Source organism: Pseudoroseicyclus sp. CXY001, assembly GCF_041714655.1.
Lineage (GTDB): Bacteria > Pseudomonadota > Alphaproteobacteria > Rhodobacterales > Rhodobacteraceae > Pseudoroseicyclus_A.
Window position 1 is genome coordinate 1263752 of sequence record NZ_CP168219.1, and the last position, 54259, is coordinate 1318010.

55 protein-coding genes and 1 tRNA gene (2 of these 56 cut by a window edge) are annotated in these 54259 nt (G+C 69.9%); 31 read left to right on the plus strand and 25 right to left on the minus strand.

The window, feature by feature from the left end:
• A protein-coding gene (locus tag ACAZ03_RS06215; protein ID WP_373356545.1) for a carboxylate-amine ligase crosses the window boundary here: on the minus strand, nt 1-208 show its beginning. 923 nt of this gene lie to the left of the window's left edge; only the first 208 of its 1131 coding nucleotides appear in the window; it begins with the start codon at nt 206-208; the stop codon falls past the left edge of the window.
• Between the two features lie 154 nt (nt 209-362).
• Between ACAZ03_RS06215 and ACAZ03_RS06220 the strand changes: the two genes are divergently transcribed.
• Complete coding sequence (locus ACAZ03_RS06220) at nt 363-698, plus strand: YkgJ family cysteine cluster protein (RefSeq protein ID WP_373356546.1); 336 nt, start codon at nt 363-365, stop codon at nt 696-698.
• Here ACAZ03_RS06220 and ACAZ03_RS06225 read toward each other — a convergent pair.
• The gene (locus tag ACAZ03_RS06225) at nt 695-2194 is read right to left on the minus strand and encodes a CoA-acylating methylmalonate-semialdehyde dehydrogenase (protein ID WP_373356547.1); all 1500 of its coding nucleotides are present in this window, start codon (nt 2192-2194) and stop codon (nt 695-697) included. The two genes, ACAZ03_RS06220 and ACAZ03_RS06225, sit on opposite strands and share 4 nt — an antisense overlap.
• A 123-nt stretch (nt 2195-2317) precedes the next feature.
• Here ACAZ03_RS06225 and ACAZ03_RS06230 point away from each other — a divergent pair, with 123 nt between their 5' ends.
• The gene (locus ACAZ03_RS06230; RefSeq protein ID WP_373356548.1) at nt 2318-2752 is read left to right on the plus strand and encodes a CBS domain-containing protein; all 435 of its coding nucleotides are present in this window, start codon (nt 2318-2320) and stop codon (nt 2750-2752) included.
• Between the two features lie 85 nt (nt 2753-2837).
• Entirely contained in the window at nt 2838-3326 is a 489-nt protein-coding gene (coaD, locus tag ACAZ03_RS06235; protein WP_373356549.1) for a pantetheine-phosphate adenylyltransferase, read from the plus strand.
• 101 nt (nt 3327-3427) lie between these two features.
• Here coaD and ACAZ03_RS06240 read toward each other — a convergent pair whose 3' ends face one another.
• The 4 genes from ACAZ03_RS06240 to ACAZ03_RS06255 all read right to left on the minus strand — a co-directional run bounded on the left by ACAZ03_RS06240 (nt 3428) and on the right by ACAZ03_RS06255 (nt 5768).
• Complete coding sequence (locus ACAZ03_RS06240) at nt 3428-3586, minus strand: hypothetical protein (protein ID WP_373356550.1); 159 nt, start codon at nt 3584-3586, stop codon at nt 3428-3430.
• A 174-nt stretch (nt 3587-3760) separates the two neighbouring features.
• Complete coding sequence (locus ACAZ03_RS06245) at nt 3761-4384, minus strand: MarC family protein (RefSeq protein WP_373356551.1); 624 nt, start codon at nt 4382-4384, stop codon at nt 3761-3763.
• 153 nt (nt 4385-4537) lie between these two features.
• Nucleotides 4538-5539 carry a type I glyceraldehyde-3-phosphate dehydrogenase gene (gene gap / locus ACAZ03_RS06250; RefSeq protein WP_373356552.1) on the minus strand — a complete coding sequence of 334 codons (1002 nt, stop codon included), beginning with the start codon at nt 5537-5539 and terminating at the stop codon, nt 4538-4540.
• An 88-nt stretch (nt 5540-5627) separates the two neighbouring features.
• Complete coding sequence (locus ACAZ03_RS06255) at nt 5628-5768, minus strand: glyceraldehyde-3-phosphate dehydrogenase (RefSeq protein ID WP_373356553.1); 141 nt, start codon at nt 5766-5768, stop codon at nt 5628-5630.
• Nucleotides 5769-5902: 134 nt separating this feature from the next.
• On the opposite strand from ACAZ03_RS06255, the gene ACAZ03_RS06260 reads away from it, so the two are divergent.
• Nucleotides 5903-6874, plus strand: coding sequence for a DUF808 domain-containing protein (locus tag ACAZ03_RS06260; protein ID WP_373356554.1), 972 nt, complete (start codon nt 5903-5905; stop codon nt 6872-6874).
• A gap of 136 nt (nt 6875-7010) precedes the next feature.
• On the opposite strand, the gene tkt is transcribed toward ACAZ03_RS06260, so the two are convergent.
• Entirely contained in the window at nt 7011-9029 is a 2019-nt protein-coding gene (tkt, locus tag ACAZ03_RS06265) for a transketolase (protein ID WP_373357054.1), read from the minus strand.
• A 327-nt stretch (nt 9030-9356) separates the two neighbouring features.
• Here tkt and ACAZ03_RS06270 point away from each other — a divergent pair, with 327 nt between their 5' ends.
• From ACAZ03_RS06270 to ACAZ03_RS06280, 3 genes are read left to right on the plus strand one after another with little or no spacing between them, the layout of a single operon-like run.
• Entirely contained in the window at nt 9357-9911 is a 555-nt protein-coding gene (locus tag ACAZ03_RS06270; protein WP_373356555.1) for a hypothetical protein, read from the plus strand.
• Nucleotides 9911-10300 carry a cell division protein ZapA gene (locus ACAZ03_RS06275; RefSeq protein ID WP_373356556.1) on the plus strand — a complete coding sequence of 130 codons (390 nt, stop codon included), beginning with the start codon at nt 9911-9913 and terminating at the stop codon, nt 10298-10300. The genes ACAZ03_RS06270 and ACAZ03_RS06275 overlap by 1 nt, the downstream gene beginning before the upstream one ends.
• A 14-nt stretch (nt 10301-10314) precedes the next feature.
• Complete coding sequence (locus ACAZ03_RS06280) at nt 10315-10647, plus strand: MliC family protein (RefSeq protein WP_373356557.1); 333 nt, start codon at nt 10315-10317, stop codon at nt 10645-10647.
• A 33-nt stretch (nt 10648-10680) separates the two neighbouring features.
• Here the strand turns inward: ACAZ03_RS06280 and ACAZ03_RS06285 are convergent, their stop codons facing one another.
• From ACAZ03_RS06285 to ACAZ03_RS06300, 4 genes are all read right to left on the minus strand, one after another.
• Nucleotides 10681-11373 carry a hypothetical protein gene (locus tag ACAZ03_RS06285; protein ID WP_373356558.1) on the minus strand — a complete coding sequence of 231 codons (693 nt, stop codon included), beginning with the start codon at nt 11371-11373 and terminating at the stop codon, nt 10681-10683.
• A 266-nt stretch (nt 11374-11639) separates the two neighbouring features.
• Nucleotides 11640-12011 carry a Grx4 family monothiol glutaredoxin gene (grxD, locus tag ACAZ03_RS06290; RefSeq protein ID WP_373356559.1) on the minus strand — a complete coding sequence of 124 codons (372 nt, stop codon included), beginning with the start codon at nt 12009-12011 and terminating at the stop codon, nt 11640-11642.
• Nucleotides 12008-12172, minus strand: a complete 165-nt coding sequence (locus ACAZ03_RS06295; RefSeq protein WP_373356560.1) for a hypothetical protein — start codon at nt 12170-12172, stop codon at nt 12008-12010. Before ACAZ03_RS06295 ends, grxD begins: the two co-directional genes overlap by 4 nt.
• Nucleotides 12169-12405, minus strand: a complete 237-nt coding sequence (locus ACAZ03_RS06300) for a BolA family protein (RefSeq protein ID WP_373356561.1) — start codon at nt 12403-12405, stop codon at nt 12169-12171. The genes ACAZ03_RS06295 and ACAZ03_RS06300 overlap by 4 nt, the downstream gene beginning before the upstream one ends.
• Nucleotides 12406-12481: 76 nt before the next feature.
• On the opposite strand from ACAZ03_RS06300, the gene ACAZ03_RS06305 reads away from it, so the two are divergent.
• Nucleotides 12482-13015: a GNAT family N-acetyltransferase gene (locus ACAZ03_RS06305; RefSeq protein ID WP_373356563.1), complete on the plus strand. Its 534-nt coding sequence runs from the start codon at nt 12482-12484 to the stop codon at nt 13013-13015.
• A gap of 94 nt (nt 13016-13109) precedes the next feature.
• On the opposite strand, the gene purL is transcribed toward ACAZ03_RS06305, so the two are convergent.
• Nucleotides 13110-15269 carry a phosphoribosylformylglycinamidine synthase subunit PurL gene (purL, locus tag ACAZ03_RS06310; RefSeq protein WP_373356564.1) on the minus strand — a complete coding sequence of 720 codons (2160 nt, stop codon included), beginning with the start codon at nt 15267-15269 and terminating at the stop codon, nt 13110-13112.
• A gap of 262 nt (nt 15270-15531) precedes the next feature.
• On the opposite strand from purL, the gene ychF reads away from it, so the two are divergent.
• Nucleotides 15532-16629: a redox-regulated ATPase YchF gene (ychF, locus tag ACAZ03_RS06315; RefSeq protein WP_373356565.1), complete on the plus strand. Its 1098-nt coding sequence runs from the start codon at nt 15532-15534 to the stop codon at nt 16627-16629.
• 160 nt (nt 16630-16789) lie between these two features.
• On the opposite strand, the gene ACAZ03_RS06320 is transcribed toward ychF, so the two are convergent.
• The gene (locus ACAZ03_RS06320; RefSeq protein WP_373356566.1) at nt 16790-18094 is read right to left on the minus strand and encodes an esterase-like activity of phytase family protein; all 1305 of its coding nucleotides are present in this window, start codon (nt 18092-18094) and stop codon (nt 16790-16792) included.
• Between the two features lie 174 nt (nt 18095-18268).
• Entirely contained in the window at nt 18269-20374 is a 2106-nt protein-coding gene (locus ACAZ03_RS06325; RefSeq protein WP_373356567.1) for a methyl-accepting chemotaxis protein, read from the minus strand.
• A 144-nt stretch (nt 20375-20518) separates the two neighbouring features.
• On the opposite strand from ACAZ03_RS06325, the gene ACAZ03_RS06330 reads away from it, so the two are divergent.
• Nucleotides 20519-20608, plus strand: a tRNA-Ser gene (locus ACAZ03_RS06330).
• Nucleotides 20609-20766: 158 nt separating this feature from the next.
• Here the strand turns inward: ACAZ03_RS06330 and ACAZ03_RS06335 are convergent.
• Both ACAZ03_RS06335 and ACAZ03_RS06340 read right to left on the minus strand, forming a co-directional pair.
• Nucleotides 20767-21579 carry an alpha/beta fold hydrolase gene (locus ACAZ03_RS06335; protein WP_373356568.1) on the minus strand — a complete coding sequence of 271 codons (813 nt, stop codon included), beginning with the start codon at nt 21577-21579 and terminating at the stop codon, nt 20767-20769.
• On the minus strand, nt 21576-22337 hold the full coding sequence (locus ACAZ03_RS06340; RefSeq protein ID WP_373356569.1) for an IclR family transcriptional regulator: 762 nt from the start codon (nt 22335-22337) through the stop codon (nt 21576-21578). Before ACAZ03_RS06340 ends, ACAZ03_RS06335 begins: the two co-directional genes overlap by 4 nt.
• 220 nt (nt 22338-22557) lie before the next feature.
• Here ACAZ03_RS06340 and ACAZ03_RS06345 point away from each other — a divergent pair, with 220 nt between their 5' ends.
• The 13 genes from ACAZ03_RS06345 (at nt 22558) to ACAZ03_RS06405 (ending at nt 37820) form a co-directional block, all read left to right on the plus strand.
• The gene (locus tag ACAZ03_RS06345; protein ID WP_373356570.1) at nt 22558-24111 is read left to right on the plus strand and encodes an aldehyde dehydrogenase; all 1554 of its coding nucleotides are present in this window, start codon (nt 22558-22560) and stop codon (nt 24109-24111) included.
• A gap of 68 nt (nt 24112-24179) precedes the next feature.
• Nucleotides 24180-24947 (plus strand): SDR family NAD(P)-dependent oxidoreductase, encoded by a 768-nt coding sequence (locus ACAZ03_RS06350; protein ID WP_373356572.1) that lies wholly within the window; start codon nt 24180-24182, stop codon nt 24945-24947.
• 169 nt (nt 24948-25116) lie between these two features.
• The gene (locus ACAZ03_RS06355) at nt 25117-26715 is read left to right on the plus strand and encodes an ABC transporter substrate-binding protein (protein ID WP_373356573.1); all 1599 of its coding nucleotides are present in this window, start codon (nt 25117-25119) and stop codon (nt 26713-26715) included.
• A 5-nt stretch (nt 26716-26720) separates the two neighbouring features.
• A complete protein-coding gene (locus tag ACAZ03_RS06360; RefSeq protein WP_373357055.1) occupies nt 26721-27782 on the plus strand; it encodes an ABC transporter permease in 1062 nt (353 codons plus the stop codon).
• Nucleotides 27783-27786: 4 nt separating this feature from the next.
• Entirely contained in the window at nt 27787-28713 is a 927-nt protein-coding gene (locus ACAZ03_RS06365) for an ABC transporter permease (RefSeq protein WP_373356574.1), read from the plus strand.
• A 4-nt stretch (nt 28714-28717) separates the two neighbouring features.
• Nucleotides 28718-29545: an ABC transporter ATP-binding protein gene (locus tag ACAZ03_RS06370; protein ID WP_373356575.1), complete on the plus strand. Its 828-nt coding sequence runs from the start codon at nt 28718-28720 to the stop codon at nt 29543-29545.
• Entirely contained in the window at nt 29533-30351 is an 819-nt protein-coding gene (locus ACAZ03_RS06375; protein WP_373356576.1) for an ABC transporter ATP-binding protein, read from the plus strand. Before ACAZ03_RS06370 ends, ACAZ03_RS06375 begins: the two co-directional genes overlap by 13 nt.
• The gene (locus ACAZ03_RS06380; RefSeq protein ID WP_373356577.1) at nt 30348-31004 is read left to right on the plus strand and encodes a dimethylsulfonioproprionate lyase family protein; all 657 of its coding nucleotides are present in this window, start codon (nt 30348-30350) and stop codon (nt 31002-31004) included. The genes ACAZ03_RS06375 and ACAZ03_RS06380 overlap by 4 nt, the downstream gene beginning before the upstream one ends.
• Nucleotides 31005-31115: 111 nt before the next feature.
• The gene (locus ACAZ03_RS06385; RefSeq protein ID WP_373356578.1) at nt 31116-32732 is read left to right on the plus strand and encodes an FAD-dependent oxidoreductase; all 1617 of its coding nucleotides are present in this window, start codon (nt 31116-31118) and stop codon (nt 32730-32732) included.
• A gap of 8 nt (nt 32733-32740) precedes the next feature.
• On the plus strand, nt 32741-33922 hold the full coding sequence (locus tag ACAZ03_RS06390; RefSeq protein ID WP_373356579.1) for an NAD(P)/FAD-dependent oxidoreductase: 1182 nt from the start codon (nt 32741-32743) through the stop codon (nt 33920-33922).
• Between the two features lie 32 nt (nt 33923-33954).
• A complete protein-coding gene (locus tag ACAZ03_RS06395; protein ID WP_373356580.1) occupies nt 33955-35133 on the plus strand; it encodes an amidohydrolase in 1179 nt (392 codons plus the stop codon).
• On the plus strand, nt 35130-36485 hold the full coding sequence (locus ACAZ03_RS06400; protein ID WP_373356581.1) for an NAD(P)/FAD-dependent oxidoreductase: 1356 nt from the start codon (nt 35130-35132) through the stop codon (nt 36483-36485). Before ACAZ03_RS06395 ends, ACAZ03_RS06400 begins: the two co-directional genes overlap by 4 nt.
• A gap of 117 nt (nt 36486-36602) precedes the next feature.
• Entirely contained in the window at nt 36603-37820 is a 1218-nt protein-coding gene (locus ACAZ03_RS06405) for a CaiB/BaiF CoA transferase family protein (protein WP_373356582.1), read from the plus strand.
• On the opposite strand, the gene ACAZ03_RS06410 is transcribed toward ACAZ03_RS06405, so the two are convergent.
• Nucleotides 37817-38710, minus strand: coding sequence for a LysR substrate-binding domain-containing protein (locus ACAZ03_RS06410; protein WP_373356583.1), 894 nt, complete (start codon nt 38708-38710; stop codon nt 37817-37819). The two genes, ACAZ03_RS06405 and ACAZ03_RS06410, sit on opposite strands and share 4 nt — an antisense overlap.
• Nucleotides 38711-38917: 207 nt before the next feature.
• Between ACAZ03_RS06410 and ACAZ03_RS06415 the strand changes: the two genes are divergently transcribed.
• The 4 genes from ACAZ03_RS06415 (at nt 38918) to ACAZ03_RS06430 (ending at nt 41947) form a co-directional block, all read left to right on the plus strand.
• The gene (locus ACAZ03_RS06415; protein ID WP_373356584.1) at nt 38918-39532 is read left to right on the plus strand and encodes a pyridoxamine 5'-phosphate oxidase family protein; all 615 of its coding nucleotides are present in this window, start codon (nt 38918-38920) and stop codon (nt 39530-39532) included.
• Nucleotides 39533-39600: 68 nt separating this feature from the next.
• A complete protein-coding gene (locus ACAZ03_RS06420; protein WP_373357056.1) occupies nt 39601-40635 on the plus strand; it encodes an ornithine cyclodeaminase in 1035 nt (344 codons plus the stop codon).
• Entirely contained in the window at nt 40632-41084 is a 453-nt protein-coding gene (locus ACAZ03_RS06425) for a MaoC family dehydratase (RefSeq protein ID WP_373356585.1), read from the plus strand. The genes ACAZ03_RS06420 and ACAZ03_RS06425 overlap by 4 nt, the downstream gene beginning before the upstream one ends.
• On the plus strand, nt 41084-41947 hold the full coding sequence (locus ACAZ03_RS06430; RefSeq protein WP_373356586.1) for a CoA ester lyase: 864 nt from the start codon (nt 41084-41086) through the stop codon (nt 41945-41947). The genes ACAZ03_RS06425 and ACAZ03_RS06430 overlap by 1 nt, the downstream gene beginning before the upstream one ends.
• Here ACAZ03_RS06430 and ACAZ03_RS06435 read toward each other — a convergent pair.
• The 6 genes from ACAZ03_RS06435 to ACAZ03_RS06460 all read right to left on the minus strand — a co-directional run bounded on the left by ACAZ03_RS06435 (nt 41944) and on the right by ACAZ03_RS06460 (nt 47877).
• Entirely contained in the window at nt 41944-42795 is an 852-nt protein-coding gene (locus ACAZ03_RS06435) for an alpha/beta hydrolase (RefSeq protein WP_373356587.1), read from the minus strand. The genes ACAZ03_RS06430 and ACAZ03_RS06435 overlap by 4 nt on opposite strands.
• 179 nt (nt 42796-42974) lie before the next feature.
• Nucleotides 42975-43565: a DJ-1/PfpI family protein gene (locus ACAZ03_RS06440; RefSeq protein ID WP_373356588.1), complete on the minus strand. Its 591-nt coding sequence runs from the start codon at nt 43563-43565 to the stop codon at nt 42975-42977.
• 63 nt (nt 43566-43628) lie between these two features.
• The gene (locus tag ACAZ03_RS06445) at nt 43629-44570 is read right to left on the minus strand and encodes a substrate-binding domain-containing protein (protein WP_373356589.1); all 942 of its coding nucleotides are present in this window, start codon (nt 44568-44570) and stop codon (nt 43629-43631) included.
• 60 nt (nt 44571-44630) lie between these two features.
• The gene (locus ACAZ03_RS06450) at nt 44631-45641 is read right to left on the minus strand and encodes an ABC transporter permease (RefSeq protein WP_373356590.1); all 1011 of its coding nucleotides are present in this window, start codon (nt 45639-45641) and stop codon (nt 44631-44633) included.
• Nucleotides 45638-47194 (minus strand): sugar ABC transporter ATP-binding protein, encoded by a 1557-nt coding sequence (locus ACAZ03_RS06455; protein WP_373356591.1) that lies wholly within the window; start codon nt 47192-47194, stop codon nt 45638-45640. The genes ACAZ03_RS06450 and ACAZ03_RS06455 overlap by 4 nt, the downstream gene beginning before the upstream one ends.
• Nucleotides 47191-47877: a GntR family transcriptional regulator gene (locus tag ACAZ03_RS06460; protein WP_373356592.1), complete on the minus strand. Its 687-nt coding sequence runs from the start codon at nt 47875-47877 to the stop codon at nt 47191-47193. Before ACAZ03_RS06460 ends, ACAZ03_RS06455 begins: the two co-directional genes overlap by 4 nt.
• 99 nt (nt 47878-47976) lie before the next feature.
• On the opposite strand from ACAZ03_RS06460, the gene ACAZ03_RS06465 reads away from it, so the two are divergent.
• The 4 genes from ACAZ03_RS06465 to ACAZ03_RS06480 are packed head-to-tail and all read left to right on the plus strand — an operon-like array spanning nt 47977 to nt 52569.
• Nucleotides 47977-48981, plus strand: a complete 1005-nt coding sequence (locus ACAZ03_RS06465; protein WP_373356593.1) for an Ldh family oxidoreductase — start codon at nt 47977-47979, stop codon at nt 48979-48981.
• Between the two features lie 30 nt (nt 48982-49011).
• Nucleotides 49012-50211: an iron-containing alcohol dehydrogenase gene (locus ACAZ03_RS06470; protein ID WP_373356594.1), complete on the plus strand. Its 1200-nt coding sequence runs from the start codon at nt 49012-49014 to the stop codon at nt 50209-50211.
• Between the two features lie 25 nt (nt 50212-50236).
• Nucleotides 50237-51700 carry an NAD-dependent succinate-semialdehyde dehydrogenase gene (locus ACAZ03_RS06475; RefSeq protein ID WP_373356595.1) on the plus strand — a complete coding sequence of 488 codons (1464 nt, stop codon included), beginning with the start codon at nt 50237-50239 and terminating at the stop codon, nt 51698-51700.
• A gap of 35 nt (nt 51701-51735) precedes the next feature.
• A complete protein-coding gene (locus ACAZ03_RS06480; protein ID WP_373356596.1) occupies nt 51736-52569 on the plus strand; it encodes an alpha/beta hydrolase in 834 nt (277 codons plus the stop codon).
• On the opposite strand, the gene ACAZ03_RS06485 is transcribed toward ACAZ03_RS06480, so the two are convergent.
• Nucleotides 52566-53378 (minus strand): ABC transporter ATP-binding protein, encoded by an 813-nt coding sequence (locus ACAZ03_RS06485; protein WP_373356597.1) that lies wholly within the window; start codon nt 53376-53378, stop codon nt 52566-52568. The two genes, ACAZ03_RS06480 and ACAZ03_RS06485, sit on opposite strands and share 4 nt — an antisense overlap.
• Nucleotides 53375-54259, minus strand: partial view of a FecCD family ABC transporter permease gene (locus ACAZ03_RS06490; RefSeq protein WP_373356598.1) — the 3' portion only. 168 nt of this gene lie beyond the right edge of the window; only the last 885 of its 1053 coding nucleotides appear in the window; its start codon lies beyond the right edge, outside the window — the gene reads right to left on this strand; its stop codon occupies nt 53375-53377. Before ACAZ03_RS06490 ends, ACAZ03_RS06485 begins: the two co-directional genes overlap by 4 nt.

Here is a 54259-nt window from a genome sequence, read left to right on the forward strand (position 1 = left end):
GCTCCTCCCGCGCCTGGGGAATGTCGCGGCAGACGGAGGTGCCGATCTCTATCTGGCAGCGCAGGAACTCCGGGCTCACCTGCCCCTCGCTGAGGGCGGCGGCGCATTCGTCCATCAGCGCCTGGGGGGCATCCGCCAGCTCGAGGGTGTCGGTGTCGACGAGGAGGTATTCCTCCTCGATGCCGAGCGTGAATTCCGGCGCGTCCATGGGCACTCCCCCGTTTCCCGCCAGCTTTGCAGGGGCGGCGCCGGGGCGCAAGCGAGGGCTCTTGCAGGGCGCAGGGGGCCGGGCTAGATGCCGGGCGCGCGCCCGCCGGCGGAACGGGAAGCCGCCCGGCCCGGCGCGCCTCGATGGGTGCGCCTTGTCTTCCGAAATCTTCGATTGCCTCGCCTGCGGGGCCTGCTGCTTCGGCCGCCGTGCCGCCTACGTGGCCCTGAGCCATGAGGATTCCGCCCGCGCCATCCCGGCCGAGGCGATCTTCGAGGAGGACGGCCGGCCCTTCCTCAAGATGACCTCCGGCCATTGCGCGCAGCTCATGGCCACGCCCGAGGGCGCCGCCTGCGCCATCTATGCCGAGCGGCCGACCGCCTGCCGGGCCTTCCGCGCCGGATCCTTCGAATGCCGCATGGCGCGCAAGCACAACGGCGTGCTGGCGGAGGCCTTCCGTGCCCCCGCCGAGCCGCCGAGAGCAGCCTAGTCCATCGGCCGGAAGTTGAACTCGCCGCCGTCCTTGATGCCCGAGGGCCAGCGGGCGGTGACGGTCTTGGTGCGGGTGTAGAACTTGAAGCTGTCCGGCCCGTGCTGGTTGAGATCGCCGAAGGCCGATTTCTTCCAGCCGCCGAAGGTGTGGTAGGCCAGCGGCACCGGAATCGGCACGTTGACCCCGACCATGCCGACATTGACGCGCGAGGCGAAATCTCGCGCCGCGTCGCCGTCGCGGGTGAAGATCGCGGTGCCGTTGCCGTATTCATGGTCCATCGCCAGCTTCAGCGCCTCCTCGTAGGAGCTGGCGCGGACGGTGGTGAGCACGGGGCCGAAGATCTCCTTGCGGTAGATCTCCATCTCCGGCGTCACCCGGTCGAAGAGATGCGGGCCGACGAAGAAGCCCTCCTCGTAGCCCTGCAGGCTGAAGTCCCGCCCGTCGACCACCAGCTCGGCGCCCTCGGCGATGCCGCTTTCGACGAGCCGGAGGATATTCGCCTTGGCGGCGGCGGTGACGACGGGGCCGTAATCGACCTCGCTTCCGGCGGTATAGGGGCCGACCTTCAGGCGTTCGATGCGGGGCACCAGCTTCTCGATCAGCCGGTCGGCCGCTTCTTCGCCCACCGGCACGGCGACGGAGATCGCCATGCAGCGCTCGCCGGCGGCGCCGTAACCGGCACCGATGAGCGCGTCGGCGGCCTGGTCCATATCGGCATCGGGCATGACGATCATGTGGTTCTTGGCGCCGCCGAAGCACTGCACGCGCTTGCCCGCAGCGCAGCCGCGCCCGTAGATATACTGGGCGATGGGGGTGGAGCCGACGAAGCCGACGCTCGCGATGCCCTCGTGATCGAGGATCGCGTCCACCGCTTCCTTGTCGCCGTTCACCACCTGCAGGATGCCCGGCGGCAGGCCCGCCTCCTCCATCAGCGCCGCGAGCATGAGCGGCACCGAGGGGTCGCGCTCGGAGGGCTTGAGGATGAAGGCGTTGCCGCAGGCGATGGCCGGGGCGAACATCCACATCGGGATCATGGCGGGGAAGTTGAAGGGCGTGATGCCGGCGGAGACGCCTAAGGGCTGGCGGAGCGAATACATGTCGATCCCCGGCCCGGCGCCATCGGTGAACTCGCCCTTCAGCAGATGCGGCGCGCCAATGCAGAACTCGACGACCTCGAGCCCCCTTTGCACGTCGCCGGCGGCGTCGGGCAGGGTCTTGCCATGCTCGCGGCTGAGCGCCTCGGCGAGCTTGTCCATGTCGCGGTTGAGGAGCCGCACGAACTCCATCATCACCCGCGCCCGGCGCTGCGGGTTGACGGCGGCCCAGGCGGGCTGGGCCTCGGTGGCGATCTCCACCGCTCGGGACACCTCCTCGGCGGAGGCGAGAGGCACGCGCGCCTGCACCTCTCCGGTGGCGGGGTTGAAGACATCGGCGAAGCGGCCGGAGCGCCCGGCGACCGGCTTGCCGCCGAGATGATGGGTGAGATCCTGCATGACGTTCTCCTGTCGGCTGCCCCGGCGGTAGCGCGCCCGGGGCTGTCGGGCAAGGGGCCGCAGCTTGACAGACGGGGGGGCGGGGGCGAGGCTCAACGCTACGTCAAGCCGGAGGAGGCCCCCATGCTCGTCAGTCAGATCCTCGCTACGAAGGGCGCCAGCGGCGTCATGTGCGTGGCCCCCGATGCCGCCGTGAGCGATGTCGTGCGACTGCTGTCCGACAAACGCATCGGCGCCGTCGTCGTCTCTGCGGACGGGCAGGTGCCGGTCGGCATCCTGTCGGAACGCGACATCGTGCGAGAGATCGGCCGGCGCGGCGCCGCCTGCCTCGACGATGCCGCCGAGGCGATGATGACCGCCGATCCGGTGACCTGCACGCCCGACGATCACGCCGATTCCGTCCTCCGGATGATGACCGAGGGCCGCTTCCGCCATCTGCCGGTGATGGAGGGTGGCGCGATGGTCGGCCTCATCTCCATCGGCGATGTCGTCAAGGCGCGGCTCGCCGAGCTGGCGATGGAGAAGGACGCGCTCGAGGGCATGATCATGGGCCACTGATGGCGGCCCGGGCGAAGCGGCGGGGTTGCCAAAGCCGCCCGCGCATGACTTCTTGCCTGCCAATGACTTGAGGCAGGGGGTGCGAATGCGCATCGGTCTTTATCCCGGCACGTTCGACCCGCTGACCATAGGCCATGTCGACATCATCACCCGCGCCTGCCGCATGGTGGACAGGCTGGTGATCGGCGTGGCCATCAACGAGGGCAAGGGGCCGCTCTTCTCGCTGGATGAGCGCGTGGCGATGATCGAGAACGAGATCGGCGCCATCGCCGCGGCGAAGAACACCGAGATCGTCGTCCACCCGTTCAACAACCTGCTGATCGATTGCGCCCGCGACGTCGGCGCCGGGATCATCATCCGCGGCCTGCGGGCCGTGGCGGATTTCGAATACGAGTTCCAGATGGTCGGGATGAACCGCGTGCTCGACGCCGAGGTCGAGACGGTCTTCCTCATGGCCGAGGCGCGCCACCAGGCGATCGCCAGCAAGCTGGTGAAGGAGATCGCCCGGCTCGGCGGTGACATCTCGAAATTCGTGCCGGCGGCCGTAGCCGCCAAGCTGGGCGAGAAATACTGACCGCAGGCAAGTCCGACAGCAATTCCGACAGAAATTTCGACGGCGGCCAAACAAAAAGCCGCCCCGAAGGGCGGCTCGAAGGTTGCGCTCGTGGGTGCGCCTCAGCCGTAGACGGCCTCACGGGCGATACGCTTGGCGTCGCCGGGGTAGAGGTCGAGGTCGAGAGCGATGTCGAGCGGCAGCGAACGGATTTCCGAAACGGTGCGGTTGTAGGCCGCGCGCTTCGCAAAGGCCGTGCGGAGTCTCGTGAACGTGGTCATTGGGCACTCCTTTCAGCTAGAGCCGGTTTGTCGTTCGAGACACAGATAGCGATGCTGCGGTGCAGAAACCACTGACGATATGTCCGTGCCGCCCTGCAGCAAATGCATGGCTTTTCTTTAGGCGCTTAACGAAATTGTTGCAGAGTTGCGGCAGGGGCTGCCGCAAGGGCAGGGTCAGAACGGCGCCAGCGCGCCGATCTGCACGAAGCCGCGCAGTATCGCATCGACCGCGACGGCGGCGAGCACCATGCCCATGATCCGGCTGACGATGGAGGCGCCCGCCGGCCCGATGATCCGCAGAATGGGCGTCGCCAGCAGCAGGAAGCCCAATGTGATGCCGAGCACCACGATCAGGATCCCCGCGGTCTGCACCTGATGGGCGACCGAGAAGCGGTCGTTGTCGGTGAGCACCACGACGGCCAGCATCGCCCCCGGCGAGGCGATGGAGGGGATGGCGACCGGATGGATCGCCGTCTGCGTCATGCCTTCCTCCGCCATCTCGCGCTCGGGCTTGGCCGGCCCGAAGACCATCGTCAGCGCGAAGAGGAAGAGCACCAGCCCGCCCGCGATCTGGAACGACGGCAGCCCGAGCCCCAGCGCCTCCAGCACCGCCTGGCCGAGAAGGACGAAGGCAAGCAGCACGACGGCCGAGACGAGCACCGCCCGATAGGCGACCTTGCGCCGCGCCGACACGGACATGCCGGCGGTGACGGCCAGAAAGACCGGCACCGTCCCGATCGGGTCGATGACCACCCAGAGGGTTATGAATTCCTGCAGTATCTGGCTGAACGGGAGCATGCTCACCGATTAAGGCGGCCCCCGCGCATATACAAGATGGCCCCCTTCACGAAGGGGCCATGCCGGAAGGGGCGCCGGCCGAAACCCGCCCCTTCGCCCAGTTTTCAGCCGGCCTGAGGAGGCCAATGGGGGGCAGGGCCCCCCTGGCGCGCCTCAGAGCAGCTTGCCCATGGCGACGGCCGTGTCGCTCATCCGGTTCGAGAAGCCCCATTCGTTGTCGTACCAGCTGAGGATCCGGCAGAAGTTGCCGTCCATCACCTTGGTCTCCGGCATGGCGAAGGTCGAGGAATGGGGGTCGTGGTTGAAGTCGGACGAGACGAGCTTGTCGTCGGTATAGCCGAGGATGTTCTTCAGATCGCCGTCGGCGGCCTCGCGGATCGCGGCGTTGATCTCTTCCACCGAGGTGTCGCGGTCGGCCTCGAAGGTCAGGTCGACGACCGAGACATTCGGCGTCGGCACGCGGATCGACACGCCGTCGAGCTTGCCGTTCAGCTCCGGCAGGACGAGGCCCACGGCCTTGGCGGCGCCGGTGGAGGTCGGGATCTGGTTCACGCCGGCGGCGCGGGCGCGGTAGAGATCCTTGTGCAGCGTGTCCAGCGTCGGCTGGTCGCCGGTGTAGGAATGGATCGTCGTCATGAAGCCGCGCTTGATGCCGATGGTCTTGTTCAGCACATAGGCGACCGGCGCCAGGCAGTTGGTGGTGCAGGAGGCGTTGGAGACGACGATGTCATCCGCCGTCAGCTGGTCGTGGTTCACGCCATAGACGATGGTCTTGTCGGCATTGGTGCCGGGGGCGGAGATCAGCACGCGCTTGGCGCCGGTCTCGAGATGCGGCTGGCACTTCTCTTTCGACGTGAAGATGCCGGTGCATTCCATGATGATGTCGACATCGCCCCAGGGCAGCTCGGCCGGGTTGCGGATGGAGGTGACCTTCATCGGCCCGCGGCCGGCGTCGATCGTGTCCTCCGTCGTCGTCACCTTGTGCGGGAAGCGGCCGTGGACGGAATCGTAGCGCAGCAGGTGCGCATTGGTCTCGACCGGGCCGAGATCGTTGATCGCCACCACCTCGATGTCGGTGCGGCCGGATTCGATGATCGCGCGCAGGACGTTGCGCCCGATCCGCCCGAAACCGTTGATTGCAACCTTCACAGCCATGTCATTCCCTTTCGGATGCGCGCGCGGATGCGCGGTTTGGCGCCAAGATTGTCATTTGGGCGAAAAGGTCAACCGGGGGGCGGTCCTGTTAGCGCCAGAAGGCGAGCGCCTGGATGAGCGCCACGAGCTTTCTCAGGACGAAGAGCGTCCCGCCCCAGCCCTGATAGAGGTCGAGCGCGACAAGAAGCGCGATGAGGAAGACGAGGGCAAGGGCCGTGCGGGTCGACATGGGGCGGAGCCTAGCCGCCGCCGTGCCCGGCGGGAAGGGCGCGCGGGGCGGATGGCCCCGGGCTATTCCGGTGGGTCGCGCTTGCCGCCCGGCGCCACGCCCCTAGATTGGGTCGGCAGGCTGAAGGAGCGGGCATGAGCGGATTACTGGCGCTACTCGATGACGTGGCGGGCATCGCCAAGGTTGCGGCGGCCTCCGTCGATGACGTGGCCAGTGCCGCCGCCAAGGCGGGGGCGAAGACGGCGGGCGTCCTCATCGACGACGCGGCGGTGACGCCGAAATACGTCACCGGCTTCAAGCCGCAGCGCGAATTGCCGATCATCTGGAAGATCACCAAGGGCAGCCTGCGCAACAAGCTGCTCTTCCTCCTCCCCGTGGCGCTCCTTCTGTCGAACTTCGCGCCTTGGGCGATCACGCCGCTTCTGATGCTCGGCGGCTCCTACCTCTGTTTCGAGGGGGCCGAGAAGATCTTCCATGCGCTCTTCCCCCATGCCAGCCACGAGGTGGCCAAGGACATGGAGGTCGGCGATCCCGGCGCGCTGGAGGAGCGAAAGGTCGCAGGCGCGATCAAGACCGATTTCATCCTCTCCGCCGAGATCATGACCTTGTCGCTCTCGACCATCGAAGTCTCGGGCTTCTGGATGGAGGCGGCGACGCTGGCCGTCGTCGGCATCGGCATCACGCTGGTCGTCTACGGCTCGGTCGCGCTGATCGTGAAGGCCGATGACATCGGGCTGGAGCTGATCGACCATGGCCGGCTCGGCGTGACGCGCGCCCTGGGGCGCGGGCTCGTCCGCTGGATGCCCGGCTTCCTCAAGGTCCTGTCCATCGTCGGGACGGCGGCGATGCTCTGGGTCGGCGGCAATATCATCACCCACGGGCTCGATGTGCTCGGCTGGCCGGTGATCTACGACTGGATCCACCACCTCGCCGAGGCGGCCGCCCATGCGGTCGGCACCTGGGAAGGTTTCGTGAGCTGGGCCGTCACCGCCGCCTGCGACGGGGTGCTCGGCCTCGCCTGGGGTCTCGTGCTGATCCCCTTCGCCACGAGCGTCGTGACGCCGCTCCTGCGGCTCGTCGGCATGAAGCCGGCGGCGGATCACTGAGGGCAGGGGCCGGCGGCGCTCCGATAGGGCAGCCCATTGCCCCGCGACCCCTCAAAGCAAAGGGCGGAAACCACATGGTTTCCGCCCTTGAAGTCCACCAGGAGATTGGCGCCCGGTCAGCCCGGGCGCCCACTCTTCACCCGAGGAGCGCCTTCGCCTTGGCGACCGTGTTCTCGGCGGTGATGCCGAACTTCTCGTAAAGCACTTCTGCCGGCGCCGAGGCGCCGAAGCTGTCCATGCCGATGAACGCGGCCTTGGCCTCGCGGCCCCGCTCGCCGAGGAGCAGCCAGTCCCAGGGCTGGCGGACGCCGGCCTCGATGGCGACGCGCACCGGCCCGGCGGGAAGGACGCGCTTGCGATAGGCCTCGTCCTGCTCGCGGAAGAGCTCCATCGACGGGACGGAAACGACGCGCGTGCCGATGCCCTCGGCCTCCAGCACCTTCTTCGCCTCCATCGCCACCTCGACCTCCGAGCCCGAGGCCATGAGGATCACGCGGCGCTTGTTCTCGGCCTCGGCCAGCACATAGGCGCCCTGGCGGGTGAGGTTCTTGCCGGTGTGCTTCAGGCGCACCGTCGGCAGGTTCTGCCGGGTGAGGGCGAGAACGGAGGGCTTCTTCTCCTGCTCCAGCGCGATCTCCCAGGCCTCGGCCGTCTCGACCGTGTCGGCCGGGCGGAAGGTCAGAAGGCCGGGCGTGGCGCGGACCATGGCGAGATGCTCGACCGGCTGGTGGGTCGGGCCGTCCTCGCCGAGGCCGATGGAATCGTGGGTCATCACATAGACGACGGGCACGCCCATCAGCGCCGAAAGCCGCACGGCGGGCCGCGCGTAATCGGTGAAGCAGAAGAACGTGCCGCCATAGGGCTTCACGCCGCCATGCGCCGCCATGCCGTTCATCGCGGCGGCCATGCCGTGTTCGCGGATGCCGTAGTGGATGTAACGGCCCTTGCGGTCCTCGGCGGTGAAGATGCCGAGGTCACCCGTCTTGGTGTTGTTGGAGCCGGTGAGGTCGGCCGAGCCGCCGATGGTCTCCTTCATCACCGGGTTCACCACCTCGAGCACCATCTCGGAGCTCTTGCGGGTGGCGACCTTCGGCCCCTCATCGGTGATCTGCTTCTTCAGCGCGCGGATGCGGCCGGCCAGCGCCTTCGGCGCCTCGCGGCGGAAGGTCCGCTCGAACTCGGCGCGCTTCGCGTCCGACAGCTCGGCCACGCGGCCTTCCCAGGCGGCGAATTCCTCGGCGCCGGGCTTGCCCATCGCTTCCCACTGGCCCTTGATCTCGGCCGGGATCTCGAAGGCCGGGGCCGTCCAGCCATAGGCGGCCTTGGTGTCCTTGATGAGCTGGGCGTCGGTCAGCGCGCCGTGGCCCTTGGCGGTGTCCTGGGCGGAGGAGCCGAGCGCGATATGCGTCTCGCACTGGATCATCGAGGGGCGGGGGTCCGCCTTGGCGGCCTCGATGGCGGCGTCGATCGCCTCGGGGTCATGGCCGTCGATCTTCTGCACATGCCAGCCGGAGGCGGCAAAGCGCTCGCATTGATCGGTGGAATCGGCGAGCGAGACCGGCCCGTCGATGGTGATCGAGTTGTGATCGAAGAATACCGTCAGCTTGCCGAGCTTCTGGTGGCCGGCGAGCGCGATGGCCTCCTGGCTCACGCCCTCCATCAGGCAGCCGTCGCCGGCGAAGACCCAGGTGCGGTGGTCGATGATCTTCTTGCCCCAGCGCGCGCGGAGCGATTCCTCGGCGATGGCGAAGCCGACGGAATTGGCGATGCCCTGGCCGAGCGGGCCGGTCGTCGTCTCGATCCCCGGCGAATGGTTGTATTCCGGGTGGCCGGGGGTATGGCTCTCCCACTGGCGGAAATCCTTGATGTCCTGCAGGGACATGGAGGGATAGCCCGTCAGGTGCAGCACCGAATAGAGCAGCATCGAGCCGTGGCCGTTCGAGACGATGAAGCGGTCGCGGTCGGGCCAGAGCGGGTTCTTCGGGTCGAACTTCAGGTGCTTCTCGAAGAGCACCGTGGCGATGTCGGCCATCCCCATCGGCATGCCGGAATGGCCCGAATTGGCGGCGGCGACGGCGTCGAGCGTCAGGGTGCGGATGGCGGCGGCCTTCATCCAGTGTTCGGGATGGGCCTCTCGCAGGGCGGCGATATCCAAGGTCATGTCCTTTCCGATGTCTCGGGGGCCGGTGCGTTCGGCCAGTGCTGTCGGCATTCGTTCGGCGGCAGGATGCGGCGGCGGGGCCGATTGTGCATACCAGTGGCGGGGCCGAGATCAAGCCCGCATGGGGGCCGCAAGCGGGCCTTCGCGTGAAGGCCGCCCGCTAAACCCTTCGGCGGAAAGCCTTCCCCCCGTTTGCCGCGCCGGGGCTGCTCGCATAGGCTAAGCGGGCGCGGCCGCGATTCGTGTGGCCGGCCCTGCGGGGCAACGCGCTGGACAACAAGAAGATCCGGGGCAATCACCCGGCCAGGACCAGAACCGGACATGGGCAACGAGGCAATGGAAGAGCTGCAGCAATACGAGGCGCGCATCAGCGAGGCGCTGGGCCGCATCCGCGTGGGCATGGGCGCGCTGCGCCGGCCCGCCCCGGGTCAGGGGCCGGCGGATTTCGAACGGCTGGAGGTGGCGCTCGACGAAGAGAAGACCGCCAATGCCCAGCTTGGCGAGCGGGTGCGGGCGCTGAAGGCCCGGCTCGAGGCCGCCGAAGCGGCAAAGGCAGAGGCGGAGGCAAAGGCCGGCCGCGCGGCCAGCGCCGAGGGCAGCGAGCCGGCGGATCAGGCCGATCACAGGGAGGCTCTCGGGCGGCTCGATGCCGAGCTCCGCAGGCTTCAGGAGGCGAATGCCGGGCTCCGCGACGCCTCTGCCGAGCTTCGCGCCGCGGCCGAGGCGGGGGCGGTGGATCCCGCCCTCATAGACCAGGCGATGAAGGCCGAACTCGAGGCGCTGACGGCGGCCCGCGCCGCCGAAATCGCCGAGATCGACGCCATTCTCGCAGAATTCCGCCCGCTTCTGGGCGACGAGGCCGGGGAGGGCGCGTGATGCCGCAGGTCGAGGTGATGATCGGCGGGCGCAGTTTCGAGGTCGCCTGCCAGGAGGGCGAGGAGGCCTTCCTGAAATCCGCCGCCGCGATGCTCGATACCGAGGCGGCCGAGCTCTCCACGCAGATCGGGCGGATGCCCGAGGCGCGGATGCTGCTCATGTCCGGCCTCATGCTCGCCGACAAGACGGCGGGGCTGGAAGATCGGGTGGCCGAGGCCGAGGCGCAGATCGCGCAGCTTTCCGCCGAACTCGAGGAATGGAAGTCCCGCCCGGCGCCGGAGCCGGAACGACTTGAGGTTCCCGTCGTTCCCGATGAGGTCACCGAGACGCTGGCCGAACTGGCGGCCCGGGCTGAGGCCCTCGCCGACGAGATCGAAGAACGGGAATGAACATGCTGAAATCAATGAGCCTTGCCGCCCTGGCGGCCCTGTCCCTATGTCCGCTCGCAAGCGCGGCCGAGGCCGAGGTCATCACCACTCGATATCACTGCGAGCGCGGGGTCGAGGTGCCCGTGACCTATGTGAACGGCGTCGAGCCGGCCGTCGCGGTGCTCATGGTCGAGAACCGGATGATCACGCTCGAGCAGGAGGTCAGCGGCCCCGGCGCCCGCTACGGCTGGCCGTCGGACGGCTCGCATTACGTCTGGTGGAGCAAGGGCGACGAGGCCCAGCTCGTCTGGTACGACGGCGAGGTCGGCGAGGAGGTCACCCTTCTGGCCTTTTGCGAGGCGGAGTAGGGCAGGGCGGCGAGGCGCCCGGGGAGAGCCCCGTCAGGCGCCCAGCCGCGCCAGCTCCAGCGACAGGTCGATGAAGCGCTCCATGTCGGAGGCGCGGCCGAGCGACCGGCGCAGGCGCAGGCGCATGCCGTCGCGCCCGATGATCAGCACCGGCTGGCCGCGCTCGCCGCGTGCCACCGGCTCCCATCCGAGCAGCGCGCGCGCCATCGGCGCCGTCTCGAACCGGTGGCCGAGCGCGGTGGAGGCGAGGATGGTCACGCCCTCCGGCCCTTCCTGAAGGCGCAGGCCCTTGGCCTCCGTCGCCAGCGACGGGCCGACGAGCCGCGTCAGCAGCTTCTCGGCGATCTCGCCTTCCAGCGGCCCGGTGATCAGCCCGGCGAGGGCGGCGAGCTCGGGGGCCATGGGCGGCGCCATGATGAAGAGCCCGTCGCTCCAATGCGGATCGCGGGCAGAGAATTCCGTCGCCTGCCCCTCGGCACCCTTGGGCTCGCCGGGGCGGGCGCGGCTTTCGACCAGCCATTTGGCGCCGCTGCGGGGCTGGAAGCGGGTGACGGCTGGGCGGCCGAGCGACTCGCGGTTGAAGTTGAGCTGCCAGGAGCGGCGGGCGGCCAGCTCCTCGAAATCCTCGCGGCGACGGGCGGTCTGCCGCTTCAAGGCGGTGGCCAGCGCCAGGCCGCCGGCCAGGATCACCACCAGCGCCGCGACGAGCGGGAGGGCGACGCTCACGCCGGCCTCCGCCACAGGTCCGCGGCCGCGCCCCAAAGCGCGTCACAGATGGCCGGACCGGCAGGACCGGCGGCTGACAAGGGGCGAGACGGGTTCAAGGCGACCACCGGCAGCAAGCAGACTGGCGCCGAAAATAGCGTGCCCCCCGCCGAAGCCTAGGAGCCCGGAGGGGCGGGGGGCGCGGCAGGGGGGTACTGTTGCACTTTGGCAAGGAACCGCGGCCGGTCCGGCGGGTCCTCACCGGCCCTGCCGGGCCGTCTCGGCGCTCAGGCGTTGGCTTCGCGGATCTTGTCGGCGGCGTCCTTGGAGAAGGCGATGCCCTTCGTCTCGAAGAGCTGATCGAGCTCGCCGGAGAGCGTCATCTCGGTGATGATGTCGCAGCCGCCGACGAACTCGCCCTTCACATAGAGTTGCGGGATGGTCGGCCAGTCGGAGAACTCCTTGATTCCCTGACGGATTCCATCGTCGGCGAGCACGTTCACATCGGCATAGTCGACCCCCATGAAATTGAGCACCCCGGCGACGCGGCTGGAGAAGCCGCATTGCGGCATGGCCTTGGTGCCCTTCATGTAGAGCACCACGTCATGGGCGGTGATCGTTTCCTGGATCCGGTCCTTGGCGGTGGTCTCGGTGGTCATTGGCTCTGTCCTTTCGCGCGGCCGGGCACCATGGCCCGGGCAAAGATCTGCGGATCGCGGGTGACGCGCCAGACGCGCCCCGCATCCTCGTTCATGTCGCCTGTGGCGAGGCGGTCGCCGATCGTCCCCAGGGCCAGCATCAGGATGGCGCCGGTGCTCACTCCGGCACCCGCGTCGTCAGCGCCAGCGCATGGAGCTCGCCGGCCGGGCCATCCATCTTGCCCTTGAGGGCGGCATAGACGGCGCGCTGCTGCTGCACGCGGTTGAGGCCGCGGAAGCTTTCGTCCACCACCTCGGCGGCGAAATGCGCGCCGTCGTCCCCCTCGACCGTCACGCGGGCGTCGGGGAAGCTCTCGCGGATCATCGTCTCGATATCATGGGCGGTGATGGGCATCGGCGGCTCCCGGGGGGTGCTTGCATTCAAGGGGAATCTAGGCGCCACATGGCGTGTTCGCAAGCAGAGGGCAAGCATGGCCGGATTGCAGCAGGTTGAGCCGGGGGCGGAACTCTTCCGCACGGAGCGGCTGGTGATGCGCGCCTTCCACGAGGACGACCTCGACGCGCTGGCCGCGCTTTATGCCGACGAAGAGGTGCGGCGGCACTTCCCCGATTTCACCCGGACGCGGGAGGAAACGGAGCGCGAGATGCGCTGGGCCATGCGCGGCGGCGAGGCCGCGCATCCGGGCTACACGCTCTGGGCGGCGGTGCTGGCGGAGACGGGCGCGCTGATCGGCCGGGGCGGCATCCTGCCGCTGGAGCTGGAGGGGCGCTTCGAGCCGGAGCTCGCCTGGCTCCTCGGCAAGCCGCACTGGGGGCGGGGGCTCGGGCGCGAGATGGCGGCCGGCCTCAGGGATTTCGGCTTCGCGGCGGGGCTCCGGCGACTGGTGGCGCTTGTCGACTTCGGCAACGACGCCTCGGCGGCGACGGCGCGGAGCATCGGGATGCGGCATGAGAAGGATGTCGACGTCGAAGGCTGGTGCAACCTCTTCGTGATCGAGCGATAGCAAGGGGGGCGCTGCCCCCCGTCGCCCCAAGGGGCGACTCCCCCCGCGGGTATTTGGAGAAAAGCGAGGGGGGGGCGCGGCCTTGGGGCCCTCTTCAGGCCAGTGCGGCCGCGAAGGCGCTGCGGTAGAGGGCGAAGAGGTCGCGTGCCGGGGCGCGCTCGCCGCCCATCACCACGTCGCTGCCGCCGAAGCGGCCGATCTGGGTGAGGGCGATCCCCGCGGCCTCTGCGGCGGCGAGAAGCGCCTCGGCGCCGGCAGGGGAGGCGGCGAGAAGATAGCGGCCCTGATCCTCGCCGAAGAGCGCGGCGGTGCCAGCCATGTCGAGCGTGACGCCCAAGCCCCCGGCCTCCGCCAGTTCAAAGGCCGCGAGCGCCAGCCCGCCGTCGGCAAGGTCGGTCGCGGCGCGGATATGGGCGCGGTTGGCGAGGACGAAGCCACCATGGGCGGCTTCGGCGGTGAGGTCGACCTCCGGCGCCGGGCCGTCCTCGCGGCCGAAGAGCTCCCAAAGGAGCGCCGACTGGCCGAGATGCGAGGATGTGCCGCCGAGGAGGAGCGCCACGTCGCCCGCCTCGGGCCGCGTGCCGATGGCCTCCTCCGGCGAGGCGATGAGGCCGACGGCGCCGATGGTGGGCGTCGGCAGGATGCCGGTGCCGTCCGTCTCGTTGTAGAGCGAGACATTGCCGGAGACGATGGGCATGCCCAAAGCCTCGCAGGCGGCGCCGATGCCGCGGATGCAGCCGACGAACTGGCCCATGATCTCGGGCTTCTCGGGGTTGCCGAAGTTGAGGTTGTCGGTGGCGGCGAGCGGCGTGGCGCCGGTGGCGACGAGGTTCCTGTAGGCCTCCGCCACCGCCTGGGCGCCGCCGCGCTCGGGGTCGGCCTTGCAGTAGCGGGGCGTCACGTCGGAGGTGAAGGCCACGGCCTTGCCCGTGCCGTGCACGCGCACGATGCCGGCGCCGAGCCCCGGCCGGCGCGCCGTGTCGCCCATCACCTGCGTGTCGTATTGCTCATAGACCCATTGCTTCGCCGCATGGTTGGGCGAAGAGATCAGCGCCCGCAGCCCCTCGATGGCCGAGACGGCGGGCACGGGGGCGAGGGGGGCGGGGGCCGGGCTCGGCTCCCACGGGCGGTCATATTCCGGTGCGGAGGAGGCGAGGCGCGACAGCGGCAGGTCGGCCTTCACGTCATCGCCCTGCAGGATCAGGAAGCGGTCCTCGGCGATGGTCTCGCCGACGATGGCGAAGTCGAGATCCCATTTGTCGAAGACGGCGCGGGCCTCGGCCTCCTTCTCGGGGCGGAGCACCATGAGCATCCGCTCCTGGCTCTCCGACAGCATCATCTCATAGGCACTCATCGCCGCCTCGCGCTGCGGCACGTCATCGAGCTGCAGGCGAATACCGAGGCCGCCCTTGTCGCCCATCTCGACGGCGGAGCAGGTGAGGCCGGCGGCGCCCATATCCTGGATCGAGATGACGGCGCCGGTGGCCATGAGCTCGAGGCAGGCCTCCATAAGCCGCTTCTCGGTGAAGGGGTCGCCGACCTGCACCGTGGGGCGCTTCTCCTCGATGGTCTCGTCGAATTCGGCGGAGGCCATGGTGGCGCCGCCGACCCCGTCGCGGCCGGTCTTGGCGCCGAGATAGACGACCGGCATGCCGACGCCCGACGCCGCCGAGTAGAAGATCGCATCCGCATCCGCCAGCCCGGCGGCGAAGGCGTTCACGAGGCAATTGCCGTTGTACGAGGGGTGAAAGCGCACCTCTCCGCCGACGGTCGGCACGCCGAAGGCATTGCCGTAGCCGCCGATCCCCTCGACGACGCCCGAGACGATGCGCTTCGTCTTCGGATGGTCGGGCATCCCGAAGCTGAGCGCGTTCATCGCGGCAATCGGCCTTGCTCCCATGGTGAAGACGTCTCGCAGGATGCCGCCCACCCCGGTCGCCGCGCCCTGATAGGGCTCGATGTAGCTGGGGTGGTTGTGGCTCTCCATCTTGAAGACGAGCGCCTGCCCGTTGCCGATATCCACCACGCCGGCATTCTCGCCGGGCCCGCAGATCACCTGGGGCCCACTGGTCGGCAGGGTGCGCAGCCATTTCTTGGAGCTCTTGTAGGAGCAATGCTCGTTCCACATCGCCGAGAAGATGCCGAGCTCGGTGAAGGAGGGCTCCCGCCCGATGATCTGCAGGATCCGCTCGTATTCGTCGGGCTTCAGCCCGTGGGCGGCGATCAGCTCTTCGGTGATGGCGGGCTCTTGCATCGGGGCTCCCCTTGGCTCGGCGCCGCCTCTCTAGCCGAGGGGCCGCGCCGGGAAAAGCCCGGCCCGCGCCACCTTCCCAGATCCCCTTTCATCTGGCCGAAAATACCTCGGAGGTGTGGAGGCAGAGCCTCCACCCGGCCCGGAACGGGCCGGCCCCCCTCAGCCGCCCTCGCGCGCCACTGCGCCCCCGCAGCCGCCCGCCCGCCTTGACCCGCCCCCGCCCGCCGCCGTAGATGCGGGCGTTTCCAGACAGGAGGGAAAGATGGGCTTTCGCATGGGGATCGTCGGGCTGCCGAATGTCGGCAAGTCGACGCTGTTCAACGCGCTGACGAAGACCGCCTCCGCGCAGGCGGCGAACTTTCCCTTCTGCACCATCGAGCCGAATGTCGGCGAGGTGGCGGTGCCCGATCCGCGGCTCTTAAAGCTGGCGGAGATCGCGGGCAGCAAGCAGATCATCCCGGCGCGCATGACCTTCGTCGACATTGCCGGGCTGGTGAAGGGCGCGAGCAAGGGGGAGGGCTTAGGCAACCAGTTCCTCGCCAACATCCGCGAGACGGATGCCATCGCCCATGTGCTGCGCTGCTTCGAGGATGGCGACGTCACCCATGTCGAGGGCCGGGTCGACCCGATCGCCGATGCCGAGGTGATCGAGACCGAGCTGATGATCGCCGACCTCGAGAGCGTCGAGAAGCGCCGCGCCAACCTCGTGCGCAAGCTCAAGGGCAACGACAAGGAGGCGAAGGACCAGGACAGGCTCCTCGCCCAGGCGCAGGAAGCGCTGGAAGCCGGGCGCCCGGCGCGGACCGTCGAGGTCGCCGAGGAAGACCAGAAGGCCTGGCGGGGCCTCCAGCTCATCACCGCCAAGCCCGTACTCTATGTCTGCAACGTCGAGGAGGCCGCCGCCTCCTCCGGCAATGCCCAGAGCGCGCGGGTCGCCGAGATGGCGGCGGCGGAGGGCAATGCCCATGTCGTCATCTCCGCCCGCATCGAGGAGGAGATCGCCCAGCTCGACGACGAGGAACAGGCGATGTTCCTTGAAGAGATGGGGCTGGAGGAGGCCGGGCTCGACCGGCTGATCCGCGCCGGTTACGGGCTTCTGAGCCTGCAGACCTACTTCACCGTCGGCCCCAAGGAGGCGCGCGCCTGGACGATCCCCGTCGGCGCCCATGCGCCGCAGGCGGCCGGCGTGATCCACGGCGATTTCGAGAAGGGCTTCATCCGCGCCGAGACCATCGCCTTCGACGATTTCGTCGCCGGCGGCGGTGAGCAGGGGGCGAAGGAGGCCGGGAAGATGCGGGCCGAGGGGAAGGCCTATGTCGTCAAGGACGGCGACGTGATGCACTTCCTGTTCAACACCTGAGTGGCGCGGGGGGCTTGCCAGCCCCCCGGTCCCCCCGCCTCGGGGGGCGCTCGCCCCCCCGTCGCCATTGGTGCTTGAACCAATGGCGCACTCAATGGCGACCCCACCTGAGGATTTTTCGGGAGCAAAGACGGGGCGGCCGGTGGGGCCGCCCCGCTTTTTATTCGGCGTTCAGGAAGTCGGCGACGTCGAGGAGGATCATCTCGTTGTCGTCGGCGCGGCCCTCTTCACGGCCGATGGAGAAGGGGTAGTTGTTGTCGTTGGCGACGACGATGGTGGTCTCGTCCACGCGGTCGACATCCTCGATGGTCACGAAGGGGAAGCTGAAAATTCCGTCCTGCGTGCCGCGCGGGGCGAGCCCGTCGGGATCCTCGATGTTCATCAGGTCGATATAGGCGATCTTGCGCAGGACGCCGTTCTCGTCAGCATCCTCCAGATCGACGAGATAGATCCGCTTGAAGAGCGCCGGGTTCGTCGGCCAGCCGTCGCGGGCATCGCCCGTGCCGTTGTCACGCTCGATGATCAGCGCGCGGCTACCCTCGATGATGTTGAAATCGCCGATGGCATGGCCGGCATCGTCGAGCGGGTAGTAGCGCACCTGGTCGCCCCAGGCATTGCCGGCGGTGTCGTATTCGAAAATGCGCAGGACGGGCTGGCCGGAGACCATTTCCGGCGCGCCGGTGGCGGCGTCGAAGACCGGCTTCTCGAGGAGCGGATAGAGCGTCGTGCCGTCTTCGGAGAGCGCCATGCCCTCGTAGCCGCCGGAGCGCTGCGACATCATGGCGGGCAGGGCGCCGCCGGGGTTCGGCAGCGAGAGGAAGGCATTGTCCGGGCCCTGGATCAGGGCGCCGCCGGGTTCGGTGGCGAGCACCTGCAGGACGCGGCCGGTGGCATCGAGCTCGACGAGCCAGGGGCCGAATTCGTCACCGAGCCAGTAATGGTCGCCGACCGGCTGGATCGATTCGATGTCGAAATCGGCGCCGGTGAGGTAGCGGCTGTCGGTCGCCTCGGCCACGATGGGGAAGGGGACGATGCTGTCCGGGTCGTGGAGGCGGATGGTCTCTTCGACGTTCACCGTGCCGGCGGCCCAGTCGACGGAGACGATGTTGAACATCAGGATCACGTCGGCCGAATTGGCTTTGGAGCCGAAGCCGTTGTCGGTGAGCACGAGGAAGCGGTCATCGCCGAGCGAGCGGATGCCCGAGAAGCCCTGCAGCGGCTGGCCCTCGAAGGGTCGGGAGAGGCCGGTGGCGGCGTCCTCGATCGCGTTCAGCTCCTCGACGCGCGGGCCGTCGGTGAAGCGGCCGGAGACCTGGAAATAGGCGGGCGCGTCCTCGGGGGCATCGAGGAAGGTGGCGCCGGGCAGCTCGGCATGGGCGGTGAGGCGGGCGGGGAATTCGGTGGCCTCCTGCGCGGTGGCGGCGGAGCCGAGGAGCGCGAGGATGAGGGGCAGGCGAAGGGACATGGGGCTCTCCCGTAGGTTGGGTCCGGGCGGAGGAATGCCGCCCGCCCGGTGACGGGCGCTTGTCTCTTTGCTGAAGCTTTGGTAACGCGCCGGGATGCCCTGACGGCAGGGCCCCCCGGGGCGAGGGCGGGGGCCGTCGCACCCCCGCCCCGCGGGCGGGCCCGCCGGCCCCGCTCAGGCGGCGCGCCGTGCCGGGGCGCTGTGGTGGCCCTTTTCCAGTGCGAAGTCGCCGATCAGCCCGGCGAGCCGCTTCGAGCGGTCGGCGATGTCGCCGGCGGCGCTGCGGGTCTCGTCGGCCATCGTGGTGTTCTGCCCGGCGATCTCGTTGAGGCGTTGCATCCCGGCCGCGAGATCCTTGAGCGCGTTCACCTGCTCATCCGAGGTGGCGGCGGCGCGGCCGAGGACGTCGTCGACGCGGGCGATGCCCTCCGAGATCTCCTCCAGCGCGGCGCCGGCGCGGTTGACGAGGTTCACCCCGTCCTTCACCTGATTGCCCGACTGGTCGATCAACCCCTTGATCTCCTTCGCGGCCTCCGAGGAGCGCTGGGCCAGGGCCCGGACCTCGCTCGCCACCACCGCGAAGCCCTTGCCGGCCTCGCCCGCCCGCGCCGCCTCGACCCCGGCGTTGAGCGCGAGGAGGTTGGTCTGGAAGGCGATGTCGTCGATCATGGCGATGATCTTGCCGATCATGTCGGAGCTCTTCTCGATCCGGTCCATCGCCTGCACGGCCTCGCGGACGACGCCCGCCGAGCGGGTCGCATTCTCGCGCGCCTTGCCGGCGAGGCCGGAGGCGGAGCGGATATCCTCGCCGAAGCCCTCGACCCGGGAAGAAAGCGCCCCGACCCGGCCCGAGGTCTCGCGGATCGTGTCCACCTGCTCGGTGGTGCGGGCGGCGAGATCGAGCGCGGAGCTGTTCATCCCCGCCGACGAGCGGTCGAGCTCGGCGATCGTCTCGGCGATGGAGGCGAGGACCGAGCGGAGCCGGTCGGAGGAGGCGTTGAAATCCTTGCGGATCTGGTCGTATTCGCTGTCTAGAGGCACATCGAACCGGCAGGTGAGGTCGGCGCGGGCCAGCGAGGCGAGCCCCTCCGTCACCAGCTCGACTACCTTGCCGTGCTTGGCGTTCAGCATCGCCTCGTCGCTGGCCTTCAGCTCTTCGGCGGCGCGGCGCATGGCCAGCGTCTCGTCCTTGAATTCCGAGATGGCCCGCGACATCTGGCTGATCTCGTCCCGCCCCGTGGTGCCGGGGAGCTGGATGTCGAAATCGCCCTCCGTGAAGCGCTGGACGATGCCGATGATCCGGCGGAGCCGCCGCACCACACGTTCGCAGATGATGAGCGAGACGAGGACGAGGAGGCCGAGGACCGCCCCGATCCGCAGGCCGCGGCGCTGCAGATCCTCCTCCGCTCCGGCATCGAGGGCGGCGGCGCCGGTGGCAATATCGTCTGCGAGGACGAGCTCGGCCGCACGCAGCCTGTCGATCCAGCGGGTGGAGACCGCGAACCATTCAGGCGCGCTCAGGCCGCCGAGGTCGCCGCCGACCAAGCTGGCGTTCATCCGGTCGCGCAGCGCCTGGAGAGCCTGCGCCTCGTCGCTGGCGCGGAGCTCGTCGGCGAGCTCGGGGCTGCCGAGCTCTTCCGTCATCGCGACCAGATAGGCTTCCTGCAGGGCGCCGAGCGCCACGAAGCGGTCGTGCAGCGCCAGCGTGAAGCCGCTTCCGAGCCCCGTGGCCCCCATGGCGCGTTCGAGCCCGGCCCGCTCCTTCGCCTCGTTGAGCCAGGCCCGGGCGCGCGAGAGCTTGTCGAGCTCGATCTGCTCGCCGAGGAAGACATGCGACATGAGCAGCAGATCGCCGATCAGCGAGGTGTAATAGCCCGCCATCACGGGGACGGTGGTGTCGAGCCCGTCGATCGAGGCGCGCATCTCGGCGATCTGGCCGAGCGCCCGGCGGACGTCGCTGTCGAGCTCGGGATGGGTGGCGGCGAGCCCCTCGGCCTCGTTCAGCACCGGGGCGATGGCGGCCGTCGTCGCCCGGCGCTGGGCGGCGAGCTCTTCGGGGAAGTTGGCGCCGCCCGACGACAGGAAGCCGGCGGAATAGCCGCGCTCCTTCTGCAGCTCATGGACGAGATTGCCGACGAGATGCGATTCCCGCGTCAGCTCCTGCGCATGCCTGGCCGCATCGCGGTTCTCGCGCAGCTGGTTGATCTGCACCATCGAGAGCTGGGCCGCGAGGAACACCAGCGGCGCGATGATCAGAAGCATCACCACCCGTAGTTTCATATCCGTCTCCAATCCACGCCTTTGGGCCGGATTTATTCCGTGGGCCTTAAGGTCAGCCTAACCGCCGCCGCGCCCCGGTTTTTCGGGCCTGCGGCGACGAATTGGCCTTGTTCCCCTCGGCGCCCGGCTGCTAGACGCGACGGCGGAGACGTGGCCGAGTGGTCGAAGGCGCTCCCCTGCTAAGGGAGTAGGCGGGAAACCGTCTCGTGGGTTCGAATCCCATCGTCTCCGCCATCCTCACCCTGTGCCATCCCCAAACGCGCGATCCGTGCCAACTCATCCGGTGCTCCGGACGGGGCAGTGCACGTTCTCGATGAAGCGCGGGGCAGGGAGCAAGGGCGGAGACACCGCCGATGCGTCACGGGGCCGGATCCCGCAGGATCCCCCGCCGGTCAGCGGGGAGTGTCCGCGGCGGTCAGGAACGCGCTCAGGGCGGCATTGACGGCCTCCGGCGCGTCCTGCGCCGAGGCGTGGGAGCCGCCGGGCACGACGGTGAGCCGGGCCCCCGGGATCGCTCGCGCCAGCGCCTCCGAAGCCGAGAGCCTGATCGAGGCCTCGTGCTCGCCGTGCAGGATCAGCGTCGGCACCCGGATCTTTGCCAGAGCCTCCAGCGCGAAATTCGGCTCGCGGAGCCACAGGCCGTGGATGATGCGCGGCCAATAGGCCTCCCAGTCCTCCGGGCTCATGACATTGCGCAGGTGGGTCACCAGTTCGCGCACGATGGGCCGGGCCGCGTCCATGTCGGCCGGCTGCATCCTCGCCATCCGCTCCAGCACGCCGTCCTCATAGCTCGCCAGCTCATGCGGTGTGCCGATCAATGTGAGGCTCCGCAGCCTGTCGGGCGCGCGCAGGGCGAGGTCGAGCGCGGCGCAGCCGCCGTCGCTGAAGCCGATCAGATGCGCGGTCTCCAGTTCCAGATGATCCATAACCGCCAGAGCATCGTCGGCGAAGGCCGCGTAGGTCGCCTCGAGATCGCCGCCCGTGCTCGCGCCATGGCCGCGCGTCGAGATCAGGATCATGCGGCATTGCGATGCCAGCGGGGCCTGATTGCCCCAGCTTGTATGGTCCATGAGCCCGCCGTGCAGAAAGATCGCGGGCGGCCCCTCGCCGATGTCGGCATAGGCGAGGCTGTGGGTGCCAAGGTCGATCCGGCGCGTGGGGCCGGGCAGGGGGGCGATGAGGCGGAGGCTGGATCCTGTGGTCATGCCTGGGCCGCCGCGGCCTGCCAGCCGGCATCGAGCCCGGCCTCTTCGATAGCGCTCCTTATGATGCCGGCCATCTCGGCGCGCCGGCCGATGCAGCGCGAGACCGGCCCGGCGGAGACGATCGACAGGCGCTTGCCGCCCATCGGCAGCGGCAGCGAGGCGCCGGCGAGATCGGCGATATATTCCGAATTGCTCTGGTGATAGCCGCGCTCGGCGGCGGCGCGCAGCTCGCCCTCGATCTTCTCGATCCCCATGGGCGTGCTGTCGGAATATTTCTCGAACACCAGTTTGCGATAGAGCTGCTCGCGCTCCTTCTCGCTCATCTGGGCGAGGATCGCCCGGCCGGCGGAGCTGGCATGGATCGGCACGCGCGTGCCGACGGTGGCGAAATAGCGGATCGGCTGCTGCGATTCGCGGGCGTAGAGAAAGATGACATGCAGGCCGGAGGCACTGCCGACGGCCGTGGTCTCGCCCGTGCGCTCGGCGATAGTGTCGACCAGCTCGATGAGCGCAGTCGGCACCGGGTCGCGCTCGTCGATCTGGCGGATGATCGTCTGCCAGCGCGGGCTGGGGAAGTAGCCGCCCCGCGTGCGCGGCTCGTAGAGATAGCCCTTCTCGACAAGCGTGCCGATGATGTTGAACGTGCTGGAGCGCGGCCACTGCAGCGTGTCGGCGATCTCGGCGATGGTCGCCGCCTCGCCATGCCGGGCGAAGAACTCCAGCAGCTCGACGACGTTGGCCGCCTGTTTCACATACATCCGCGCCGCCTTTCACTTGGCTCCGCTTGTCGGAGCCCTTGATCGAGAGTTAGTTCATGATGATGAATTTCACAATCTGAATATTGACGAGTAAATCTTAGGCACCCCTTGTGGAAGTCGCGAGAACAGGCTTGCATTGTTAGGATTGGCTCGCGTCGCCTGAGGGAGATCCGTTCAGCTCTGTTGACAGAGTTCAGGATACTGACTTAGAAATTCATAAATGTGCATCACAAGGGATGAGCGGGTGACGGTTGTGGACGGCGGCGTCGAACAGGCAAAGGCAGGATCCGGCGAGCGGCTCGAGCGCTACGAGCGGCTCTATATCGGCGGCGCCTGGGTCGCACCGCAGGACGGCGGCATGATGGAGAGCATCGACCCCGCCACCGGCCGCGCCTGGGCGATTGTCGCCTATGGCGGGGCGCGCGACATCGACAGCGCCGTGGCCGCCGCCCGCGCGGCCTTCGAGGGGCCCTGGGGCAGGATGGCGCCGCATGAGCGGGCCGCGCTCCTCCGCCGCTTCGCCGATCTCTACCAGCGCGCCGCGCCGGAGCTGGCGAAGGTGGAATCGCGCGACAACGGCCGCGCCCTGCGCGAGAGTCGCGCCGATGCCGGTGGCCATCACACCGCCTATCACTGGTTCGCTTCGCTGGCCGACAAGCAGGGCGGGCGCACCATCCCGCTCGACTCCGCGGTCCATGCCTATACCGAGCGTCTGCCCATCGGCGTGGTCGGGGCGATCACGCCGTGGAACGTGCCGCTGATGGCGGCCTGCTGGAAGCTCGGCCCCGCGCTGGCCGCCGGCTGCACCGTGGTGCTCAAGCCGGCCGAGCAGACGCCCTGCTCCTCGCTGGAGCTTGCGGCGCTCTTCGAGGAGGCCGGCTTTCCGCCCGGCGTGGTCAACATCGTGCCCGGCTATGGCGCGAACGGGGCGGGCGACCATCTCGTCACCCATCCCGGCGTCGACAAGATCACCTTCACCGGCGAAGGCGCGACGGCGAAAGAGATCCTCAAGCGCGGTGCCGACACGCTGAAGAAATTCACCTTCGAGCTCGGCGGCAAGGCGCCGCACATCCTCTTCGCCGATGCCGATCTCGATCAGGCGATCAACGCCGCCACGGGCTCGGCCTGGGCGCTCTGCGGGCAGAGCTGCGCGCTCGGCAGCCGGGTGCTGGTTGAGCGCTCGGTCTATGACCAGGTGGCCGAGGCCTTTACTGCCCGCGCCGCCAAGGTGCGCGTCGGGCGGCCGCTCGACGAGGCGACGCATATGGGCCCGCAGGCCAGCCGCGCGCAGATGGACAAGACGCTCTCCTACATCGCCAAGGGCAATGACGAGGGCGCCCGGCTGATCGCCGGCGGCGCCCCCGCCGAGGTCGCGGGGCTGGAAGGGGGCTATTTCGTGCAGCCGACGGTCTTTGCGGATGTGTCCAACGACATGGCCATCGCGCGCGACGAGATCTTCGGGCCCGTCGCCGCGCTCATCCCCTTCGATGGCGAAGACGAGGCCGTGGCGCTGGCCAATGACACCGCCTACGGGCTGACCGCCGGGCTCTGGACGCGCGATCTCGGCCGGGCGCATCGCACCGCCGCCCGCATCCGCGCGGGCGTCGTCTGGGTGAACACCTATCGCTACCTGCGCTGGTCGATCCCCTACGGCGGCTTCAAGTCGAGCGGTTGGGGCCGCGAGAACGGCATGGAGGCGCTCGAGCCCTATCTCGAGACGCGCGCCACCGTCATCAGCACCACCGGCGTCTTCCCCGACGCCTACGCATCATGAGCGCGCCGAGCGATACAGCCGCCGCCAGCCTGGCGAGCGCGCCCACAGCAAACAAGGACAGGGCCCCAATGCGCCTGAAGAACAAGACAGCTATCATCACCGCGGCGGCCTCCGGCATGGGGCGGGCAGGGGTGGAGCTGTTCCTCGCCGAGGGCGCGCGCGTCTGCGCGGTCGACATCGACGCCGGCGCGCTCGCCGCCATGGCCGCAGAGATCGGCGCGGGCGACCGGCTGACGACGGTTCAGGCCGATCTGTCGACTGCCGAGGGCGTGCGCGGCTCGATCAACGAGGCGGCCGAGGCGCTCGGCGGGGTCGACATCCTCTGGGCCCATGCCGGCATCCCCGGCCCGGGCGGGATCGAGGGGCTGGACGTGGCCGAGTATCAGCTCGCCTTCGCGCTCAACGTGCAATCGGCCGCGCTCGGCGCCGGCGAGGTCATCGCCCATATGCGCAAGCGCGGCGGCGGGGCCATCGTCTTCACCTCGTCGGTGTCGGGGATGGTCGGCTCGATGTGGTCGCCCGTCTATTCGAGCTGCAAGTTCGCGGTTGTGGGGCTGACCAAGTCGCTCGCCCAGACCTTCGCGCCGGACAAGGTGCGGGTGAACGTGGTGTGCCCCGGCCTGGCCGAGACACCGATGAAGATCGGCTTCACCGGCCGCGGCGCCTCTGCCGAGGCGGCCAAGGCGGCGGAGGACAAATACGTCTCCGGCGTGCCGCTCGGGCGGCTCGTCCGGGCCGAAGAGGTCGCCCATGCCGTGCTCTGGCTCGCTTCGGATGACGCGGGCTTCGTCACGGGCATCGAACTGCCGGTCGATGGAGGCTTCACCTGCAAGTAAGACGCGCGGGCGCCGCAAGGCGCCCGGGCCCCGGACCGCCGCGCCTCCCATGAGGACCAGCGCGCAATGATAAGAAAAGACTGAGAAAGATCACCTGACGAGCAAGACCGAGACCAAACGGAACAAGGCCCCAGGGGGCCGCAGTCGATGCCAAGCAAAGGGGACGACCATGCTGTCACGCCGCACTTTCCTCACCGCCGCAGCCGCGAGCGCCGCAATCCCGAGCTATGCCCGGATCGCGAGCGCCCAGACGCCGGCAAACATCGTGGTCATGGCCATGGCGATCGACGATGTCGTCAACGGGTTCGACCCGGCCGAGGCCTATGTGGGCACGGATTACGAGATCACCAGCAACGTCTACCGCATGCTGGTCACGCTCGATCCCGAGGATGGCACCCGCTACATCGGCGATCTGGCCGAGAGCTGGGAGATCTCCGAGGACGGCATGTCGATCCTCTTCACGCTGAAGGAAGGCGTGGTCTTTGAAAGCGGCAACCCGGTCACGGCCGAGGATGTGCGCTGGTCGATCTGGCGGCTGATGGCGCTGGGGCAGTACCCCGCCTCCGACTTCGCGCTGCTCGGCTGGAGCTTCGATGCGATCGACGAGATCATCGAGGCGCGCGACGAGCGGACCTTCGTGATCCACATGCCCGAGGTGCGCGCCCATGGCACGGTGCTCAACACGCTGGCCAGCCCGCGCGGCTGCGTCGTCGACAAGGCGACCGTGCTCGAGCACGAGGTCGACGGCGACCACGGCAACCAGTGGCTGCGCACCCATTCGGCGGGCGCCGGCTCCTACGTGCTGACAGAATGGCTGGCCGGCGACAGGATCATCCTCGACGCCAACCCGACCGCCGAGGTGCAGCCCAACGTGCCGCGCCTCTTGATCCGCAACGTCGCCGATCCGGCCACGCAGCTCCTGCTGCTCGAGCAGGACGACATCGACATCGCCCGCAACCTCGGCTCCGACCAGCTTCCCGCCGTGCGCGAGCAGAGCGATCTCGTCGAGGTCAGTGCGCTGACCACGGCGCAGATGAACCTCTGCATGAACCAGGCGAACGAGATCCTCAGCAATCCCAAGGTGATCGAGGCGCTGAAATGGGCGGTGGACGGCGAGGCCATCGCCAACAACATCACCCCCGGCATCTGGGACGTCTGGCAGGCGAGCTTCCTGCCGTCGAACGTGCGCGGCGCGGCGCCGAGCACCTTCTACAAGGACAGCGATCGCGCCCGCGCGCTGCTGGCCGAGGCGGGCTATCCCGACGGGTTCGACATCACGATGGACCATTTCTCGAGCTGGCCCTGGGCGAATATCGCGCAGGCCATCCAGTCGGACATGGCCGAGATCGGCGTGAACGTGCAGCTCATCGCCGCCGAAACCGGGCAGGTCATCACCAAGTATCGCGCCCGCGAGCACGAGCTGGTGCTGATCTACTGGGCCACGAACCTCTACGATCCCGACTACAACGCCCGCACCTGGTGCATCAACACCGACGACAGCGACGACAGCGAGCTGAAGACACAGGCCTGGCGCAACCACTTCATCGACGACGACATGGCCGCGCGTGCCGATGCCGCGGGCAAGGAGCTGGATGAAGACGTGCGCATGGAGATGTATGAGCAGCTGCAGATTGACTTCATGGACCGCGCGCCGGTCTCATGGCTGCTGCAACTGAGGGACATCGCCGTGCACAGGGAAGAAACGCCGGGGCTTCACATGGGCGGTCTGGCCTATCTCAACCGCTTTGCGGGCATCACCAAGTCATGAGCCTGATGGACGCGGCGCCAAAACGCTCCGCCCGGCCGGGGGCCGCAGGGCGCTGGGCCGCCCGGGGCCGTGGCGCCGCGTCCACGCTTCTGGGAGGGCTCGCCACGCTGTTCGGCCTGGCGATCCTGACCTTCATCATCGGGCGCACGATGCCGATCGACCCGGTGCTCGCCATCGTGGGCGACAAGGCGACGCCCGAGGTCGAGGCCCGCATCCGCGAGGCGCTGGGGCTCGACCGCTCCTTGCTGGTGCAGTTCTGGATCTACCTGCGCGACCTGCTGCAGGGCGATCTCGGCCGCTCGGTGATGACGGGCGATCCCGTCACGCAGGACATCATGCGCTTCTTCCCCGCCTCGCTCGAGCTGGCGACAAGCGCGATGGTCCTGGCATTGCTGTTCGGCATCCCGCTGGGGATCCTCGCCGCCGCGCATCAGAACTCGTTCTTCGACAATGCCATGCGGGTTATCGGCCTCCTCGGCTATTCCGTGCCGGTCTTCGTGCTGGCGCTGATCTGCCTGCTTGTCTTCTACGCCCAGCTCGGCATCGCCCCGGGCACCGGCGCGCAGGGCATCATCTATCAGGGCATGGTGCCGCATCGCACCGGCATGATCACCGTCGATGCCGCGCTCGACGGGCAATGGGGCGCGTTCTGGGACGCGCTCTCCTACCTGGCGATGCCGGCGATCCTGCTGGCGTTCATCACCCTCTCGATGATCGTGCGCATGACCCGCGCCTTCATGCTCGAGGCGCTGAGCGGCGAATACATCGTGACCGCCCGCGCCAAGGGCCTGTCTAAGACCCGCATCCTGTGGCGCCACGGGCTGGGCAATGTCGCCGGCCGGCTCTTCACCGTGCTGGCGGTGATCTACGCCAGCCTCCTGGAGGGCACCGTGCTGACCGAGACGGTGTTCTCGCGCCCCGGTCTGGGGCTCTATCTGACCCGATCGCTGCTCAATGCCGACATGAACGCCGTGCTGGGCGCGACGCTGGTGATCGGCGTCGTCTACGTGACGCTGAACCTGCTGGCGGATCTGGCGCAGCGCCTGCTCGACCCGCGCGCGAGGTGACGAGATGACCCATGCCGCCCCCCTGCAAGACGCCCCCGAAGGCCGCCGCGCCTGGCTGCTGAGCCAGACGCCGCAGAGCCGCCGCCAAGCCGCCTGGGGCAATGCCTATCGGCGCTGGCTGCAGTTTCGCGCCAATACTCTGGCGATGATCGGGCTCGTCACCGTGCTGGCGCTGATCCTTGCCGCGCTCTTCGCGCCGCTGCTGGCCACGCATGATCCGAGCGCGATCAATCTCGAAAACCGCCTGCAGCCCCCCTCGGCCGCCAACTGGCTGGGCACGGACGATCTCGGCCGCGACCTCTACAGCCGCGTGCTCCATGGCACGCAGGTGACGCTGGGCATGGTCGTGGCCGTGGTGGTGCTGGTGGCGCCCATCGGGCTTGCCGTCGGCGTCTTCGCCGGGTTCGTCGGCGGCTGGGTCGATACGCTTCTGATGCGCGTGACCGACGTGTTCATGGCCTTTCCCAAGCTCGTCTTGGCGCTGGCCTTCGTGGCCGCGCTGCAACCGGGGATCACCAGCGCGGTGATCGCCATCGCGCTCACCGCCTGGCCGCCGCTGGCACGGCTGGCGCGCGCCGAGACGCTGACCATCCGCGAGAGCGATTTCATCAATGCCGTCCGCCTGACGGGGGCTGGGCGCCTGCGCATCATCCTGCGGCATGTCGCGCCGCTCTGCCTGCCCTCGATGATCGTGCGCGTGGCGCTCGACATCTCGGGCATCATCCTCACGGCCGCGGGGCTCGGCTTTCTGGGCATGGGCGCGCAGCCCCCGATGCCCGAATGGGGCACGATGATCGCCTCGACCAGCGGGTTCATCCTGAGCCAGTGGTGGGTGCCGACCATCCCCGGCGTCGCGATCCTGCTGGCGTCGCTGGCGTTCAACCTTCTGGGCGACGGTCTGCGCGACGTGCTCGACCCCAAGCAGGAGTGAGACGATGAGCATCACCGTCAAGAACCTGCGCGTCAGCTTCGACACGCCGCATGGCGCGGTCGAGGCGGTGCGGGGCGTCAGCTTCACCATCGGGCGCGAGAAGGTCGGCATCGTGGGCGAGAGCGGCTCGGGCAAGTCACTCACCGCGCGCTCGATCCTGCAATTGCTGCCCTCACGGGCGCGGATGACCGCCGATGAGCTCAGCTTCGACGGGATCGACATTCTCGCCACGCGCGAGCGTGCCATGCGCCGCATCCGCGGCAAGCGCGCCGGGCTGATCCTGCAGGACCCCAAGCATTCGCTGAACCCAGTGATGACTGCCGGCGCCCAGATTGCCGAGAGCTGGCGCGCCCATCGCGGCGGCTCGCGCCGCGCGGCGATGGAGGCGGCCGAGAACCTCCTCGAGCAGGTGCAGATCCGCGAGCCGGGCCGCGTCGCGCGCGCCTATCCGCACGAATTGTCGGGCGGGATGGGCCAGCGCGTGATGATCGCCATGATGCTCGCGCCCGACCCGGAGTTCCTGATCGCCGACGAGCCGACCTCGGCGCTCGACGCCACGGTGCAGGCCGAGATCATGCGGCTCATCGACCAGATCGCCTCCGAGCGGGGCATGGGGCTTCTGCTGATCAGCCATGACCTGCCGCTGGTCTCGCATTTCTGCGACCGCGTGCTGGTGATGTATGCCGGCCGGGTGGTCGAGGAGCTGCGCGCCGGCGAGCTTGGCCAGGCGCGGCATGGCTATACGCGGGGGCTGCTGAGTTGCCTGCCGTCGCTGACCCACCCCACGGCGCGGCTCAATGTGATGCAAAGGGAGGCCTCATGGCTGGCGTGATGGTCGATGTGCAGGATCTGCGTGTGCACTTCGGCTCTGTCGAGGCCGTGCGGGGCGTCAGTTTCGAGGTCGCGCGCGGCTCGGCCTTCGGGCTGGTCGGCGAAAGCGGCTCGGGCAAGTCGAGCGTGCTGCGCGCGCTGGCCGGGCTCAACAGCGACTGGTCGGGCACCATGCGCGTGGACGGGGCGGATCTGACGCCCCGGCGCGAGCGCGCCTTCTTCCGCCGGCTGCAGATGGTGTTTCAGGACCCCTACGCCTCGCTCCATCCCCGCCAGACCATCGACCGCATCCTCAGCGAGCCGCTGATCGTGCATGGCTTCGACGAGATCGACAGGCGCATCGCCCGCGCGCTGGATGAGGTGTCGCTGCCGGCGGGGATGCGCTTTCGCTATCCGCACCAGCTCTCGGGCGGGCAGCGCCAGCGGGTGGCGATCGCCCGGGCGCTGATCTCGGAGCCCGAGGTGCTGCTGCTCGACGAGCCGACCTCGGCGCTCGATGTCTCGGTGCAGGCCGAGGTGCTCAACCTCCTTGCCGATCTGCGCGAGGCGCGGGGCCTGACCTACCTGATGGTGGGCCACAACCTCGCGGTGGTGACGCACCTTTGCCAGAGCCTCGCGGTCATGGTGAACGGCGAGATCGTCGAGACCGTTTCGTCCGACGACCTGCGCGCCGGCCGCGTGCAAAGCCCGCACACGGCGGCGCTGCGCGATCTGTCTCTCGATCTGGCCGAGGCGCATGGCGAGCCCGCCGGCGCAGAGCCGACCTTCGGTGCGGGACCGGGCGAGATCGCCCGGCGCGCGCTATGAGCCCCGCCGCCTCCTCTCCGCAAGCGCGGCCCGAGGCGCTCAGCGCCGTCCTCTCCGCCTGCCTCGAGGCGATGCGCGAGGCCAGCGACGATGCGGCGGTCCTGGGCTGCCTGGCCCGCGTCGAGGCGGGGCTCGCAGGCGCCACGGGCACGATCGCGCCGGAGCCGCAGAGCACGCCGACCGGCGCCTATCTCGCGGCGGCGCTCGCGCAGGCCCGGGACGGCGGCGGGGCGCTGGTGGCCCTCGCCGATGGGCTTTTGGCGCTCGATGCCTCGCTGACCTGGCGGATGCGCGGCGGCGCGGACCCCGCGCCGGAGGATCTGCCGGGCCGGATCGCCAATGCCATGGTCATCGGCCCCGGCGGGCTGGAGGCGCGGCGCGACGTGTGGCTCGGCGTGTCGCTGCTGCCGCCGGGCGCCGCTTATCCCGAGCATTCCCATGCGCCGGAGGAGGTCTACCTCTTCCTCACGCCGGGCCGCGCCCGGCACGGCGACGCGCCCTGGCAAGAGACCTCCCCCGGCAGCATGATGCACAACACGCCGCACATCACCCATGCGCTCGAGGCGGCGCCCGATGCGCCGATGCTGGCGGTCTGGGTGCTGCACGATCCCCGTCACGATACCCCTCATGATCCCGGCGATGCGGCGGGCTGAGAGCGGTCCGGCGGCTGGCGAAGACCCCGGCGAAGACCCCGGCAAAGACCATAGGGCAGGGCGCCCGGCAGCGCCCGCCCGGAAGACCAAGACACCCCCCGGAGCGAGACCATGAAAGACGAAAAATCCGTCGCCAGCGCCCGCCTCACGCTTGCCGAGCGTGCCGAGCTTCTGGTCATCGGCGCAGGGCCCGCCGGGCTGAGCGCCGCGATCACCGCCGCCGAGGCCGGCATGCAGGTGGTGCTGGTCGACGAGAACCCGGTGCCCTTCGAGGTCATGGGCGATGACGTGCCGCTGCATTTCGGCCAAGGCGCGTCGGGCGTGGCGCGCAATTCCGCCGCCATGCTCGAGGCGATCATCGAGAGCGAGCCGCTGATCGAGCGCGCCTTCGAGGCTGGCGTCGATCTGCGGCTCGGTGTGGCGGCCTGGGGGCTCTACGCCAACGGGCCCGAGATGCGCTGGCTGCCCGGCGCCGTGGCCGGGCTGACCGACGGGGCGCAGGGCTGGATGCTCGGCGCCGATCACGTGATCGTCGCCAGCGGGCGGCGCGACATGGGGCTGGCCTTCCCCGGCTGGGAGAGGCCCGGCGTCATGGGGGCCACCGCCGCCGTCACGCTGGCGCGGCGCTATCAGGCTCTGGCGCCCCGGCGCGTGGTGCTGATCGGCACGGGCGCCGAGGCGCTTCTGGCGGCGCGCGAGCTCATGGCCTGCGGTGTCGAGATCGCCGCCATCGTCGAGCAGGCGAGCGCCCCCGTCGGCCCGCCGGCGCTGGCGGCGGAGGTCGCGTCGCTCCTGTCCTCGACGGGCGGCGAGATGCTCTGCGGCCATGTCCCGCGCGGCGTGGCGGGCGGCGAGGCCGTGACCGGCCTGACCGCGGCGCCCGTCGCGGGCGGCGCGGTGCGCGAGATCGCCTGCGACGGCGTGATCCTCGGCGTCGGCGTGACGCCGGTGGTCGACCTCCTCGGCGCGATGGGCTGCGACCTGGCGTTTCAGGCCGAGCGCGGCGGCTACGCGCCGCTCCTCGGGCCGAGCGGGCGCACCAGCGTCGCCTCCGTGCATGCCGTCGGCGATTGCGCCGGGATCTGGCCGAAAAAATCCGCTGACCGCGCCATTGCCGAGGCCGAGGGTGCCCGCGCCGCCGCCGCGATCCTCACAGAGACCGGCCGCGCGGCGCCGAGCCTGCCCGAGCCCGAGCTGCCCGGCCCGCCGGCGCTGGATCTTTCGGCCTATCGCACCGCCTGGATGCGCGCCGCCGTCATCGACGCGCCCTGCGGCGCCCATGTCTGCCAATGCGAGGAGGTGACGGCCCGCGAGATCCTCGAGCTGCGCCCGCCGCGCTACCTCGGCTGGGCACCGCCTGAGGGCACGAATGACGAGCGCTCGCTCGCCCGGCTGCTGGGCGAGGGACCGCCCAACCCCGACCAGGTCAAGCGGCTCACCCGCGCCGGCATGGGCCCCTGCCAGGGCCGGCGCTGCCGCGAGCAGGTTGCGGCACTGCTGGCGCTGCAATCGGGCGAGACCCTCGCGCAGATCCCGCTGGCCGGCTACCGCGCCCCCGTCCGCCCGCTGCCGCTCGCTATCGCCGCGCAGATCCCCGAGGTCGAGGAGATGCGCGCCCATTGGGAGGTCTGGTTCGGCATCCCCTCGCAATGGCGCCCCTGGTGGGAGCACCCCGGGCACTACACCAGCGCCGGGCGCGAACGCGGCGCGCAGGTCAACAGCGAATGAGCACCCCCATGCAGATCAACGATCCAGACACCCCGCGCGGCGCCGATGTGGTCATCATCGGCGGTGGGGTCACCGGGCTGAGCGCCGGCTGGTGGCTGGCGCAATCGGGCGTCGACGTCATGGTGCTCGAGGCGGGGCTCGTCGCCTTCGGCGCCTCGGGGCGCAACGGCGGAGGATGCACTCATTTCCAGTCGCCGCTCTTCAAGGAAGAGCAGCGGCTCTGGCCGATGATGGACGAGCTCCTCGGCCACCCGACCGAATTCTGCCGGGGGCGGCTGCGCATCGCCACGGATGACGCGCAGATGGCGCTCTACGGGACCTCGCAGCCGACGATGCGCCGGCTCGGCTACGCCTGCGAACAGCTCGACGCCGCCCAGATCCGCGAGCTGGCGCCCCTGGCCGGCGACGCGGCCCATGGCGGCTATTTCTATGACGTCGGCGGCCACGCCAACCCGCATCGCACGGCGCAGGGCTATGCCTGGGCGCTGCAGGATCACGGCGGGCGCATCGCGCAGCATTGCCGGGTCACCGGTTTCGTCGTCGAGGGGGGCCAGGTGCGGGCCGTGCAGACCAGCCGCGGCGAGATCTCCTGCCAGAAGGTCGTGATCGCCGCCGGCCCGCAGACGGGCGCGCTTGCGGCCATGCTGGGCGCGAGCGTGCCGATGGTGACGGCGCGCGCCGAGATGATCGTGACCGAGCCCGCCCCGCTCATGCCCCTGACCGGCGTCGACGGAAACGGGCTCTACGGGCGCCAGACGCTGCGCGGCAACCTCGCCTATGGCGGCGGCATGCACGAATGGCTCGGCGATCCCGAACCGGGGGAGGCGCCGCGCCCCGGCCCGCCCTCCAGCCCGCTGATGGCGCATATCGGCCGGCGGCTGATGGAGATCCTGCCCAAGGCGGCGCATCTGCGCATCATCCGCTCCTGGGCCGGCAAGATCGAGAACACGCCCGACGGCGCCCCGGTGATCGACTGGCTGCCCGGCTGCGACAATGCGCTGGTGGCCACCATGTCGAGCGTCGGCTTCGGCCTGTCGCCGGCCAGCGGCCACGCGATCCGCGATCTGGTGATCGACGGGACCTGCAGCTTTGCCGACCTGTCGACCTTCCGCCTGGCGCGGTTCGACCGGCTCGAGCCCGACTGGCGCGAGATGCAGGGCTGGACCCCGCTCATTCAAGGCGCCGCCTGAGGCGCCCCCGCAGCTTCCACCAAGGCCGACCCATGACCAACACCTTGACCCTGCCGCCCCTCAGCGAGACCGATTTGCGCGAGCTGACGGCCTTTCGCCACGAGCTGCACCGCCATCCCGAGCTGTCGGGAGAGGAGGCGGCGACCGCCGAGCGCGTCTGCCAGATGCTGGCGCCGACCGCGCCCGATGAGGTGTTGACCGGCATGGGCGGCCACGGCGTCGCGGCGATCTTCGACAGCGGTGCGCCGGGTCCGACGATCCTCTTTCGCGCCGAACTCGATGCACTGCCGATCGAAGAGCTCGGCGAGGTCACGCATCGCTCGACCGTCACCGGCAAGGCGCATCTCTGCGGCCATGACGGGCATTCGACGATCCTCGTCGGGCTGGCGCGGGTCCTGTCCCGGGCCCGGCCGACCGCCGGCCGCGTGGTGCTGATGTTCCAGCCGGCCGAAGAGACCGGCGCCGGCGCCCGCGCCGTGGTGGCCGATCCGCGCTATGCAGAGATCAGGCCCGACTGGGCCTTTTCGCTGCACAACGCCCCCGACGTGCCCTTCGGCGCCTGCAAGCTGATCGCCGGCCCCGCCAATTGCGCCTCGCGCGGCATGTGGATGCGGCTGACGGGCAGCACGGCCCATGCCTCCAAGCCGACCGACGGCGTCTCGCCGATGCCGGCGATCAGCGAGCTGATGCCGGCGCTCCACGCGCTGGGCACCGGCGGCGAGCTGGCGCCGGGCTTTCGCATGGTCACGATCACCCACGCCTCGATGGGCGCCGCCAGCTACGGCGTCGCCCCCGGCGAGGCGCGCATCCTGGCCACCCTGCGCACGGTGCGGGACGAGGACATGGCCGCGCTGATGGATGAGGCCGAGACCCTCCTCGCCCGGGCCGCTGCCCGCCACGGGCTCGTGGCCGCGCATGGCTATGACGACGTGTTCCACGCCTCGGTGAACGATCCCGAGGCGACCGAAGTGCTCGCCGAGGCCATCGCCCGCGTCGGCATTGCCCGCACGGACAGGTCCGCCCTGTCGGTCGCCTCCGAAGACTTTGGAGAGTTCGCCCTCGCCGGCGCGAAGGGGGCGATGGTCTTCCTCGGCTCCGGCCCGGACTGGCCGGCGGTTCACACGCCGCGCTACGACTTTCGCGACGAGCTGATCGACCAGGGCGTGCGCCTGTTCAGCGCCACCCTGGCGGCCTGCCTGGAGCGGTCATGAGCGCCGATCCCATCTTCCCGTTCTCGATGGCGCAGAAGGCGCAGTTCGTCTCGTCGCTGCCCGAGGCAGCCGATGTGGTGATCGTGGGCGGCGGGATCATCGGCGTCTGCACGGCGCTCTACCTCGCGCGGGCCGGGCAGCAGGTGACGCTGGTCGAGAAGGGGCGCGTGGCGGGCGAGCAATCCTCGCGCAACTGGGGCTGGATCCGCACCCAGGGCCGCGACGCGGACGAGCTGCCGATCGCGCTCGAGGCGCGGCGGCTCTGGCGCGCGCTGGCCGAGGATTGCGGCGAAGACATCGGCCTGCGCCAGAGCCCGATCACCTATCTGGCGCGCAAGCCGCGCGAGCTGGCGGATTTCGAGGAGTTCGCCGCGTTGGCCAGCGAACACGGCATCGAGACAAAGCTGCGAGACGCCGCCGAGACGGCGCGGTTCATGCCGGGCATGTCGCGCCGCTTTCTCGGCGCGATCACGACCGAGAGCGACATGCGGGCCGAGCCATGGCTGGCCGTGCCGGCCCTCGCGCGGCTGGCCGCCCGCGAAGGCGCCACACTGGTGGAGGGCTGCGCCGCGCGCAAGATCGACATCTCGGCGGGCCGCGTCACGGGCCTCTGGACCGAGCAGGGGTTCATCCGGACAAGCGCCGTGCTCGTCGCCGGTGGCGCCTGGTCGTCGCTGTTCCTCAGGGCGCATGGCGTATCGATCCCGCAATTGACGGTGCAGGCGACCGCGGGCGCGACCGTGCCGCTCGACCTTGTGCACGACGGCGCCGCGACCGACGAGCACATCGCCTTTCGTCGCCGGCAGGATGGCGGCTACACGCTGGCGCCGGGCGGGCTGGCGCGGCTGCTCCTGGGGCCCGACGCGCTGCGCCACGCGCGGCGCTACCTGCCGGCGCTGCGGGCCAATCCCTTCGGCATCGGCTATGCCGCCGCCGCGCCCGGGGGCTATCCCGACGCCTGGCGGACGCCGCGCCAGTGGGAGGCCGATGCGGTCAGCCCGTTCGAGCGCATGCGCGTGCTCGACCCCGCTCCGCAGCCCGCGCGCCTCCGCGCCATGGCGGCGGGGTTCTCGCAGCTCTATCCGCAGCTCGGCCCGATCCGCTTCAAGCGAAGCTGGGCCGGGATGATCGACGCGATGCCCGATATCGTGCCCGTGGTCGACCATGTGGCCGCCATCCCCGGCCTGACGGTGGCGACGGGCATGAGCGCCCACGGCTTCGGCATCGGGCCCGGCTTCGGGCGCATCGTTGCCGACATGATCTGCGGCAGGCCGCCGGGGCACGACATGTCGCGCTTCCGCTTCTCGCGCTTCACCGACGGCTCGAAGCTGCGGCTGGGGCCCGCGCTCTGAGCCCCGCGGGGGCAGGTCATTCTCGATGTTGCACATATCAATTCTGATGTGGCGCCATATTGGACGTATCAATTTCCGCCCGGCATGATCCGCTCATCTTGGTGAGGGGGGATGGTCATGGGGCCGCTGGCGGGCATTCGCATTCTGGATATGACCTCCGTCCTGATGGGGCCGCTCGCGACGACGATCCTGGGAGATCTCGGCGCCGAGGTCATCAAGCTGGAGCCGCTGGCCGGCGATGTCATCCGCCGCGTCGGCCCCTCGCGCTCGGGCGAGATGGGCGGGCTGTTCCTCCACGCCAATCGCTCGAAACGCTCGATCGCGGTCGACCTCAAGCGCCCCGAGGGGCTGCAGATCGCGCTCGATCTTGCCGCCAGTGCCGACGTGCTCGTCTACAACATTCGCCCCGGCGCCATGACCCGGCTGGGGCTGGGATACGAGGCCGTAAAGGCCCGGCGGCCCGACATCCTTTATGTCGGCGCCTTCGGCTACGGGCAGGATGGCCCCTATGCGCAGGACCCGGCCTATGACGATCTGGTGCAGGGGCTCGCCGCGATCCCCACGCTGATCGCCGAGGCCTCGGGCGGCGAGCCGCGCTATGTGCCGGTGAACATCGCCGACCGGATGGTCGGGCTCTATGCCGGCAACGCCATCCTTGCGGGGCTGCTGCATCGGGCGAAGACGGGCGAGGGCCAGCGCATCGACGTGCCGATGTTCGAGACGATGGCGAGCCTCGTCCTCGGCGACCATCTGGGCGGGCTGAGCTTCGAGCCGCCGCTCGACGGCGGCGGCTATGCGCGGCTGATGACGGCTTCGCGCGCGCCCTTTCGCACGCGCGACGGCTGGCTGTGCTGCCTGCTCTACACCCCCGCGAACCGGCGCGACTTCGCCAACCTGCTCGGCTCCGTCGCCGGCGCCGAGGCGCCCGCGCGCGCCATCCGCGAGGGGGAGGGGCCGGCGGTCAACGCGGCCCTCGCCGAGGCGCTGGCGCTGCGGGACACGGCCGAGTGGCTGGCGCTGCTCGCGGGCACGGATATCCCCCACAAGCCGCTGCATTCCATCGCCTCTCTGCGGGCGGATCCGCATCTGGAGGCGGTGGGCTTCTTTAAGCGCGAGACCCATCCGAGCGAGGGCCCGGTGGTGACGATGAAGCCGCCCTCGAGCTGGAGCGTCACCGCGCCTGTGCCCCGGGGTCCCGCGCCCCGGCTCGGCGCCCAGAGCCGCGAGATCCTCGGCGAAATCTCGCGGTCGCCCGACGAGATCGAGGCGCTCTTCAAGGCAGGCGTGATCGGCGAGCCGCTGCAGGAGGCAAAGAGCGCTGCCGCCGACCGCTAGTCCGTCTTCCGGCGGTGCTCGGCGCGATAGAGCGCGCCTTGCTGCAGGAAGGCATGCACCAGCGGCGAGGGCTCCGACCGCCGCGAGGCCAGCGACAGGCTGGCGCGCACCTCGGCCCCGGCAAGCTGCAGGTAGCGCACGCCCGGAAGGCGCAGCACCTGGCAGCTCGCGGGCACGAGCGCCACGCCGAAGCCGATGCCGACGAGCGACAGGATCGTCACGAAATCGGCAGCCTGCCGCCCGAAGGTCGGGCTGAACCCGGCCGCCTCGCAGGCCTGCCGCGTGTATTGCGTGAAGCTCACGCCGGCGCCGTGGTGGGGGGTGAGAAAGCTCTCTCCCCGCAGATCGGCAAGGGCGACCGTCTCGCCTTCGGCGCGCGGGTGCCGTTCCGGCAGGGCGAGCACCAGCTCTTCGCGCAGGATCAGCGAGGCCCCCACGCCCAGCGGCATCTCGACCGGCGGGCGGATGAACCCGATGTCGAGCGTGCCCGCGGCGATCCGGGGGAGCTGCTCCTGCATTTCGAGCTCGTGCAGGTCGATCTCGACATCGGGATAGCTTTCGCGAAAGGCGGACAGGATGTCGATCAGCGCGCCGGTGTAGCTGGCCGAGCCGACATAGCCGACGGCGATGCGCCCCAGCTCGCCGCGCCCGGCCCGCTGCGCCTTGGCCAGCGCCGCGCCGGCATGGTCGAGCGCGGCGCGCGCCTCCTGCGAAAACAGCTCGCCCGCCGCCGTCAGCTTCACGTGGCGTTGGGTGCGATTGAAGAGCTGCGCGCCGACGATCTCTTCCAGCGCCTTGATCTGCTGCGACAGGTTCGGTTGCGCAATGCCGAGCTGCTCTGCGGCCCGGCCGAAATTGAGCTGCTCGGCCACCGCCAGAAAATAGCGCATGTGCCGAAGCTCGAGCAGATGCCGAGTGTTGCGTCGCCCGCCTGCCATCCCGTCCCCGTCCTTTGGCTGATTGATCCGTCGTGGTTATCAATTTTGCAGCCACTGTATATTGGACGAATGGGTTTTTGCCAGTCAGTCTTGCGTCGCAAGGGGCTCAGCCGGGCGCCGCCGGAAGCGCGCCGGACAAGCGATATGCAGGAGCGGGTCATGGAATTCGTCGAGACGGTCGAGCAGCTTCGCGCGCGCTACGGCGCGCCGGGCGAGGGGGCGGTGCGCAAGGTGCTGCCCATGATCGACGATCATTCCCGCGCCTTCCTGGCGCGCAGCCCCTTCGTGCTGATCGGCTCGCAATCGCCGGATGGCCGGGCGGATGTGACGCCGAAGGGCGATGCGCCCGGCTTCGTGAAGGTGCTCGACGCGCAGACGCTGGCGATCCCCGACCGGCCCGGCAACAGGCGGCTCGACACCTGGGAGAACATCATCGCCAACCCCTCGGTGGGGATGATCGCGCTCGTGCCCGGCATGCAGGAGACGCTGCGCATCAATGGCGAGGCGCGGCTGACCTTCGACGAGGGGCTCTGCGAGGAGCTCGGCATGAACGGGCGCCCGGCGCTGTCGGTGGCGGTGGTGAAGGTGCGCGAGGTCTTCATGCATTGCGCCAAGTGCTTCATCCGCTCGGGCCTGTGGAAGCCCGAGACCTGGCCCGACCGCAGCGAGCTGCCCACTTTGGGCGAGATCCTGCGCGACCAGATGGCGCTCGCCGAGAGTGCCGATGCGCTCGATGCGTCGCTGGCCGACAGCTACCGAAAGTCGCTCTGGTGAGCGGGGCGGGGGCGGCCGGCGCGCCCACGCCGGGGCAGGCGGCGGGTCCGACCCCGGGGCTCAACACCGTGCGCTTCGTCAGCGTGGATGCGATGATGCGGCTGGTGCATCACGTCGGCGTCGAGGCCTTCCTCATCGGGCTCGCCGAGCGGATCGAGGATGACTTCCGCCGCTGGGAGCAGTTCGACAAGTCGCCCCGGCTGGCGGCCCATGCGCCGAATGGCGTGGTCGAACTGATGCCGACGGCAGATGGCGAGCATTACGCGTTCAAATATGTGAACGGCCATCCGGGCAACGCCAGAATGGGCCGCCAGACCGTGACCGCCTTCGGCGTCTTGGCCGACATGGCGACGGGCTATCCGCTCATGCTGTCGGAAATGACGATCCTGACGGCGCTGCGCACGGCGGCGACCTCGGCGCTTGCGGCCAAACGCCTGGCGCGGGCGGATGCGCGGGTGATGGCGCTGATCGGCAACGGCGCGCAGTCGGAATTTCAGGCGCTGGCCTTCCGCGCGCTGATGGGGATCACCGAGCTGCGGCTCTACGACATCGACCCGTCGGCGACGGCGCGGTGCGCGGCGAACCTGCGGAAGGCCGGCTTTTCCGTGACCTATTGCAGCAGCGCCGAGGCCGCCGTGCTGGGCGCCGACATCGTCACCACCGCCACGGCCGACAAGGCGCATGCGACCATCCTGTCGGACAATCTCGTGGGCGAGGGGCAGCACATCAACGCAGTGGGCGGCGATTGCCCGGGCAAGACGGAGCTCGCCGAGGCGATCCTGCACCGCGCGTCGATCTTCGTGGAATATCCGCCGCAGACCCGCGTCGAGGGCGAAATCCAGGTGCTGCCGGCCGATCACGCGGTGACGGAGCTCTGGCAGGTGATCGCCGGCCAGGCCCCCGGGCGCCGCAGCGCCGCCGAGATCACGCTCTTCGACAGCGTCGGCTTCGCGGTGGAGGATTTCTCGGCGCTGCGCCATGTCTGGGCGCTTCTGCAGGGCGGGGACTTTAACGACGAGCTCGATCTTCTGGCCGACCCCGACGACCCGCGCGACCTCTATGGCATGCTGATGCGCGCCGCGCCGCAGGGGGCTGGCACATGAGCTCCGGGCGCAGCTTTGAGCAATGGCAGGTCGGCGACCGCATCGCGCATCAGATGCGCCGCACCGTGACCGAGACCGACAATCTGATGATCTCGGCGCTCACCCACAACCCGCAGCCGCTGCATCTGGATGCAGATTACGCGGCGGGCACGGAGTTCGGGCGGATCGTGGTCAATGGGCTCTTCACCTTCTCGCTGATGATCGGCCTGTCGGTTGGCGACACGACGCAGGGCACGCTGGTGGCCAACCTCGGTTATGATGCCGTGAGGATGCCGGCGCCGGTGTTCATCGGCGACACGCTTCGCGCCGAGACCGAGGTGGCGGAGCTCCGCCCCTCGCGCAGCCGGCCCGAGGCGGGGATCGTCACCTTCGCCCATGAGGCGTTCAACCAGCGCGGCGAGATCGTCTGCAGCTGCACGCGCTCGGCGCTCGTCCGGCGGGGGGCGTGATGGCTGGCGGCATGCGGCTGCGCTCGCTGCTCTTCGTCCCCGGCGACCGGCCGGAGAGGTTCGCCAAGGCGGCCGCGAGCGGCGCCGATGCGCTGATCCTCGATCTGGAGGATTCCGTCGCCCCGGGCCGCAAGAGCCAGGCGCGGCAGGCGGTGGCAGCGGCGCTTTCGGGGCCCCGCGATGTGCCGCTCCTTGTGCGGGTCAATCCGCTCGGCGGCGACGAGATCGGCGCCGACCTGCAGGCCATCGCCGGCGGCGGGGCCGATGGCGTTCTGCTGCCCAAATGCCAAGAGGCGGGCGATGTGGCCCGGCTGGTCGAGGCCCTGGGGCCCGGCGCCCCGCCCATCCTTCCCATCGCCACGGAAACACCGGCGGCGGTGTTTGCGCTCGGCGGCTACCACGCCGTTTCGGCGCATCTGCTCGGGCTGACCTGGGGGGTGGAGGACCTCTCTTCCGCCATCGGCGCCCGCGCCTCGCGGCTGGCGGGCGGCGTCCTGACCCCGCCGTTCGAGGCCTTGCGGGCGCTGGCGCTCTTCGGCGCACATGCCGCCGGCACCCCGGCCATCGAGACGGTCTATCCCGACATCGCCGATCTCGACGGGCTGGCGCGCATGGCCAGTGCGGCGCGGCGAGACGGGTTCGCCGGGATGATGGCGATCCATCCCGCTCAGGTCGCCGCGATCAACGCGGCCTTCTCCCCCTCGGAGGCCGAGCTGGACGAGGCGCGCGCCATCGTCGCGGCCTTTGCCGGGGCAGAGGGGCGCGGCGCCGTGCAGCTTGGCGGGCGGATGCTCGACCGGCCGCATCTGGCCGCCGCCGAGCGGCTGCTGGCCTCCGCTGAGGCGGAGAGGCCGGCGGGCTAGCCTCCGGCCCGGTCCCGCGGGGCCTGCGCCACGCCGACCGCGCGGGCGATCAGGGACGGCAGCACGCTGACATGCTCTTCGCCCGCAACCTCCTCTGCCGTCAGCGCCATGCGCCCCTCGGGCAGCGCCGCGAAGGTCTGCGCGAGCTCCGCGTAGAGGCGCCGCATCTCGGGCGTCTCCTCTCCGCCGACGCCGAGATGCACGCGGGGGCAGCCGCCGCCCTCCAGCGCCGCGCTCCAGCCGGCTGAATCGAGGCTCATGCCATCCACCCCGGGCCACCAGAGCGAGGGGCTGCCGATGATGTAGCTGGCGAAGATGCGCGGATGGTCCCGCAGTACCTGAAGCGCCAGCAACCCGCTCAGCGAGTGCCCGAAGAGCGCGCGGCGCGCCGGGTCGACCGGCCAGCGGGCCGCGATCAGCGGCAGGATCTCTTCCCTCAGCGCAGCGATGAACGCCGCCGCGCCGCCCGAGGCGGGCCAGGGCGCGCCGGACGAGCGGGCGAGCAGCGCCTGCGGATCGGCGGGCGGGGTGAAATCGCGAAAGCGGTCCGGCTTGGGAAAGGGCTCATCCCCCTCGTAGCCGAGAGCGACCAGCAGCGCGGGCTCGCGGCCAGGGCTGAAGCGGGCCTGCAGGCGAAGCGTTTCAGTGAAGGTCGCGAAGAGCGCGTTGCCATCGAGCGAGACGATCAGCGGCCAGCCCTCCGCCGGTGCAGGGCCCTCCGGCTCTGCGATCTGCAGGATATGCGCCTGGCCCGTCCGCGCGGAGGTCAGTCGCAGGCGCGTGGTGCCGGGGAAGACCGGCGCAAGCGTGTCGCAGGAGTCTGGGCGGGGGGTGTCCGGGGCCGTCATGCGCGGATCATCGCGGGGCCGGGCGGCACTTTCCAGACCATAGTTGTGATGGGGACGCGAAGCTCGCCCCGACGTGCCGCGTGCAGCGGAAGAGCCTCGCCGCTTGCCCCTGAAACTGCCCCCCCGGAACGCAAGAGGGCAGCCCCGGGGGCTGCCCTCGCGCTCTCTGCCCTCGGGCCTCAGAGCTTGATCTCGGTCCCCAGCACCTTCAGGCATTCCCGCATGAAGGCGGCGAGCGCCGTCCAGCCCTTGGCGGAAACCATGGTGCCGTCGACATAGGCCTCCTTGGGGTCCGCGTCGTAATAGGTGCCGCCGACGGCGACGACCTCGGGGGCGCAGGCGCCGAGGCCCGCGACGGTGCGGCCCTTGAGGACGCCCGGCACCGCCATCAGGATCTGCACGCCGTGGCAGATGGTGAAGATCGGCTTCCCGGTCTCGTGGAAGTGCCGCACGATGGCCTGGATGCGCGGATCGGTCCGGATGTATTCCGGGCCCCGGCCGCCGGCGCAGTAGACGGCGTCATAGCTGTCGAGCTCGGCCTCGGCCTCCGAGAAGGTCTTGTTGATCTCGGCGTTGTGGCCCGGCTTCTCGGTATAGGTCTGGTGCCCCTCGAAATCGTGGAGCGAGGTGGCGATCATCTCGCCGGCCTTCTTGTCGGGGCAGACGACATGGATCGTGTGGCCGACGGCCTCCATGCCCTGCTGGTAGACGTAGATCTCGTATTCCTCGGTGAATTCACCGCAAAGCATGAGGATCTTCTTGCCGCTCATCGGAGCCTCCTGTCGGGTCTGGTTGCGGCGCCCGGGAGAAGCCCCGGGCACCGCGTGCCGTTCTCAGAACGGGCTGTCGGGGAAGTAGAACTGGTCGGCGTTCTCCGGCGTGATCAGCGGAGCGTCGAGCAGGAAGGAGCCGCGCATCGGCGCCTGCCCGGTGAACTGGGCCAGCGTCATGTACATCGCCGAGGCGATCATCGACGGCGGGTAGGGGGTGGAGATCGGGGTCCGCTCGTCGCCCGCCTGCACCATCTCGATGACCTGCTTCATGCCGTTGCCGCCGAGCGCGAAGCGCACGTCGTCCCGACCCGCCTGGTCGACGGCCTCGAGCACGCCGAGAAGCATGTCGTCGTCATTCGCCCAGACCGCGTCGATGTTCGGATACCGCGCGAGGTAGTCCTGCATCAGCGTGAAGGCCTCGTCCTGGTTCCAGTTGGCATACTGGATGTCGAGGATCTCGATATTGGTCTCGTCGATGACCTGGGTGAAGCCCTCGATCCGCTCGTCGTCGATGACGGTCGGGATGCCGCGAAGCACCACGATCTGGCCCTCGCCGCCGAGCTGCTCGGCCAGCCAGGTGGCGGTGTTGGCGCCGACGGCGATGTTGTCGCCGGCGACATAGAGATCCTGGATCGCCGGATCCGTCAGGCCACGGTCGACGACCGTGATGAAGGTGCCGCCGTCGGCGACCTGCGCCACCGGGCCGGTCAGCTCTTCGGAGGTGAACGGCAGGATGACGAGCGCGTCGAGATCCTGCGTCGCCGTCAGGTCTTCGAGCGCCGAGACCTGCGCCGTGGCGGAGGAGGCGGTCGAGACGATGACGTCGACGTTCGGATAGGCGGCCTCGATTTCGGCCTCGGCGCGCTCGGCGTGATAGACCACGCCGCCCGTCCAGCCATGCGTGGCGGCCGGGATGGAGACGGCGATGGTGAAGTCGATGTCCTGCGCCTGCGCGGCACCGGACACGGCGACGCCGGCCAGGATCGCGGAGGATGCGAGCATCCGCATACGTGTCGTGATAGCAGTCATTTCAGGTAGTCCTCCCTAGGGTCGTACCGGCCTTCAACGGCCGTTGGTAAAGCGATGCGCGAGCATCGCGATGATGATGATCGCACCCTGAACAGCGGCCACGAGATATTCCGAGACCATGTCCGAGAGGACCATCACATTGGCGATAATTTCGAGGATCAGCGCCCCGGCGACCGAGCCGAGGATCCGGCCCTTGCCGCCCCGAAGGAGCGTCCCGCCGATGACGACGGCGGTGATGACCTGCAGCTCCCAGAGCTGCCCGGTCGTGGGCGTCGCGGCGCCGAGCCGCGGCACGTAGCAGATGGCGGCGACGCCGACGACGAAGCCCTGGATGACGAAGGCGAGCGTCCGCACCCGGCCGACATGCACGCCCGAGAACCGCGCCACCTCGACGTTGGAGCCGACGGAGGTGAGCCTCCGGCCGAACTTCGTGCGGTAGAGCAGGAAGGCGCCGAGGATGACGACGACGATCGTCATCAGCACGGGGTAGGGGATGCCGAGGAAATCGCCGAAATAGACGGGCCGGTAGGCCTCGCGGAGCGAGCGGTCGATGGGCAGCGAGCCGCCGTCCGACATGAAGGTGATGAGGGCGCGGAAGATGCCCATCGTCCCCAGCGTGACGATGAAGGGCTCGATCTTGCCGACGGTCACGATGAGCCCGTTGAAGAGCCCGCAAAGGAGCCCCGTCACCAGCGCCACCCCGGCGCCGGCGAGGATCGCCCAGTTGCCGAGCGCCGGCACGAGGGCGTTCATGGCGAGGATCATGACGCCGGTCACGAAGGCCATCATCGAGCCGACGGACAGGTCGAGCCCGCCCGAGGCGATCACGAAGGTCGCGCCGACCGCGATGATCGCGATGAAGGCGCTGCGCGTGACGACGTTCATGATGTTCGCGGTGGCGAGGAAGTTGGAATTGATGAGCGCGCCCGCAACGATGATCACGGCAAGCGCGATGAACGGCGCAAGCTCGCCCAGCCGGATGCCGCCGCGCTCGCCCGCGGGGGCGGATCTTGCGCTTGTGGTGTCTGCCTCTACGCCGCTCATGGCCTCTTTCCTCCCGTTTCGCTGCGCCCACTCGCGGCCGCGTAGACGACGTTTTCCTCGGTGATCTCGTCGCCGTTGAGCTCGGCCACGAAGCGGCCGGAGCGCATGACGAGCACGCGGTCCGACAGGCCGACGAGCTCCTGAAGCTCCGACGAGATCACGACGCAGGCCTTGCCCTGCCGCACGAGCCCGTCGATGAACTGGTAGATCTGGCCCTTGTTGCCGATGTCGATGCCGCGGGTCGGCTCGTCGATCACCACCACCGAAGGGTCGGTCATCATCACCTTGGCGAGCAGCAGCTTCTGCTGGTTGCCGCCGGAAAGCTGGCCCGCCGTCAGGTCGAGCGTGCGGACGCGGATGTCGTATTCCTCCACCGCCTGGCGGAGTGCGCCGGTCTCGCGGCCGCGGTCGAGCGTCAGGCCGGGGTTGACCGCATCGAGCGCCTGAAGCGTCAGGTTGGGGCCGAGCCGGTGCTCGAGCAGCAGCCCGCGGCCCTTGCGATCCTCCGTCAGGTAGACGAGCCCGGCGGCCATGAGGCTGCCGACGTCGCGCTGGGTGATCGCGCGGTCCGCAAGCGTGACGCTGGCCGCCTCGGAGGGGCGCAGGCCCATGAGGCCCTCGAAAAGCTCCGTCCGCCCCGCGCCGATCATGCCGCCGATGCCCAAGACCTCGCCGGGGCGCACCTCGAACGAGGCGGAGACCTTGCCGTGATCGACGCTCAGCCCCTCGACCTTGAGGAGCGGCGCGGCTGTCGCCGGCCCCCGCTTCGGCGGATAGAGCATGGAAAGCTCGCGCCCGACCATCAGCTCGGCCATCTCGCGCTGCGATAGCCCCTCGGCCGGCCAGGAGCCGATCATCTGCCCGTCGCGGAGCACGGTGACCCGGTCGGACAGCGCCTCCACCTCTTCCAGCCGGTGCGAGATGTAGAGAACGGCGACGCCGTTGGCGCGCAGGTCGCGCACGATGTCGAGAAGCGCCGCCACCTCGTCATTGGCGAGAACCGCGGTCGGCTCGTCGAGGATCACCACCTTGCGGTCCTCAAGAAGGGCGCGGGCGATCTGCACGAGCTGGCGCTGGGCGAGCGGCAGGTCGGCGACCCGGTCGCGGGGCCGCGCCGTGGCGCGGATGCGGGCCAGCACCTCGCGCGCCCGGCGGTTCATCTCGCGGTCGTCGACGAAGGGGCCTCGGCTCAGCTCGCGGCCGAGGAAGAGGTTCTCGGCGACGGTAAGGTCGGGGGCGAGGAGGATCTCCTGATGCACCAGCACCACGCCCGCCGCCTCGGCACTGACGGCATCGGTGTACTCGGCCGGGGCGCCCGCCATGGCGATATGGCCCTCGGTCGGTGCCACATGGCCGGAGAGGAGCCGCATCAGCGTCGACTTGCCGGCGCCGTTCTCGCCGATGATGGCGTGGACCTCGCCGGCGCGGATGTCGAGCGTGATACCGGACAGCACCGTGATCGGCCCGTAGGCCTTGCTGAGGCCGATGGCCTGCAGCGTCGGGGCGCCGTCGCCGGGCCTGGCGGCGGCCGGGTGCGGGGCGGCGACGTTCATTCGAAGGCAGCCAGCAGGCGGGCGCGCGAGCGCTCGATGTGAAGGGCCATCGCCCGATGCGCGGCCTCGGGGTCGCCGGCGCGGAAGGCGGCGAGCAGGTTCTCGTGCTCCTCCAGCGCCTCCTGCGTGACGCGGCTGTGGAACATCAGGCGGAAGATATGCAGGTGCACATGCCGGTCGGTCAGCGCGTGGCGGATGACCTCGTTGTCGGCGATGCGCAGGATCTCGTCGTGGAAATGCGCGTCGACCCGGGCGAAGCGCGAATAGCGGCTGTTGCGGTCGACGGGCTGCTCGCCGCTGCCCATCTCCTCCGCCGCCGCCTCCAGCGCCGCCATGGCCTCGGGCGTCATGTTGCGGCAGGCGAGGCGGGCGGCCTCCGGCTCGAGGAGCAGGCGGAAGGTATAGAGGTCGTCGAATTCCTTGCGGGTGAGCTGCGGTGCCGCTGAATAGCCGATGAGATGCGCCTTGCGCACGAGCCCCTCGCGCTCCAGCCGGCTCAGAACCTCGCGGACGGGGGTCTGCGAGACGCCGAGTTCCCGCGCCAGGGCGTCGATCGGGATGCGGGAGCCGGGGGCGATCTCCAGCGACATAAGCCGTTCGTAAACGCTGTCATAGACGTCATCCGCGATGCTCGACCGGCGGATTTGTCCTGACTTTGCAGTACGTTCGGCAACCGGCGCCATCCTGTTCCCCTCCCACGATGAACGACTTGACAGGCCCCGATTCCCACCACATAGGATATCCAATGTCAAATCATTTATCATATACGATATGATCTGCAGATGCTGATCGAGGCGGAAGACCTGCGTGGCATGATGCTGATGACGCTCCGGAAACGCGGCGCGCCCGAGGCGCATGCCGCGCTTCAGGCCGAGGTGCTGATGGAGGCGGAGCTGCGGGCGCTGCCCTCGCATGGCGCCCAGCGCCTGCCGCGGCTCGTCTCGCGCATCGACCGCGGTCTCGCCGATCCGGCGGCCTCGGGCGCGCATGTCTGGGCGCGGGGCGGCTTTCTCGCCATCGACGGCCAGCGCGGGCTCGGCCCCGTCGTCATCGAGGCCGCCACCGCGGCGTTGGGCGAGGCGGCGCGGCGCCACGGCATCGCCCTCGCCGCGATCCGCAACGCCAATCACATCGGCATGCTCTCCTTCTACGCCGAGCGGGCGGCGGGGCAGGGCCTCATCGCCATCGTCCTCAGCACCAGCGAGGCTCTCGTGCATCCCTTCGGCGGGACGGAGGCGATGCTCGGCACCAACCCGGTCGCCATCGGCATCCCGACGGAGGCGGGGCCCTTCGTCGTCGATCTCGCCACCAGCGCGGTGTCGATGGGCAAGATCCACCATCATGCGCTGACGGTGCAGGCCATTCCCGACGGCTGGGCCGTCGATGCCGAGGGGAACCCCACCACCGATGCCGAGGCCGCCAAGGCCGGCGCCATCGCGCCCTTCGGCGGCGCCAAGGGCTACGGGCTGGGGCTCGCCTTCGAACTTCTGGTCGCCGCACTTGCGGGCTCGGCCTTCGCGCCCGAGGTGCGGGGCACGCTCGACGACCTCCACCCCGCCAACAAGGGCGATGTGGTGATCCTCATCGACCCCGGCGCGCGGGACGGCGAGGCTGGCGCGCTCGCGGGCTATCTGGAGCGCCTCCGCCAGTCGCGGCCCGCCGAGCCCGGCCAGCCCGTCCGGGTGCCGGGCGACGGCGCCCGGGCCCGGCGGCAGGCGGCGCTGCAGCGAGGGATCGAGCTGCCGGACGCGCTTTACGACACATTGCTCCGCCTCGCGGCGGCCTGAACACGACAAAAGACCAGGGAAGGACGGGACATGACGCTATTCGGAGCGATCCGCGCACCGCGGGAACTCATCTTCGGGGCGGGGCAGCGCGCCTCGCTCAGCGCCATGGCCGCGAAGCTCGGGCGCCGCGCGCTGGTCGTCACCGACGCCCGCCTCGCCGCGGACGCGACCTTCCTCGAGATGATGGCGGGCATCGAGGCGGCCGGCGTCGCGATCCGCGTCGATGGCGAGACCCTGCCCGACGTGCCCGTCGGCTCCGCCATCGCCTCCGCCGAGGCGGCGCGCGACTTCGCGCCCGACCTCGTCATCGGCATCGGCGGCGGCTCCTGCCTCGACATGGCGAAGACTGTCGCGACCCTTCTGACCCACGGCGGTCGGCCGCAGGATTACTATGGCGAACACGCCGTGCCCGGGCCGATCCTGCCGCTCATCGCCGTGCCGACCACCGCCGGCACCGGATCGGAGGTGACGCCCGTCGCCGTGCTCTCCGATGACGAGCGGAGCCTCAAGGTCGGCATCTCCAGCCCCTGGCTCCTGCCCAGCGTGTCGATCTGCGACCCCGACCTGACGCTGACCTGCCCGAAGGGGCTGACGGCCATCGCCGGCGCCGATGCGCTGACCCATGCCATCGAGGCCTTCACCGCCATCCGCCGTGAGCCCGAGCCGGGCATCGCCCTCCGCCGGGTCTTCGTCGGCAAGAACCCCGTCTCCGACGGGCTGGCGCTCATGGCCGTGCGCTCACTCTGGCGGGGGCTGGAGGCGGCCTGCACGGATGGCGCCAATGCCGGGGCCCGCGCCGATGTGATGATGGGCGCGACGCTGGCCGGGCTCGCCTTCGGCACCGCCGGCACCGCCGCCGCCCATGCGATCCAGTATCCCGTCGGCGCGCTCACGGGCACCGCCCACGGCGCCGGCGTCGCCTGCCTCATGCCCTATGTGATGGCCTGGAACGCCCCGAAGATCGGGCCGGAGCTGGACGAGCTCGCCGCGGCCATGGGCCTTGGCTCCGGCGCCGAGGTGGTGCCGGCCGTGGCGGCGCTCTTCGAGCGCATCGGCATCCCGCCGACGCTCGCGGCGCTCGGCCTCGCCGAGGAAAAGCTCGACTGGGTGGCCGAGCAATCCTGCGGCATCGCCCGCCTGATCCAGAACAACCCCCGGCCGCTGCCGCCGGAAGACATGCGCCGCCTCGTCGGCGCGGCCTTCACCGGCGACCGCGCCGCCCTGACCTGACCCGCCTGACCCGAAGGAGACCCCCATGGAACTCGGACCGATGTTCAAAGGTTATGCCGACCCCAGCCGCCATGCGAACGCGCTCTATATCGGCGGCCGGTGGGAGGAGGGCGGCGGCATCCCCGTCCGCGATCCCTCCACCGGCGGGATCCTCGGCGAGGTGCCGGATGCGGGGGTGCCGGAGGCGAAGCGCGCCGTCGAGGCCGCCGCTGCCGCCGCCGACGGCTGGCGCCGCACCCCGGCACGCCAGCGCTCGGAGATCCTCCGCCGCTGGTTCGAGCTGATGACCGCCCATGCCGAGGAGCTGGCGCTGCTCATCTCGCTCGAGAACGGCAAGGCCCTGCCGGATGCCCGCGGCGAGGTCGCCTATGCGGCGGAGTTCTTCCGCTGGTATGCCGAAGAGGCGACGCGCGTGCCCGGCGAGTTCCGCATGAGCCCCTCGGGCGCCCACAACATCCTTGTCGATCACGAGCCCATCGGCATCGCGGTGCTCATCACGCCCTGGAACTTCCCCGCCGCCATGGCGACGCGGAAGATCGGCCCGGCGCTGGCGGCCGGCTGCACGGTGATCCTCAAGCCCGCCTCCGAGACGCCGCTGACGGCCTATGCCATGGCCCGGCTCGGCGCCGAGGCCGGCGTGCCGGACGGCGTCGTCAACGTGCTCACCACCTCCGATCCCGGCGGGGTGACGGCGGCGATGCTGGCCGATCCGCGGGTGCGCAAGCTCTCCTTCACCGGCTCCACCGGCGTCGGGCGGGTGTTGCTGGCCGAGGCGGCCAAGAGCGTCGTGAGCTGCTCGATGGAGCTCGGCGGCAACGCGCCCTTCCTCGTCTTCGACGATGCCGATCTCGAGGCGGCGCTCGACGGGGCGATGCTCGCCAAGATGCGCAATGCCGGCGAGGCCTGCACGGCCGCCAACCGCTTCTACGTCCAGTCGGGCATTCACGACGCCTTCGTCGAGGGGCTCACCCGGCGCATGGCCGCGCTCAAGGTCGGCCCCGGCTATGGCGAGGGCGTGCAATGCGGCCCGATGATCACCGAGAAGGCGGTCGACAAGATCGAGAGGCTGGTGAGCGACGCGAAGGAGCGCGGCGCCCGCGCCACGACCGGCGGCGCCCGGATCGAGGGCGAGGGCTACTACTACCCACCGACGGTGCTGGAGAACGTCTCCCCCGATGCCCCCATCGCGCGGGAGGAGATCTTCGGCCCCGTTGCCCCGGTCTACCGCTTCGAGACGGAGGACGAGGCCATTGCCATGGCCAATGACACCGAATTCGGGCTCGCCGCCTATGTCTATTCGCAGGATCTGAAGCGCGCGATCCGCGTCGGGCGCGGCATCGAAAGCGGCATGATCGGCATCAACCGCGGCCTCATGTCCGACCCGGCGGCGCCCTTCGGCGGTACCAAGCAGAGCGGGCTCGGCCGCGAGGGCGGCGTGCACGGCATTCTGGAGTTCATGGAGGCCAAGTACTACGCTGCCGAGTTCTGAGGGCAGGGCAGGGCAGGGCGGCGCGGGAGGCTGGCATGGCGGATCTCTACCGGAACCGGGATTTCATCCCCGACTTCGACGAGATCATGGCGGAAACGGAGGCGCGCAGCCGCGAGGTCGCGGCGCGCGCCGATGTCCGGCCGGGCTTGCCCTACGGGGACACTCCCCGCCAGAGCTTCGACCTCGTCCTGCCGCCCCGGGTAGCGCCGGGCGCGCCGCTGCATGTCTTCATCCACGGCGGCTACTGGCGCGCGGGCTCGAAGGAGGCACATACGCTCGTGGCCCAGCCGGTGCTCGAGGCGGGCGGGATCTGCGCGCTCGTCACCTATGACCTGATGCCGGGCACGCGGCTCGGGGCCATCGTCGGGCAGGTCCGCGCGGCGGTGCGGGCGGCCGCGGCCGAGGCGGCCGGGCTCGGCGCCGATCCGGGGCGGCTCACCGTGAGCGGCCATTCGGCCGGGGCGCATCTGGCGTCTCTCCTCGCCGCAGAGGCGCCCGGGGATGCGGGGCCACCGGACGTGCCGCCGCTCGCCGGGCTCCTCCTCGTCAGCGGCATCTACGACCTCGCCGGCATTCCGGACAGCTTCCTGAAGGACGAGGCGAAGATGACCCATGAGGAGGCGGCCGACTGGTCGCCACTCTCCGCCCGGCCGCTGCCCGCCGGCCGGCGCATCTTCACCTGCGGCGAGGCGGAAACGGCGCCGTTCCACGTTCAGGCCGCCGCGATGGACGAGCTCTACGAGCGCGCCGGAATGCGCTCGGCGCTGCGGGTGGAGCCGGGCTGCAACCACCTGACGGTGGTCTTCGACCTCGCCGACACAAGCCGGCTCCTCGGCCAGGCGCTCGCCGATCTGGTGGCGGGGAGTTAGCTCCCCCAGCCCGCGCCGCCACTCCGGTGCCGCCCGATGGGCAGCATCAGCGGCGTGCCCGCGACCGGGTCGCGGATGATCCGGGCGGAGAGGCCGAAGACATGCGCCACCATCTCTTCCGTCAGCACCGCCGCGGGCGGGCCGGCGGAATGGAGCCGGCCGGCGGCGAGGGCGACGAGGTGATGGGCATAGCGGGCCGCGAGGTTGAGGTCATGCAGCACCATGACGACGGTCGTCCCCCGCGCGGCATTGAGGTCGACGAGCAGGTCCAGCACCTCCACCTGATGCGCCACGTCGAGGAAGGTCGTCGGCTCGTCGAGGAGCAGCACATCCGTCTCCTGCGCCAGCGCCATGGCGATCCAGACCCGCTGCCGCTGCCCGCCGGACAGCTCGTCGACGGCGCGCTCGGCGAGATCGACCGTCTGCGTCGCCTCCATCGCCGCCGCCACCGCCGCGTCATCCTCGCGGCTCCAGCGCTGGAAGGGACCGTGATGCGGGTGCCGCCCGCGGCCGATCAGATCGGCGACGGTGATCCCCTCCGGCGCCAGCGGCGCCTGGGGTAGGAGCCCGAGCTGCCGCGCCAGCGCCCGCGCCGGCATCCGGTGGACCTCCTTGCCATCGAGCAGCACCCGGCCCGCCCGCGGCGGCAGAAGCCGCGACATGGCGCGAAGCAGCGTCGACTTTCCGCAGGCATTGGCGCCGACGATGGCGGTGATCCTGCCCGGCGGCACTGTGAGGTCGATGCCATGCAGCACGGCGCGCGAACCGTAGCCGGCGGCAAGATCTTCGGTGACGAGGCTCTGGGTCATGAGGCGGCTCCCACCCGGTTGCTCCGGGCGATGAGATAGACGAGCCAGGGCGCCCCCAGCGCCCCGGTGACGATGCCGACGGGAAAGCGCATGGGCAGGGCGAACTGGCCGATCCAGTCGGCGCCGAGCACCAGCACCGCCCCGCCGAGCGCGGCGGGCAGCAGGAGTGAGCGCCCCGGCCCGATCAGGCGCGAGACGATGGGCCCCGACAGGAACGCCACGAAGGCGATGGGCCCGGCGGCGGCGGTGGCGAAGGCGACGAGCCCCACGGCGGCGAGGAGCACCGTGATCCGCAGCCACCCGACGCGGATGCCGAGCGCGGCGGCCGTGTCATCGCCGAGCCGCAGCGCCTCCAGATCCCGCGCGCGGAGGAGGAGCACGCCGCCGCAGACAGCGAGCGCCAGCGCGAGCGGCACCGCCTCCGCGAGCGTCGCGCCGTTGACCGAGCCGGCCATCCAGCGGATCGCCTCGTTCTGGCTCCAGGTGCTGGCTTTCAGGAGGCTGTAGGAGATGACGCTCTGCATCATCGCCGCCATGCCGATGCCGATGAGGATGAGCCGCGCGCCGGCCACGCCGCCGCCCCGCCAGGCGAGCGCATAGATGCCGAGCGCCACCCCGAGCCCCCCGGCGATGGCGACGGGGGCGACGGCGCTGCCGGATAGACCGAAGAAGACGATCCCCGCGACGGCCGCGCCGCTCGCGCCGAAGGAGATGCCGATGATGTCGGGCGAGGCGAGCGGGTTGCGCAGCATGGTCTGGAAGGCCGCCCCGGCCAGGCCGAAGCTGAGCCCGGTGAGCAGAGACATGAGCGCCCGGGGCGCGCGGAGCGTGCCGATCGTGAAGCCGGCGCCGGGCACATCCCGCCCGAGGAGCACGCGGGC

Bases quoted from the DNA above. Each gene is read 5' to 3' on its own strand.
- ACAZ03_RS06225 (WP_373356547.1), bottom strand. From the start codon at position 2,194: ATGCAGGATCTCACCCATCATCTCGGCGGCAAGCCGGTCGCCGGGCGC.
- ACAZ03_RS06230 (WP_373356548.1), top strand. From the start codon at position 2,318: ATGCTCGTCAGTCAGATCCTCGCTACGAAGGGCGCCAGCGGCGTCATG.
- coaD (WP_373356549.1), top strand. From the start codon at position 2,838: ATGCGCATCGGTCTTTATCCCGGCACGTTCGACCCGCTGACCATAGGC.
- ACAZ03_RS06240 (WP_373356550.1), bottom strand. From the start codon at position 3,586: ATGACCACGTTCACGAGACTCCGCACGGCCTTTGCGAAGCGCGCGGCC.
- ACAZ03_RS06245 (WP_373356551.1), bottom strand. From the start codon at position 4,384: ATGCTCCCGTTCAGCCAGATACTGCAGGAATTCATAACCCTCTGGGTG.
- gap (WP_373356552.1), bottom strand. From the start codon at position 5,539: ATGGCTGTGAAGGTTGCAATCAACGGTTTCGGGCGGATCGGGCGCAAC.
- ACAZ03_RS06255 (WP_373356553.1), bottom strand. From the start codon at position 5,768: ATGTCGACCCGCACGGCCCTTGCCCTCGTCTTCCTCATCGCGCTTCTT.
- ACAZ03_RS06260 (WP_373356554.1), top strand. From the start codon at position 5,903: ATGAGCGGATTACTGGCGCTACTCGATGACGTGGCGGGCATCGCCAAG.
- ACAZ03_RS06270 (WP_373356555.1), top strand. From the start codon at position 9,357: ATGGGCAACGAGGCAATGGAAGAGCTGCAGCAATACGAGGCGCGCATC.
- ACAZ03_RS06275 (WP_373356556.1), top strand. From the start codon at position 9,911: ATGCCGCAGGTCGAGGTGATGATCGGCGGGCGCAGTTTCGAGGTCGCC.
- ACAZ03_RS06280 (WP_373356557.1), top strand. From the start codon at position 10,315: ATGAGCCTTGCCGCCCTGGCGGCCCTGTCCCTATGTCCGCTCGCAAGC.
- grxD (WP_373356559.1), bottom strand. From the start codon at position 12,011: ATGACCACCGAGACCACCGCCAAGGACCGGATCCAGGAAACGATCACC.
- ACAZ03_RS06300 (WP_373356561.1), bottom strand. From the start codon at position 12,405: ATGCCCATCACCGCCCATGATATCGAGACGATGATCCGCGAGAGCTTC.
- ACAZ03_RS06305 (WP_373356563.1), top strand. From the start codon at position 12,482: ATGGCCGGATTGCAGCAGGTTGAGCCGGGGGCGGAACTCTTCCGCACG.
- purL (WP_373356564.1), bottom strand. From the start codon at position 15,269: ATGCAAGAGCCCGCCATCACCGAAGAGCTGATCGCCGCCCACGGGCTG.
- ychF (WP_373356565.1), top strand. From the start codon at position 15,532: ATGGGCTTTCGCATGGGGATCGTCGGGCTGCCGAATGTCGGCAAGTCG.
- ACAZ03_RS06320 (WP_373356566.1), bottom strand. From the start codon at position 18,094: ATGTCCCTTCGCCTGCCCCTCATCCTCGCGCTCCTCGGCTCCGCCGCC.
- ACAZ03_RS06325 (WP_373356567.1), bottom strand. From the start codon at position 20,374: ATGAAACTACGGGTGGTGATGCTTCTGATCATCGCGCCGCTGGTGTTC.
- ACAZ03_RS06335 (WP_373356568.1), bottom strand. From the start codon at position 21,579: ATGACCACAGGATCCAGCCTCCGCCTCATCGCCCCCCTGCCCGGCCCC.
- ACAZ03_RS06340 (WP_373356569.1), bottom strand. From the start codon at position 22,337: ATGTATGTGAAACAGGCGGCCAACGTCGTCGAGCTGCTGGAGTTCTTC.
- ACAZ03_RS06345 (WP_373356570.1), top strand. From the start codon at position 22,558: ATGTGCATCACAAGGGATGAGCGGGTGACGGTTGTGGACGGCGGCGTC.
- ACAZ03_RS06350 (WP_373356572.1), top strand. From the start codon at position 24,180: ATGCGCCTGAAGAACAAGACAGCTATCATCACCGCGGCGGCCTCCGGC.
- ACAZ03_RS06355 (WP_373356573.1), top strand. From the start codon at position 25,117: ATGCTGTCACGCCGCACTTTCCTCACCGCCGCAGCCGCGAGCGCCGCA.
- ACAZ03_RS06360 (WP_373357055.1), top strand. From the start codon at position 26,721: ATGGACGCGGCGCCAAAACGCTCCGCCCGGCCGGGGGCCGCAGGGCGC.
- ACAZ03_RS06365 (WP_373356574.1), top strand. From the start codon at position 27,787: ATGACCCATGCCGCCCCCCTGCAAGACGCCCCCGAAGGCCGCCGCGCC.
- ACAZ03_RS06370 (WP_373356575.1), top strand. From the start codon at position 28,718: ATGAGCATCACCGTCAAGAACCTGCGCGTCAGCTTCGACACGCCGCAT.
- ACAZ03_RS06375 (WP_373356576.1), top strand. From the start codon at position 29,533: ATGGCTGGCGTGATGGTCGATGTGCAGGATCTGCGTGTGCACTTCGGC.
- ACAZ03_RS06380 (WP_373356577.1), top strand. From the start codon at position 30,348: ATGAGCCCCGCCGCCTCCTCTCCGCAAGCGCGGCCCGAGGCGCTCAGC.
- ACAZ03_RS06385 (WP_373356578.1), top strand. From the start codon at position 31,116: ATGAAAGACGAAAAATCCGTCGCCAGCGCCCGCCTCACGCTTGCCGAG.
- ACAZ03_RS06390 (WP_373356579.1), top strand. From the start codon at position 32,741: ATGCAGATCAACGATCCAGACACCCCGCGCGGCGCCGATGTGGTCATC.
- ACAZ03_RS06395 (WP_373356580.1), top strand. From the start codon at position 33,955: ATGACCAACACCTTGACCCTGCCGCCCCTCAGCGAGACCGATTTGCGC.
- ACAZ03_RS06400 (WP_373356581.1), top strand. From the start codon at position 35,130: ATGAGCGCCGATCCCATCTTCCCGTTCTCGATGGCGCAGAAGGCGCAG.
- ACAZ03_RS06405 (WP_373356582.1), top strand. From the start codon at position 36,603: ATGGGGCCGCTGGCGGGCATTCGCATTCTGGATATGACCTCCGTCCTG.
- ACAZ03_RS06410 (WP_373356583.1), bottom strand. From the start codon at position 38,710: ATGCGCTATTTTCTGGCGGTGGCCGAGCAGCTCAATTTCGGCCGGGCC.
- ACAZ03_RS06415 (WP_373356584.1), top strand. From the start codon at position 38,918: ATGGAATTCGTCGAGACGGTCGAGCAGCTTCGCGCGCGCTACGGCGCG.
- ACAZ03_RS06425 (WP_373356585.1), top strand. From the start codon at position 40,632: ATGAGCTCCGGGCGCAGCTTTGAGCAATGGCAGGTCGGCGACCGCATC.
- ACAZ03_RS06430 (WP_373356586.1), top strand. From the start codon at position 41,084: ATGGCTGGCGGCATGCGGCTGCGCTCGCTGCTCTTCGTCCCCGGCGAC.
- ACAZ03_RS06435 (WP_373356587.1), bottom strand. From the start codon at position 42,795: ATGACGGCCCCGGACACCCCCCGCCCAGACTCCTGCGACACGCTTGCG.
- ACAZ03_RS06440 (WP_373356588.1), bottom strand. From the start codon at position 43,565: ATGAGCGGCAAGAAGATCCTCATGCTTTGCGGTGAATTCACCGAGGAA.
- ACAZ03_RS06445 (WP_373356589.1), bottom strand. From the start codon at position 44,570: ATGCTCGCATCCTCCGCGATCCTGGCCGGCGTCGCCGTGTCCGGTGCC.
- ACAZ03_RS06450 (WP_373356590.1), bottom strand. From the start codon at position 45,641: ATGAGCGGCGTAGAGGCAGACACCACAAGCGCAAGATCCGCCCCCGCG.
- ACAZ03_RS06455 (WP_373356591.1), bottom strand. From the start codon at position 47,194: ATGAACGTCGCCGCCCCGCACCCGGCCGCCGCCAGGCCCGGCGACGGC.
- ACAZ03_RS06460 (WP_373356592.1), bottom strand. From the start codon at position 47,877: ATGGCGCCGGTTGCCGAACGTACTGCAAAGTCAGGACAAATCCGCCGG.
- ACAZ03_RS06465 (WP_373356593.1), top strand. From the start codon at position 47,977: ATGCTGATCGAGGCGGAAGACCTGCGTGGCATGATGCTGATGACGCTC.
- ACAZ03_RS06470 (WP_373356594.1), top strand. From the start codon at position 49,012: ATGACGCTATTCGGAGCGATCCGCGCACCGCGGGAACTCATCTTCGGG.
- ACAZ03_RS06475 (WP_373356595.1), top strand. From the start codon at position 50,237: ATGGAACTCGGACCGATGTTCAAAGGTTATGCCGACCCCAGCCGCCAT.
- ACAZ03_RS06480 (WP_373356596.1), top strand. From the start codon at position 51,736: ATGGCGGATCTCTACCGGAACCGGGATTTCATCCCCGACTTCGACGAG.
- ACAZ03_RS06485 (WP_373356597.1), bottom strand. From the start codon at position 53,378: ATGACCCAGAGCCTCGTCACCGAAGATCTTGCCGCCGGCTACGGTTCG.